Below are 54741 nucleotides of genomic sequence, written 5' to 3' on the forward strand. Positions count from 1 at the left end.
GTGCGCGTCGTGAGCGGCCCCGGCGGCGCGGTCGCGCGCCTCGCCGGCCTGCTCGGCCGCCTGCTGCGCGGCCTCGCCCACCGCGTCCGCGGCGCGGTCCCGCGCCTCGGCGACCCGGTCGCCGGCGTCCGCCACGGTTTCGGCGGCCCGGTCGCGCGTCTCCGCCGCCCGGTCGGACGCGGTGGCAGCGGCGTCCGCCGCCGCGGTGCGGGCGCGGTCGGCGGTCTCCGCAGCGGCCGTGCGGGCGCGGTCCGCGGACTCCGCCACCCGGGCCGCGGCGGCGCGGGAGGCGCGGACCGATGCGGGCTCGAGGGCCTCCTCCAGCGTCTGCTTCGGCTCCTCCGGGTCGAACGGGCCGTGCACGTCGAGCACCTGGACGTCCACCGTCACGGGCCCGGTCTCGTGCAGCTCGCCGAGGATGCGCGTGCGCACCTCGTCGGCGAGCTGCCTCACCGGCACCGGGTACGCGGCGACGATGCCGATGCCGACCACGACCCGGTCGCCCTGCAGGTCCACCCGCACGCCCGGGACCGAGGTGGTCGTCAGGGGACCGACCCGCAGCGCGCCGATCGTGCGCGAGAAGGCGGTGCCGATGGCGTGCACGCCCTCCACCCCGGTCGCCGCGGTCGCGGCCGCGCGCGCGATCGACTCGGCTCGGGCGCGGTCCGCCGAGCGGGGCGACTCGGGCCGCGGGCTCGTCCCGGTGGTGCTGGCGGCGGTCGCGGTGGGGGCGTCGGTCACGGTGGGTCCTCCTCGAAGTCCAAGGGGACGCGCCTGCCGGGCGTCGTCCCTCATGAAGAAGGAGGCGATCCGGACGCCGGTCGTCACGAGCGCCCAGCGGACTCCCAGCGTCAGGACTGCGGCGGGGACGACGGAGGGGCCGCTCACCGAGGACGGTGAGCGGCCCCTCCAGGTGGAACGGGTCCGATCAGGCGGGGGTGAGCGCCGGCGTGGCGGGCACCTGCTTGCGGCTGGACAGCACCTGGTCGATCAGGCCGTACTCCAGGGCGTCCGCGCCGTTCAGGATCTTGTCGCGCTCGATGTCGCGGTTGACCTGCTCGACGGAGCGCTTCGAGTGGTGCGCCAGCGTCTCCTCCAGCCAGGTGCGCATCCGCAGCACCTCGGCGGCCTGGATCTCGATGTCGCTCGCCTGGCCGCCGGACCCGCCCGAAGTGGCGGGCTGGTGGATCAGGATGCGCGCGTTCGGCAGCGCGAGGCGCATGCCGGGCGTGCCCGCAGCGGCGATGACCGCGGCGGCCGAGGCGGCCTGACCCAGCACGACCGTGGAGATCGGCGGCCGGATGTACTGCATCGTGTCGTAGATCGCCGTCATGGCCGTGAACGAGCCGCCGGGCGAGTTGATGTACATGCGGATGACCTGCTCGGGGTCCTGGCTCTCGAGCACGAGCAGCTGGGCCATGATGTCGTCCGCCGAGGCGTCGTCCACCTGCACGCCGAGGAACACGACGCGGTCCTCGAACAGCTTCGCGTACGGGTCCTGGCGCTTGTAGCCGTAGGCCGTGCGCTCCTCGAAGGTCGGGAGGACGTAGCGCGAGCTCGGCGAGGCGGCCGTGCCGCCCGGCTGCGCGGAGTTGATCCAGTTCATGTGTTCTGTCTCCTGGTGGTTCAGAGGTCGGCGGCGCTGACGGACGGCTGGATGTCGGTCCCGCCGCCACCCGTGACGTCCGCGGCCGAGGCCCGGATGTGGTCGACGAAGCCGTACTCGAGGGCCTCGTCCGCGTTGAACCAGCGGTCGCGGTCGCCGTCGGCGTTCACCTGGTCGACCGTGTGGCCGGTGGCGTCCGCGGTGATCTTCGCGAGGCGGTTCTTCATGTCGATGATCAGCTGCGCCTGCGTCTGGATGTCGGACGAGGTGCCGCCGAAGCCGCCGGACGGCTGGTGCAGCAGCACGCGGGCGTTCGGCGTGATGTAGCGCTTGCCCTTCGTGCCCGCGGTGAGCAGGAACTGCCCCATCGAGGCGGCCATGCCGATCCCGACCGTGACGATGTCGTTCGGGACGAACTGCATCGTGTCGTAGATCGCCATGCCGGCGGTGATCGAGCCACCGGGCGAGTTGATGTAGAGGTAGATGTCCTTCTCGCTGTCCTCAGCGGCGAGGAGGAGGAGCTTGGCGGCGATCTCGTTCGCGTTCTCGTCGCGAACCTCGCTGCCGAGCCAGATGATCCGATCGCGCAGCAGGCGATCGAAGACGCTGGGCGTAGGGCTGAAGTCGGCCATTCGCAGCACTTCCATTCATGTCGTTCGAAGCGTGAGCACCACGGTAGTGAGCGCCCTGAAGAGGCGCGGTCCTGTTCGCCGACGGCGTTCCGGCGGCCGCCTGCAGCAGCGTTCACGGCCCGCTGATAGGTCCGTCCAGGACACTGGTCAGCGTCCGTCCGGCTCGCCGACGGAGTCCGACGCCCGCCCGCCTCGCTAGACGGGAGCCCGCCGTGTTCTCGCTGCTCGCGCTGTTCGCGCTCACCGCCCTGGTGCTGCCGGCCCTCACGCGACGGCTCGGGACCAAGGCGTTCCTGGTCGCCGCCGTGCCGCCCGCCGCGGCGTTCGCGGCGACCTTCGCGCGGACGCGGGAGGCGCTCGGTCCGGGCGTCCGGGAGCGGTTCTCCTACCTCCCGCAGCTCGGCGTCGCGCTCGACGTGCGCCTCGACGCGCTGTCGTGGACGCTGGCGCTGGTCGTCACCGGGGTCGGCGCGCTCGTGCTGCTCTACTGCGTCTCGTACTTCCATGACGACGAGCCCGGTCTCGGCCGCTTCGCCGCGGTGCTGACCGCGTTCGCGGGCGCCATGTACGGCCTCGTGATCGCGGACGACGTGTTCCTGCTCTTCACGTTCTGGGAGCTCACGAGCGTCCTCTCGTACCTGCTGATCGGCCACTACGCCGACCGCCGCGCGAGCCGCGGTGCGGCGCTCCAGGCGCTGCTGGTCACGACGCTCGGCGGCCTCGCGATGCTCGTGGGCCTCGTGCTGCTGCAGGACGCCGCGGGCGCGTCGACGCTCTCCGCGCTCGTCGCCTCCCCTCCCCCGCTGACGGACGGCCGGGCCGTCACCGGCATCGCCCTCGTGCTCGCGGGCGCGGTCACGAAGTCCGCGATCTGGCCCTTCCACTTCTGGCTGCCGGGCGCGATGGCGGCGCCGACGCCGGTGTCCGCCTACCTGCACGCCGCTGCGATGGTGAAGGCCGGCGTCTACCTGGTCCTGCGGCTCGCGCCGGCGTTCGCGGCCGCGCCGGGCTGGCGCGAGACGCTCGTCTCCCTCGGCGTGCTGACGATGGTCGTCGGCGGGGTGCGGGCGCTGCGCGAGCACGACCTGAAGCTGGTGCTCGCAGGCGGCACGGTGGCGCAGCTCGGCTTCCTGATGGTCGTGTGCAGCCTCGGCACCGCGGCGAGCCAGACGGCGGGCCTGGCGCTGCTCGTCGCGCACGCGCTGTTCAAGTCCACGCTCTTCCTCGTCACGGGCGTCGTCGACCACGCCGTCGGCACGCGCGACCTGCGCCGCATCTCGGGGCTGGGTAGGCGCCTGCCCGTGCTCGCGGGCGCCGCGGTGGTCGCGGCCGCGTCGATGGCGGGCGTGCCGCCGCTGCTCGGCTTCGTGACCAAGGAGGCGTCGCTCATCGCCCTCGGCGAGGCACCGCAGCCGTGGGGCGCGATCGGGCTGGTCGGCGTCGTGCTGGGCTCGGTCCTCACCGTCGCGTACGCGCTGCGCTTCGTGTGGGGCGCCTTCGCGACGAAGCGCGGCGGCGTGCAGACCGAGGTGAGCCCGGAGCGCCCCGCCTTCCTCGCGCCGCCCGTGCTGCTCGCGCTCGCCTCCCTCGCCCTCGGCCCGCTCGCGTCGCTGGTCGTGGAGCCCGCCGCGGCGGCGGCGGCGCACGGCATGCCCGGGAAGGCGACGCACCTCGTGCTCTGGCACGGTCCGACCCTCGAGCTGCTGCTGTCGGCGGTCACGCTCGCCGGCGGCGTCGCGCTCTTCCTGCTCCGCGAGCGCATCGTGCCGCTGCAGGAGGCGATCCGTCCGCGCTGGACCGCGGAGGACGGCTACCGCCGCACCCTGCGCACGCTCGACCTCGTGGCCACCCGGGCGACGGCGACCATCCAGACCGGATCGCTGCCCTTCTACCTCGCGGTCATCCTCACGGTCTTCGTCGGCGGCACGAGCACCGTGCTGCTCGGCACCGGCGTGCTCGCCGCCCCGCCGCTGTTCGCGACGGCGGCGCAGACCGTGACCGCCGTGCTGATGGCCGTCGCGGCGATCGCGGCGACGATCGCCGGGAAGCGGTTCCAGGCCGTCGTGCTCGTCGGCGTCACGGGCCTCGGGATGGCCGTGCTGTTCGGGCTGCAGGGCGCGCCCGACCTGGCGCTCACGCAGGTGCTCGTCGACCTCGTGACCCTGATCGCGTTCGTGCTCGTGCTGCGCCGCCTGCCCGCGCGGCTCGGGGTGGCGCACGGCAGCTCGCACCCCGTCGTGCGGATCGTGCTGGGCGTCGCCGTCGCGGCGGTGATGGTGATGGTCGTGCTGACGACGCTCGCCGCGCGGACCGCGACGCCGATCTCGGAGGCGTTCGAGCGCCTCGCGGTCGAGATCGGCCACGGCGACAACGTCGTGAACGTGACGCTCGTCGACCTCCGCGGCTGGGACACGTTCGGCGAGATCACGGTGCTCGTCGCGGCGGCGACCGGGGTGGCGAGCCTCGTGTTCGTCGGCGGCCGGTCCGACGTCCTGCCGGCGCTGCGCGGTCATCGGCGACGGGGACGGCCCGGCCGCGAGCACCCGGTCGACCCCGAGGTGGCGAGCGGCACGTGGCTGCTCGCCGGCCGGACGCTGCGGCCCGAGTACCGCTCGATCCTGCTCGAGGTCGCCGTGCGGCTCACCTTCCACGCCACGATCGTCGTGTCCGTCTACCTGCTGTTCGCGGGTCACAACGCCCCGGGCGGCGGCTTCGCGGGCGGCCTCGTCGCGGGCCTCGCGCTCACCGGGCGCTACCTCGCGGCCGGGCGGTACGAGCTGGGCCTCGCCGCGCCGCTCAACGCCGGCGTGCTGCTCGGCCTCGGCCTCGTGCTCGCGGCCGGCACCGCGATCGTGCCGCTGCTGCTCGGCGAGCCCGCGCTCACGTCCCACTACCTGGGCGCCGACCTCGGGTGGTTCGGGAGGATCTCGTTCACCACCTCCTCGATCTTCGACGTCGGCGTGTACCTGATCGTGGTCGGCGTCGTGCTCGACGTGCTGCGGTCCCTCGGCGGCGAGGTCGACCGCGCGTACGAGGAGGACCACCGCGAGGTGCGGCAGGGGGTGCCGTCGTGAGCGTCTCCGTCGCCCTGCTCGGCGCCATGGCCGTGCTCTACGCCTGCGGCGTCTACCTGCTGCTCGAGAAGAGCGTGACGCGCATCATCCTCGGGATCCTGCTGATCGGGAACGCGACGAACCTGCTGCTGCTCGCGCTCGCGGGTCCCCCCGGTGCGCCGCCGATCGCCGGCTCGGGCCCCTCCTCGGACCCGCTGCCGCAGGCGCTGATCCTGACCGCCATCGTCATCACCTTCGCGGTCTCCGCGTTCCTCATGGCGCTCGTGTACCGGTCGTGGCGGATCGCGCAGGAGGACCGCCTCGAGCGGGACGAGGCGGACGTCGCCGTCGGGCAGGGCGACCAGCCCGAGACCGAGGCGGCCGCCGCCGACGAGGAGAGCGAGTTCGACCGCCCGGGAGGCACCGGATGACCGCCCTCGTGCCCCTCGTCGTGATCCTGCCGATCCTCGGCGCCGCCCTCGCGCTGCTCGCCTCCGCGCGCCCGCGCCTGCAGCGGACGATCGCAGCCGTCGCGCTGACCGCCGTGCTCGGGCTCGGCATCGCGCTGACCGCCGCCGTGGCGGACGGCAGCATGCTGGTGATGCCCGTCGGCGGCTGGCCGGTGCCGTTCGGCATCGTGCTCGTGGTCGACCGGCTGTCGGCGCTGCTGCTCACGGTGTCCGCCGCCGTGCTGCTCGCCGTGCTCGTCTTCTCGATCGGGCAGGGCATCGCGGACGGCGACGACCGGGAGGCGCCGGTCTCGATCTTCTACCCGACCTACCTCGTGCTGGCGGCCGGGGTGTTCGATGCGTTCATCGCGGGCGACCTCTTCAACCTCTACGTCGGCTTCGAGATCCTGCTCGTGTCGAGCTACGTGCTCATCACCGTCGGCGGCACCGAGCCGCGCATCCGCGCCGGCACCACCTACATCGTCGTGAGCCTCGTCTCCTCGACCCTGTTCCTCGCGGCGGTCGGCGCGATCTACGCGGCGACCGGCACCGTGAACATGGCTCAGATCGCGCAGCGGGTCGCCGTGCTGCCGGAGGGCGTGCAGGTGCTGCTGCACGTGATGCTGCTCACCGCGTTCGGCATCAAGGCGGCGGTCTTCCCGCTGTCGTTCTGGCTGCCCGACTCGTACCCGACGGCCATCGCGCCGGTCACCGCGGTGTTCGCGGGGCTGCTGACGAAGGTCGGCGTCTACGCGATCCTGCGGACCGAGACGACGCTGTTCCCCGGGCCCGAGCTGAACCCGCTGCTGCTCGTCGTCGCGATGCTGACGATGCTCGTGGGGGTGCTGGGCGCGATCGCCCAGGCGGACATCAAGCGCATGCTGTCGTTCACGCTCGTGAGCCACATCGGCTACCTGATCATGGGCGTCGGCCTCGGCACCGCTGCCGGCACGGCCGCCGCGATCTTCTACACGGTGCACCACATCGTCGTGCAGACGACGCTGTTCCTCACGGCCGGACTGATCGAGCGGCGGGCCGGCACGACCACGATCACCCGCCTCGGCGGGCTGCTCGCCGCCTCCCCCGCGCTCGGCGCGCTCTACCTGCTGCCGGCGCTGAACCTCGGCGGCATCCCGCCGTTCTCCGGCTTCCTCGGCAAGCTCGGGCTGCTGGAGGCGGGCGCCGCGGCGCGGGACCCGCTGACCTACGTCGTCGTCGGCGTCGCGACCCTCACCTCTTTGCTCACGCTCTACCCGCTCGTGCGCGTCTGGAACGTCTCGTTCTGGCGGCCCGCGAAGCAGGTGGCGGAGGGCTCGCGGCTCACCGACGAGCTGCACGAGGACCCCTTCCGGCCGCAGACGACCGGCACCCGCGCGCTGACCCGGCCGATGGTCGCGTCGACCGCCGGGATGGTCGCGCTCGGGCTCGCCATCACGGTGTTCGCCGGGCCGCTCTACGGGTACGCCGAGCAGGCGGGCACGACCCTGCAGGACTGGCCCGTCTACGTGCAGGGGGTGCTGGGCCGATGAGCGCATCGAAGAGGCAGGCCGTGCGGTGGACCGCCGGTCCCCCGCTGGTCGTCGGGCTCGTCGTGCTGTGGCTGCTGCTCTGGCGGTCCGTCTCCCCGCTGACCGTGGTGACCGGCGTCGTCACCGCGCTCGTCGTGGTGCGGGTGTTCGAGCTGCCGCCGGTGCCGCACGTCGGCAGGTTCCGGCCGCTCGCCGCGGTCGCGCTCGTGCTCTGGTTCCTCGGCCAGGTGGTCGTCGCCTCGATCCAGGTCGCAGGGCAGGCGTTCGCCGCGGTCGCGCCCGATCGGCGGCCCCGCCCGGGGGTCGTCGCCGCGCAGCTGCGCACCCGCGACGACCTCGTGCTGACCCTCACCGGCATCGTCACCTCGCTGATCCCCGGCACGGTCATCGTCGAGGTGGACCGGGCCGAGTCGGTGCTCTACCTGCACGTCCTGCGCGGCGGCACGCCCGAACGGCTGGCCGCCGCACGCGCCGCCGTGCTCGACGCCGAGCGGCGCGTCGTGCTGGCCATCGGCTCGCCCGGCGAGCAGGCGGTCGTCCGATGACCCTGCACGGCGTGCTCCTCGCCCTCGTCTTCGCGCTGTTCGCCGCCGGCGGGGCGCTGGCCGTGTTCCGCGCGGTCCGCGGCCCGACGATCCTCGACCGCATGATCGCCTCCGACGTGCTGCTGACCACGACGATGCTCGTGCTCGGCGCCGTCATGGCCGTGGAGGGCCGCGACGACCTGCTGCCCGTGCTGCTCGTGCTCGCGGCGGGCGCGGCGTTCGCGACCGTCGCCGTCGCCCGCTCGGTGTCGAAGCACGACCGGCAGGACCCGGAGGGGGCGGGCCGCGATCCGCTCGCGACGGTCGACGACGCGCAGGACGCCCTGCGGAGCACGCGGGACCAGGTGGACCGGCTGACGCCCGAGGACCTCGACCGGGACGACCTCCGGCCGACGGGACGCGACGCATGACGATCGCCGCGGACCTCCTGCTGCTCGGCGCGGCGCTGCTCACCTTCGCGGCCGGGCTGGGCCTCGTCCGCTTCCGCGACGCGCTCTCCCGCCTCCACGCCGGCACGAAGCCGCAGGTGCTCGGCCTGCTGCTCGTGCTCGCGGCGATCGCGGTCGGCAACGGGCGCTGGGACCTCGTGCCCGCGCTGATCCCGGTGATCGGCCTGCAGCTGGTGACCGTGCCCGTCGCGGCGCACATGGTCGCGCGAGCGGCCTATCGCACGGGCAACTACCGGGACGACCTGCTGACCGCGGACGAGCTCGCGCCGGCCATCGAGGCGGCGGGCGAGCGCGAGTCCTCGGGGATCAGCGACCCCTCCTGACCGCGCCGCGGCACATGTCCGGAGCGGCGATCTCCGCACCCGGGACGGGGACGGAGAAGGGGCCCCGGCCGTGCTCGCGCACGACCGGGGCCCCTTCTCGGACCGGGCGTCAGGCCTCGGGAGCGGGCTCCTCGGCGGCGGCCTTCTTGCGGGTGCGCTTCTTCGGCGCGGCCGGCTCGGCGGCGGGCTCCGCCGCGGCCTCGTCGACGAGCGTCTCCGCCTCCACGACGGTGTCCAGCTCCGCGGACGCGACGGTCTCGACGGACTCGTCGGTCTCCTCGTCGGCGACGTCGGCCGGGTCGTTCGCGACCACGAACTCGCTGATGTCGACCGGGGCGCCGTTCGTGTCGACGACCTCGACCTTGCCGAGGAGGACGCCGATCGCCTTGCTGCGGGCGACCTCGCCGAACATCGACTGCAGCTGGTTGTTCTGCTGCAGGACCTCGATGAACTCCTGCGGCTGCATGCCGTACTGCTGCGCCGACTGGACGACGTACTGCGCGAACTCGTCCTGCGAGACGCCGATGTTCTCCTGCTCGGCGACCTTGTCGAAGAGCAGCTGCGACCGGAACGCCTTCTCGCTGGCCTCCTTGACCTCGGCGCGGTGCACGTCGTCCTCGAGGCGGTTCTCGCTCTCGAGGTGGCGGTGCACCTCGTCCTCGATGAGGGCGGCGGGCACGGGCACGTCGACCTGACCGAGCAGCGCGTCGGCGACCTTGTCGCGGGCCTGCGAGACCTGCTCGAACTTCTTCTGCTGCTCGACCTGGCGCACGACGTCGGCGCGCAGCTCCTCGAGCGTGTCGAACTCGCTCGCCATCTGGGCGAAGTCGTCGTCCAGCTCGGGCAGCTCGCGCTCCTTGACGGCGAGGACGGTGACGGCGATCTGCGCCTCCTCGCCCTCGTGGTCGCCGCCGAGCAGCGTCGACGAGAAGGTCGTCGACTCGCCGGCGGTCAGCGACTCCAGGGCCTCGTCGATGCCCTCGATCAGCTCGCCGGAGCCGATCTCGTAGGAGATCGCGTTGGCGGTGTCGACCTGCTCGTCGCCGATGGTGGCGACGAGGTCGAGCTGCACGAAGTCGCCTGTCTTGGCGGGGCGCTCGACCGTGCTGAGCGTGCCGAAGCGGCCGCGCAGCTCGTCGAGCTGCGTGGCGACGTCGGCGTCGGCGACCTCGATCGGGTCGACGATGACGGTCAGCTGGTCGAGCGGCGGCAGCTCGATCTCGGGCCGCACGTCGACCTCGATGGTCAGCTCGAGGTCGCCCGAGAAGTCCTTCGCGTCCGGCCAGGCGGTGATGTCCGCCTCGGGCCGGCCGAGCGGCTGGATGTCGTTGGCGGCGGCGGCCTCGCGGAAGAAGCCGTCCATGCCCTCGTTGACCGCGTGCTCCAGCACCGCGGTGCGGCCGACGCGCTGGTCGATGATGGGCGGCGGCACCTTGCCCTTGCGGAAGCCGGGGATCTGCACGTCCTCGGCGATGTGGCCGTAGGCGTGGGCGATGCTGGGCTTCAGCTCCTCCGGCGTGACGGAGATGGCGAGCTTGACCCGCGTCGGGCTCAGCTTCTCGACGGTCGTGGTGACCATGGACGTGTTCCTCGATCCTTGTCGTGGTCTCAGGCTGCGTTCGCGTCCGGCCCGCGCACCGCTTCGGTCGGGGCGACAGGATTCGAACCTGCGGCCTCCCGCTCCCAAAGCGGGTGCTCTACCAAGCTGAGCTACGCCCCGCGGAGGCGGACCCCGGAGGGAGCGCCGCGGTGGGACCGGAAACGACCGGCGGGAAGTCTAGCGAGTCCGGCCGGGCGTCGCCCGGACACGGGCGGAGGGGCCGCCCCACCTCGATGGAACGGCCCCTCCGGAGCCCGTGGTCAGTCGGTCGCGAGGTGCGCGGAGAGGAACCAGCGGTCCTTCACGAGCCCGCGCTCGATCTCGGTCGCGACGTCCTGGCTGTTCGGGTCGATCTCCTCGAGGGCCTCGACCGCCTTGCGGACCGTGGCCACGGCCGCGTCCATGTCCGCGACGACCTGCTGCACGGTGGGGCCGTAGTTCTGGAAGCCCTCCTGCTGCGGGGGCAGCGTGCTGTTCGCCGCGATCGTCTGCAGCCGCGCGTCGATCGGCAGGCCGAGGGCGACGGTGCGCTCCGCGGCCAGGTCCGCGTACTCCCGCGCGTGGTCGACGATGTCGTCGAGCAGCTCGTGGACGGCGATGAAGTTCTCGCCGCGGACGTGCCAGTGCGCCTGCTTGCCGGAGATCGCGAGCGCCTGCAGGTCCCACACGATCGGTGCGAGGTAGTGCTGCACGCCGCGGATCTCCTCCGCGGGCGCCTGGGTCTGATCGATGGCCGGCTCGGCCTTGGCCTCGACGTTGGTGGGGGTCTCGACATTCGTCACGTGGGTGTCCTTCCGTTCGACCTGAGAATCCAACCGCTACCGTCTGGACGCCCGATCGACGGGCGCTGTGGACGGGATCAGGCGGTGGGGGCGGCGGAGACGCCGTCGTCGGCCGGCTTCGCGCGCTTGGCGAGCTCGGTGACGGCGTAGGAGCCCGCGATGCCCGCGGCGAGCGCGAAGAGGCCGCCGCGCGCTCCCCACCTCGCCCGCTTGAACAGGGCGTCGACCGAGATCGCGCCGGGGCCCTCGGAGGCGACCGCGGCGGCAGCGGCGGCGAGGACGGCGTTGAACTCCCATCCGCCCTTGCTGTTCCAGACGCCGTTCTGCAGGTGCACCTTGCGCACGGCGGTGGCCATGGTGGCGATGAGCGCGGCGGCCGCGGCCGGGGTGGCGACGCCGAGCGCGAGGGCCGCGCCGCCGAAGGTCTCCGCCGACGCGGCGGCGATCGCGTTCTGGCGCGGCGGGTGGATGTCGAGCGACGCCATCATGCCGGTCGCCCCCTCCAGGCCGGGGCCCTCGAACGCGCCGGTGAGCTTCTGCAGGCCGTGGCCCACGAAGAGTCCGCCGACCGTGAGTCGCAGGAGCAGGGTGCCGAATGCCATGGGAGGTCCTCTCGTCGGTGCCACCGCGGCAGCCGCGGGCGGCGTCGTCCCGACGCTAGGAGCAGGACGATGTGATCCGGCTCCGAGCGGCGGTCAGGAGCCGGTCGCCGGCGTCGGCGGGGCGTCCGCCGCGTTCAGCACGACGGCGCCGGTCACGGCGTCGATGCGCACGTCGTGCCGCACGCCCTTCACGAGCACGTCCCCGCGCCAGACGACCGCCTGCTGGTACTCGTCCAGCTCGATCGCGGTCACGCGTCCTCCCGGTACCGCGGCGAGCATCCGCCTGTGCGCGCCGGCGAGCCCGACGGCGGCGGCGGCCACCTGCGCCCGGTTCCTCGACTCCTCGTTCGGGTCGGTCGGGTCGTCGCTCGGGCCGGCGAGCACCGTGCCGTCGGCGGCGAGGTGCAGCTCCTGCTCCGTGCCGTCCTCGAGCACGACGAGGACGTCCCACTCCGTGCCGTCCGCCTCGTCCTCGACGGACACGACCGTGCCCCGACCGGCCTGGCGCTGGGCGAGGGTCGCGATCGTCGCGACGTCCGGGCCTGAGGTCGGGGTGGGCGTCGGGGTGGACGTCGCCGTCGCCGTCGGGATCGCCGGCAGCGCGATCGGCTGCGTGCACGCCGTCAGCGCCAGCAGGGTGAGCGGCACCGCACCGGCGAGCGTCAGGATGCGGGTGGGTCGTCGCACGGCGGTCTCCTTGATGGGTGCTCCACATCGAACCGGTACTCGCCGAGCGTTGCCTGCACGGATCACGAGCCATCGAGCGGAGGGCGGCCGCCGCTCGGCGCGATCGACCTCGACGGCTCGGCGGCCGCGGCGCACACTGACGGCATGGACATCGAGCAGTGGTGGCCCCTGATCAGCGCCGACACCCGACGGTGGCTGATCGCGCACAACGGCGAGCCCGTGCCGACCGTCGTCGCCGGCGAGATCGCCCGCGCCGGCGGCACGATCAGCGGCGAGGCGTGGTGGATCGACGACGTCGGCACCGACGGCGCGGTGGTCCTGTCCGACGCGGGCGTGGACTGGATCTAGGCGGCCGCGAACGACGGGTGAGGGCGGCTCCCCGCGGCCTCCTGCCCCTGGTTCCACCGTCTTGCCCGGGGCGGGCGGGTCGAACAGGATGCGGAGCGTGACCCGACGGCGGACCGCGCCCCTGCTCCAGCGAGCGACCGCGTGAGGCCCGACATCACGCCGCGGCAGGGCCGGCGCAGCGCGTTGACCGCCTCCGGGTTCACCGCGTACTGGGACGCCGCCTGCTCGAGCCGGGGCCTCACCATGCTCGTCGCCGAGATCGCGATCCCGGAGACGGCGCAGTCCCCGGCCGCGCGGTCGGGCCGCGAGTTCCTGGCCGCGACCGCGCTGACGCCCGCCGAGCTCGACGAGGTGCTCAGCGAGATCGCCCTGCTGTCGATGGACGACGCGGGCGAGCCGAGGTGGCAGGTGCAGCAGCTCGGGCCGCGCACGGCGGCGGCCGTCGCGGGCGGCTCGTGGTCGACGGTGCACGCCGCGAGGTCGTTCTTCCTCGCGAGGGCGGTCCGTTCGTGATCGTTCGCGCCGGATGTCCCTCCCGTTCACCGCGGCCCGGTACACGTTGAGCGTGCTCCACCGACGCCACTCCGACGCGGCGCTGCTCGTGCTCGCCGTCGCCGTGCTCGCGCTCGTCCTCGTCGCGACGATGACCCTGCACCACCTCGTCGTCGGCGACGGGAACGGACCGCGGACCGCCGTGCTCGTCAGCGACGACTCCGCCGGCGCCCCCGTCACCGGTCCTCGTTGATCACCTGAGCGCGGTGCTGCAGCGCCTCCCCGCGTCGATCGCCGGGCGCAGCCGAGGCCGCGGGGAGGCGGTCCGACCCGTGCGCCCGGTACGGTCGCCTCCGTGAACCCCGTGGCGGTCTCCGTGGCCGTCATGATCGCTTCCGCCGTCGTCGCCCTCGCGGGCTTCGTGCTCAGCCTCGTGCGCTCGCGCCGCCGGCGCCCCGCGACCACCGGTCCCGCCATGCCGACGGACTACGGCCTGGTCCTCGCCATGATCGGCCTCGCGGGCGTGATCAGCGCGCTCGGCGTGGTGGTGTTCCTGCTGCTGACGACCTGAGCGCGACGCGTCGTCCCGCCCCTGCGACCATCGCTCGGCAGCGGAAGGAACGCCTGATCAGGAGGCGATGGAGGGGATGACGGGAATCGAACCCGCGTAATCAGTTTGGAAGACTGAGGCTCTACCATTGAGCTACATCCCCGCGACGTCGGCCCGAGCCGACGGCGGGGACCATCGTAGGGCCCTCGGCCCCGCCGCCGAGTCAGGCCGCAGCCGTGTCCGTCCGCTGCGAGGACGCGCAGTCGCTGCGGCGTCGCGCGGTCGGCATGCGCACCGCGCGCCGCCGGGGCTACCGCGTGACGCGGGCGGCGAGGGCGAGGGCCAGGCGGATCTCCTCCGCGCGGGCGAGCAGGCCGGCCACCTCGTCAGTGAGGTCGTCGAGCAGGTCCGCGTCCAGCTCGTGGCCCATGCGCGCCACGGTGCCGGCGATCGCGCGGCTGATCCCGTGCTGCTCGGCGACCAGGGCGTCGCGGCTCGCGTCCCAGGGCGCCTCACCGGGTGCGGGCCACCACGAGTCGAGCGCGGCGGAGGCGGGCTGCATCACGGTCTCGGTCGTGGACTGGAACGTCATGCGGCGATGGTGGCGAGCGCCCGCAGCCACCGCGTGGCGCGACGGTGGCCACGAGGTGAACCCTGCGGAGGCGTGCGGCGCGCCTCCGAAAGGCTCAGGCCTCCTGCCGCCGGTCGGACACGAGGCGCCGGGTGCGGACCAGGCGCAGCGCGGTGACGAGCACCACGCCGCCGACGACGTTGCCGAGCACCGTGTACCAGAACCACGCCAGCCACTGCAGGTAGGTGATGGGCGCCCCGGCCTGGATCGCGCCGAAGATCATGAGCGAGTCGAGCACGGAGTGGAACAGCTGCAGCCCCGCCAGCAGGAACCCGCCCGCCACGGCCGCGACGAGCTTCGCGGGCTCCGAGTCCGTGCCCTGCTGCATCCGCCCCATCAGCGTGATCGTGCTGCCGGCGAGCACCGCGAGCACGATGCTCTGCAGACCGAACGGCGCCTCCGTGAAGTGCGTGCCGGACTCGATGAGCGTGTCCTTCCACTGCGGGAACGCCTGCACGACGAGCCACATGAAGATCCAGCCGCCGACGAGGTTCGCCACCAGGGTGCCGATCCAGAGCTTCACGAGCTGCAGCACCGTGCCGCGCTTCGCCGCGAGCGCGGCGATCGGCATGAGGAAGTTCTCGGTGAACAGCTCGCTGTGCGCCAGGTGCAGGGCGATGAAGCCGATCCCGAACGCGATGCCCGCGAGCAGGTGGTCGTCGGTCTGGTGCAGCACGGCCAGGTAGCCCATGACGCCCAGGCCGACCTCGAGGCCGCCGAACAGCCCGGTCACCAGCACGTTGCTCGTGGCGCGGCCGAGCCGCTCCTCCCCCTCCGACACCACGCTGTCGAAGTGCTCCTCGAGCTCGTCCTCGACCTCGGGGCCGTTCGAGGACGGTCGCTGGTCGCTCACCGGGGGTCCGCACGCATGCCCGGACGGTACGGGTGCCGTCTGGGGAAGCGGCGGGCGGAGGGCCGGCGCGCGGCGGCTAGAGGCGGGTGTGGCGCACGACGCCGCCGATCACCGTGAGCGCCACCGCCTCGGGGTCGAACGCCGCCACCGGTGCGTCGAGCGCGATCAGGTCCGCGGGGTCGCCGACGCGGGGCATCGCCCGACCGCGCGTCGACGCCGCGAGCGCCGCGTCGAGCGGGATGCGCTGCTCCGGGTGCCACGGCCGCTCCCCCGCGCCGGCACGGTCGACCGCCGCGCGGAGCGTGCGCCAGGGGTCGAGCGGCGCCACGGGCGCGTCCGACCCGAACAGGAGCGACCCGCCGGCGTCGAGCAGCGACCGGAGGGGGAAGGCGCGGCCCGTCCGGTCCGGCCAGTGCTCCGCGGCGACCTCGCGGTCGTCGAGCAGGTGCGCCGGCTGCACGCTCGCGGCGACCCCGAGCGCGGCGAAGCGCGGCAGGTCCGCGTCCGCGATCAGCTGCGCGTGCTCGATCCGGCCGCCGAGGCCCGCGGCCTCGAACGCGTCGAGCGCGACCGTCACCGCCGCGTCGCCGATCGCGTGCACGGCCGGCACGAAGCCCGTCGCGCGGGCACGGCCGAGCAGGGCGAGCAGCTCCGCCTCCGGCACGGTGAGCAGCCCGCGGCCGCCGTCCGGGTACGGCTCGGCGCAGTAGGCGGTGCGGGTGTTCAGGGCGCCGTCGATCAAGGTCTTCAGCGGGCCGACCGTCAGCAGCCCGTCCGCGCCGAGGGGTTCGCCGGTCCGCAGGCCGAGCGCCGCCGCGCGCTCCAGGTCGGGCGGGTAGACGCCCGCCTCGATGCGCGGGCCCCGCCAGCCGTCGGCCGTCCGCTCCCGCCAGACGTCGACGTTCCAGGTCATCTCGAGGTCCACGACGCCGACGACGCCGCGCCGGACCGCGGCGTCGAGCAGCGACCGGACCGCGGAGGCGGACCGGCCCTGGGCGTGGAGGTTCACCTCACGGCCGACGGCGAACGCCGGCTCCTCCCGGACCATGCCGTCGGGCCCCGGCTGCACGCCGAACCGCCGCGCGGCGAGGGTGTTCAACCAGGCGGCGTGCACGTCGTGGCTGATGAGCACGAGGGCGCGGTCACCGGCGACCGCGTCGATCGCCGCCTGCGTCGGCGCGTCGGCCCAGAGCCCGTCCTGGAAGCCGATGCCGACGATCGGCACCTCGGCGTCGGGGAACCCGGCGCGCAGCGCCGGCAGCGCGGTCGCCATCCGGGACAGCGCCTCCGCGGCGGTCCGCGTGCCGCCGAGCGGCACCCACTGCGCGGCGAGCGCCGCCTGGGTGACGTGCACGTGCTCGTCCCACAGCCCGCGCAGCACGGCGCGGCCGTCGAGGTCGACGACCTCGGCGCCTCCTGCGGCCAGCTCGGGCGCGATCGCGTCGACGACGCCGTCGACGAGGCGCACGTCGACGGGATCGCCGCCGACCAGGGCGCGGCGCAGCAGCAGCCCGGTCACGAGCGGATCGGTCCTGTCACGAGCGGTCAGCCCGCCGGCCGGTTCTGCCAGCCGGGCGCCCAGTAGAGGGTGCGCCCGCCCATGTCCTCCATCACCACGGTGCCGCTGCCGCGCAGGCTCTTCTGCCCGGTGCGCTTGTAGACGTAGTGGCGCTGGTCGCGGCTGCGGAGGGCGCGGCGGTAGTCCTCCTCCGTCTTCAGGTCGGCGCGGGTCAGCATCTGCCCGGTCTCGACGCCGATCGCGAGCAGGTGCGCCCAGTCCTTCCAGAGCCGGCGCAGCGCCGCCTCCGGGATCGACTTCCCCGGCGCGTGCGGGTTCAGGCGCGCGCGGAACAGCAGCTCCGCCCGGTAGATGTTGCCGATGCCGGCGACGACGGACTGGTCCATCAGCTGCAGCCCGATCGGGGTCGAGGAGCGCATCACCCGCTCGACGAAGCGGTTCTCGGCCTTCCGGCTCGCGTCGTGCATCGGGTCGGGACCGAGCTTCGCGACCAGCTTCTCGACCTGCTGCGGGTCGAAGACCTCGCAGGCGGTCGGCCCGCGCAGATCGGCGACGGCGGTCTCGGTGAGGAGGCGGACGCGGACGGCGCCGACGGGCGGCGGCGGGAACTCGCCCTCCTCCGTGTCGACCTCGCGATCCGACTCCGACATGCGCAGCGTCGTGCGGCGCCCCGGACCGCCGACTCGGAGGTTCCGCTCGCCCTGCGCGTCCTGCGCGGCGGCGAGCTGCTCGGGCGTCGCCTGCGACAGCGCGCCGTCGCGGTAGCCGGTGAGGCCGTCGAGGAACCCCGCGCGACGGACCTCGTCGCCCACCTTCCCGTCCTCGACGGTGAACGTCGGCGCCGCGGTCACCTCCCCCGCGAAGTCCCACGAGCCGTAGAGGCCGAGGTGCACGTGCAGGGTGCGCTCGCCCTCGAACTCCAGCAGCAGGTGCTTGCCGACGGCGGTCGAGGCGACGATCGCGCGACCGTCGATCTCCTTCGCGCCCTCGGCGAACCGGCCCTGCGGGCTCGACGCCTCGACCCGGTGGCCGACGAAGTCGCGCCGGAACTGCAGCGCGATGCGGTGGACGGAGTGGCCCTCGGGCATCTCAGCCCCGGCTGCGGAGCGCGTCGACCCGGTGGCCGGCGATCGCGCCCGTGCGCTCGTACTCGGCGAGCTGGGCGATGCGGCGCGCGTGGCGCTCCTCGCCCGAGAACGGCTCGGCGAGGAACAGGTCGATGAGGTGCGTCGCCTCCTCCAGCGTGTGCTGGCGGGCGCCGATCGCGCAGACGTTCGCGTCGTTGTGCTGGCGGGCGAGCAGCGCGGTCGACTCGTTCCAGATCAGCGCCGCACGGATCCCCGGCACCTCGTTCGCGGCGATCTGCTCGCCGTTGCCCGAGCCGCCGAAGACGACGCCGAGCGCATCCACCCCCGCCGTCTGGTCGTTGATCACGCCGACCGCGGCGTTGATGCAGAACGAGGGGTAGTCGTCGAGCGGCTCGTAGGAGGTGGGGCCGTGATCGACGACCTCGTGCCCCTGCGCCTCCAGATGCCCCTTCAGGTGCTTCGTGAAGTCGAGTCCGGCGTGGTCCGTGCCGAGGTGCACCCGCATGTCCCGAATCCTATGACCGGGCGTGCTGGGTGCACGGATCGGGCGACTCGGAGCGGAGCGCGGAGACCACGGGTAGTTTCGAACCGCACGCTGCGCGGCTCTCGACGGGCCGGTGCGGCGCGACGCGTACCGCGGTCCGTTCAGGACCGCGAAGCGTCCCAGCTGAGCCGCAGCGGCGGCGGCGCAGCCATGAGTACCGAAGGAGAAGCGCATGCCCGGAGAGAATCTGACCAGGGTCGAGGCCGAGGAGCGCGCGGCGCTCGTGCAGCCGTCCGCGTACGAGGTCGAGCTGGACCTCACGCGCGGCGCCGAGGTCTTCGGATCGACGACGACCGTCCGCTTCACCGGCACCCCCGGCGCCTCCACCTTCATCGACGCGATCACGCGGACCGTGCACTCGGTGACGCTGAACGGCACCGCGCTCGACCCGGCCGAGGTGAGCGACGGCGTGCGGATCCAGCTGCCGGACCTGCAGGCGGAGAACGAGCTCGTCGTCGTCGCGGACGGGATCTACACGAACACGGGCGAGGGCCTGCACCGCTTCGTCGACCCGGTCGACGACGAGGTCTACCTGTACACGCAGTTCGAGGTGCCGGACTCCCGCCGCATGTTCGCGGTGTTCGAGCAGCCCGACCTGAAGGCGACGTTCCGCTTCACGGTCACCGCGCCCGCGCGCTGGTCCGTCACCTCCAACCAGGCGACGCCGGAGCCCGTGCCCGCCGGCGACGACGTCGCGACCTGGGCCTTCGAGCCCACGCCGGTCATCTCCTCCTACATCACGGCGCTCATCGCGGGGCCCTACCGGTCGGTCACCGACTCGCTGACGAGCGCCGACGGCCGCACGATCGCGCTCGGCGCCTTCGCCCGCGCCTCGCTGTTCGACCACCTCGACGCGGACTACGTGTTCGAGAAGACGAAGCAGGGCTTCGAGTTCTACGAGCGGATCTTCGGCGTGCCGTACCCGTTCGACAAGTACGACCAGCTGTTCGTGCCCGAGTACAACGCGGGCGCCATGGAGAACGCGGGCGCGGTCACCTTCACGGAGACGTACGTGTTCCGCTCGAAGGTCACGGACGCGACCAAGGAGCGGCGGGTCGTCACGATCCTCCACGAGCTGGCCCACATGTGGTTCGGCGACCTGGTCACCATGAAGTGGTGGAACGACCTCTGGCTGAACGAGTCGTTCGCCGAGTTCATCTCGACCCTCGCCACCGCTGAGGCCACCGAGTGGGTCGAGGCCTGGACGACCTTCAACATCCTCGAGAAGAACTGGGCCTACACGCAGGACCAGCTGCCCTCGACGCACCCGATCGTCGCGGAGATCCGCGACCTCGACGACGTGCTCGTCAACTTCGACGGCATCACCTACGCCAAGGGCGCGTCCGTGCTGAAGCAGCTCGTCGCCTACGTCGGCCGCGAGCCCTTCCTGGCCGGCATCCACGAGTACTTCGTGAAGCACGGCCACGGCAACACCACGCTGAACGACCTGCTCGTCGAGCTGGAGGCGACCAGCGGCCGCGACCTCACCGCGTGGAGCGGCGCCTGGCTCGAGACCGCCGGCGTGAACACGCTGACGCCCGAGATCGAGACCGACGAGGGCGGCTTCATCACCGCCTTCACCGTCGCGCAGACCGCCGCGCCGGACCACCCGACCATCCGCCCGCACCGCCTCGCGATCGGCTTCTACGAGCTGCAGGGCGAGAAGCTGGTCCGCACCGAGCGCTTCGAGCTCGACGTCGACGGCGTCTCCACCGACGTGCCCGAGCTGGTCGGCAAGCGCCGTCCCGCGCTGGTGCTCGTGAACGACGACGACCTCGCCTACGCGAAGATCCGCCTCGACGAGGAGAGCCTCGAGACCGCGATCGACCACCTCGCCGCGATCGAGTCGCCGCTGGCGCGCTCCCTCGTGTGGAGCGCGGTCTGGGACGCGACCCGCGACGCGGAGGCGCGCCCGCGCGACTTCGTGCGCCTCGTGCTGAACAACGTCGGCAGCGAGACCGAGTCGACGACCATCCGCCAGGTGCTGCAGCAGGCGCTGCTCGTCGCCTCGAGCTACGTGGCGCCCGAGGTCCGCGACGAGACGCTGGCCGCGCTCGGCGACGGCCTGCAGCGCCTCGCGTTCGCGGCGGAGGGCGGCTCGGACGCGCAGTTCCAGTTCGTCCGCGCGCTCGCCTCCATCGCCCGCACGCCCGAGCAGCTCGACGCCGTGCGCGCGCTGCTGTCCGGCCGGACGCGCCTCGAGGGCCTCGACGTCGACACCGACCTGCGCTGGGAGCTGCTGATCGCGCTCGTCGCCGGCGGCCAGGCCGACGGCCCCGAGATCACCGCCACCCTCGCCGCGGACGACACGGCCACCGGCCGCGAGTCCGCCGCCCACGCCCGTGCGGCCCTGCCGACGGCCGAGGGCAAGGAGGCGGCCTGGGCGTCGCTCGTCGACTCCGCGGCGCTGCCCAACGCGACGGTGCGGTCGACCACGCTCGGCTTCCGCCGCGCGATCGACCTCGGCCTGCTCGAGCCCTACGTGCAGCGCTACTTCGGCACCGTCGAGCAGCTGTGGGCCGACCGCAGCTACGCGATCGCCGAGACGCTCGCGCGCGGGCTCTACCCGGCGCCGCTCGCCTCCCGCTCGCTGCTCGACGCGTCGCAGCAGTGGCTCGACGCCCACGCGGACGCGCCCGCCGCGCTGCGCCGCGTCGTGATCGAGAACGCCGCCGGCGTGCAGCGCGCACTCGCGGCGCAGGAGCGTGATGCGCGTGAGTGAGCTGCTGTTCCGCGCTCCGACGATCACGAGTCTCTGGGACCAGCTGTTCGCGGTCGACAACGGCGACTGGGGCAGCACCTGGTGGGGCAAGCTCGTCCAGATCCTGATCATCCTGCTGATCGCGATCGTGGTGCGGGCCGTCGCCCACACCGCGATCCGGATCCTCGTGAACCGGGTCGTGACGGGGGCGAAGAAGCGGCAGCGCATCGAGGACACCCAGGCCCTGCTCGCCTCCCCGGTGAGCGCGGCCCGGGTCGTGCAGCGGACCCGCACGCTCGGCACGGTGCTGAACAACGTGGTGTCCGTCGTCGTGGTGCTCATCGCGCTGATCTCGATCGTCACCGTGATCAACGCGCAGATCACGGGCGCGTTCTCCCTGATCACAGCCGCACTCGGCGCCGGTCTCGGCTTCGGTGCGCAGAACCTGGTGAAGGACGTGCTGACCGGGCTGTTCATGGTGGCCGACGACCAGCTCGGCGTCGGCGACATCGTCGACACCGACCTGGCGACGGGCATCGTGGAGGCGGTCGGCATCCGCGTCACGCAGATCCGCGACGTGAACGGCGTGCTCTGGTACGTCCGCAACGGCGAGCTGACCCGGGTCGGCAACCGCTCGCAGGGCTGGTCCCGCGCCATCGTCGACGTGACGATCCCGAACACCGCCGACGTGGAGCAGCTGCAGCACCGCCTCCTCGACGCCGCCAAGACCGCCGTCGGCTCCCCGGAGTGGCACGGCACGGTCACCGAGACGCCCGAGCTGTGGGGCCTCGAGTCCATCACCGGCGACGGCGTCGTGGTCCGGATCGTGGCACGCACGACCGCGAACCAGCGCGACGACGTCGCGTGGGCGATCCGCACGCACCTGCGGGAGGCGCTCGAGGACGCGGGGGTCGAGGAGATCCGGCTGTCCAGCGAGCGGCTCGCCGAGTTCGAGTACGCGGGGGCGCTGCGCGGCGTGCGGCCGCCGCGCACCGGCTCGACCCCGCTCCCCCGGCGCCGCAGCACCCGGGCCCGCACCCTGCCCGCCCCCGAGGCCACCCCCTCCGCGCCCGTGGCGACGCAGCGCCCGCGCACCGCGCACCGCGGCACCTCCGGTGCGTCGGGGGCCACCGGTGCGACCGGGCCGAAGGCGCCGGACGACGGGTCCGATGGCTGAGCAGCCCGGCAGCTTCTATCTGGCTGTGGGCGGCCGGCCCACGTTCGAGCGGCTGGTGCGCCGCTTCTACGCGGGCGTCGCGAACGACCCGCCGCTGCACGCGCTGTACCCGGAGGAGGACCTCGAGCCCGCGATCGAGCGGCTCACCGGCTTCCTCGAGCAGTACTGGGGCGGTCCGACCGCCTACAGCGACCAGCGCGGGCACCCGCGTCTGCGGATGCGGCACATGCCGTTCAAGGTCAACCCCGACCAGCGCGACCGGTGGCTGCGGCACATGCGCGACGCGGTCGACGAGCTCGACCTGCCTCCGCTCTACGAGGCGGAGCTCTGGGGCTACCTCGAGCGGGCCGCCCACGCGATGGTCAACACGTTCGAGGAGTGACCTCGAGAGCACTTCTCCTTCACAAGTCAGTGGAGGAGGGCGACGCGCAGCAGCAGGATGCCGACCGCGAAGGCCCCGACGCACGCGAGCACGACGCCGAGCAGGGCGATCAGGCCGACGAACCGGCCCGCGACGCGCAGGAGGCCGAGCGCTACCAGCGCGCCGAGCAGCGGGGTCAGCGCCGAGCGCTCCCCCGGCTGCGCGCGCACGTCCATCCCGCCACGCTAGCGGGTGCGAAAGCCCAGGTCCCGCCCCTCTTCGGGACGGTCAGGCGCTCTGGAGGGACCACCCGCGGCGCTTGACCAGCACGTGACCGCGTGCGGCCGACAGCCGCGTCCAGGGCCCGGTCTCGAACACCGGGATCTCCTCCTCCGGCTCGCCGAGGAAGCCGAGGCTGTGCGCGGCGAACGCGGCGCCGCCGGGCACGTGCTCGACCTCCGGGATCGGCCGGCCCCAGACCTCCGCGCGCACGCGGCGCACGATCGCCTCGCCGGCATCGGCGGGCAGCAGCTCGGCGACCTCGATGATCCCGGCCTTCGCGGCCGCCTCGAGGATCCCCGCGGTCGCGGTGTCCACCGGCTGCCAGCCCGCCCGCGGCGGCGCGACGCCGGCCCAGGTGACCGTCGCCACCTCGGCGGGGATGCCGATCAGCACCGTGCCGTCCTCCGGGTCCGGGTCCGCGGACTCGAGCCGCGCGACCAGGGAAGCGATCGGCACCACGGCGTCGAGCACCTGGTCGACCCGGATCCGCACGGTGCGCAGCCCGAGCACGGTCGGCGTCTCGTCGAGCAGCCCGCCCGGGTGCAGCACCGCGGTGTACACGGCGAGCACCCCGCCTCCGGCGATCAGCCGCACCGAGGCGCGGTCGATGCGGTCGGCGCGGCTCAGGTACGTGTGCAGATCCGCGAGCGCCGTGGCGTCGGGCAGCGTGAGGAAGCGGTCCATCGGGCTCACTAAACTACCGGCCGGACGCGAGGAGGGGATCCTGGAACCGCTACCCGCGATGCTCGCCGCCTTGAACCTGGTCGACACGGGCGCCCGCACGAACGAGGACATCTTCACCGGCGCGTCCCAGTGGAGCCCGCAGGGCCGCCTGTTCGGCGGCCAGGTGCTCGCCCAGTCGGTGGTCGCTGCGACGCGCACCGTGCAAGTGGAGCGCCCGATCCACTCCATGCACGGCTACTTCCTGCGGCCCGGTGCGCTCGAGGTGCCGATCACCTTCGCGGTCGACCGGATCCACGACGGCCGCTCCTTCTCCACGCGGCGCACGCAGGCGTACCAGCAGGGCCTGCCGATCCTGTCGATGATCGCGTCGTTCCAGACCGTCGACGAGGGCCTCGAGCACCAGAAGGCGATGCCGGAGGGGGTGCCGGACCCGGAGACGCTGGCGGACGAGCGCGAGCTGCTGTCGACCATCGACCACCCGGCGGCGCGGTTCTGGGCGAGCGGCCGGCCGTTCGAGATGCGGCACGTCGAGGGCCCCATCTACCTGCCCACCGGCGGCGAGCGCACGGCGAGCCAGGGCGTCTGGCTGCGCGCCCGCGGCCGGATGCCGGACGACCCCGCGCTGCACCGCGCGGCGCTCGCCTACGCGAGCGACTACACGATCCTCGAGCCGATCCTCCGCCGGCACGGCGTCGCGTGGGCGACGCCCGGACTCAAGGCGGCGAGTCTCGACCACGCCATGTGGTGGCACCGGCCCGCCCGGGTCGACGAGTGGCTGCTGTACGTGCAGGAGTCGCCGACCGCGGGCGGCGGGCGCGGGCTGTCGCACGGCCGGATCTACTCGCGGGACGGCGCGCTCGTCGCCTCCGTGGCCCAGGAGGGCATGACCCGCGTCCCCGGCGCCTCCTAACCCGGGGCTCCAGGAGGCGGCCGTCGCTAGCGGCGGGCGGTGAAGGCGACCGGGTCCCCGAGGTACGGCGACCAGGCGGCGCGCTCGGCCTCGGTGATGCGCCGCGGCTTCTGCGTCGCGGCATCGACGAGCACCAGCGTCGACGCGGCGCGCGTCGTCAGCACCCGGGGCTCGTCGCCCTGCGGGCTGTACACCTCGTAGTTCACGTCGAGGCTCGCACCGCCGAGCCGCGCGATCCACACCTCGCAGTCGAGGGGCGCCCGCCCGTACGGGATCGGCCGCAGGTACTCGACCTCCTGGTGCGCGATGAGGCTCAGCGTCGCAGCGCCCGGCCGGCCGTCGAGGACGGCCGGCCCCTGCTCCTCGCTCGAGTCCGCTGCGGCCCAGAACGCCTGGATCCGCACCTCCTCGAGCAGCCCGAGCATCGCCGCGTTGTTGACGTGCGCGTACGCGTCGATGTCGCTCCAGCGCAGCCGGATCGGGACGCTGATCCTCATCGCGGGCCCGCGCGGGTCAGGCGCGGGTGAGCTTGCGGTACACCCCGCGGCCGACGCCGACGGACTCGGGGCCGAGGCGCTCGGCCTTGTTCTCCTCGTAGGCCTGGAAGTTGCCCTCGAACCAGTACCAGCTGCCCGGCTGCTCCTGCGTGCCCTCGTAGGCGAGGATGTGCGTCGCGATGCGGTCGAGGAACCACCGGTCGTGCGTGATGACCACGGCGCAGCCGGGGAACTCGAGCAGCGCGTTCTCGAGGCTGGACAGGGTCTCGACGTCCAGGTCGTTCGTCGGCTCGTCGAGCAGCAGGAGGTTGCCGCCCTGCTTCAGCGTGAGCGCGAGGTTCAGCCGGTTGCGCTCACCGCCGGACAGCACACCCGCGCGCTTCTGCTGGTCCGGGCCCTTGAACCCGAAGGTGGAGACGTAGGCCCGCGAGGGCACCTCGGTCTTGCCGACCTGGATGTAGTCGAGCCCGTCGGAGACGACCTCGAACAGCGTCTTCTGCGGGTCGATGCCGCCGCGGGTCTGGTCGACGTAGGAGATGTCGACCGTGCTGCCGACCGTCAGGTCGCCGCCGTCGAGCGGCTCGAGGCCGACGATCGACTTGAACAGCGTGGTCTTGCCGACGCCGTTCGGGCCGATGACGCCGACGATGCCGTTGCGGGGCAGCGTGAACGACAGGCCGTCGATCAGCACGCGGCCGTCGAAGCCCTTCTGCAGCTTCTTCGCGTCGATGACCTGCGCGCCGAGGCGCGGGCCGACGGGGATCTGGATCTCCTCGAAGTCGAGCTTCCTCGTGCGCTCGGCCTCCGTGACCATCTCCTCGTAGCGGGCGAGGCGCGCCTTCGACTTCGCCTGGCGGCCCTTCGCGTTGGAGCGGACCCAGTCCAGCTCCTCGGAGAGGCGCTTCGCGAGCTTCGCGTCCTTCTTGCCCTGGACGTTCAGGCGCTCCTGCTTCTTCTCGAGGTAGGTCGAGTAGTTGCCCTCGTACGGGTAGAGGCGACCGCGGTCCACCTCCGCGATCCACTGCGCGACGTGGTCGAGGAAGTACCGGTCGTGGGTGACGGCGAGCACGGCGCCGGGGTACTTCGACAGGTGCTGCTCGAGCCAGAGCACGCTCTCGGCGTCGAGGTGGTTGGTGGGCTCGTCGAGCAGCAGCAGGTCGGGCTGCTGCAGCAGCAGCTTGCAGAGCGCGACGCGGCGCTTCTCGCCGCCGGAGAGGAACTCGACCTTCGCGTCGCCGGGCGGGGTGCGAAGCGCGTCCATCGCCTGCTCGAGCTGGCTGTCGAGGTCCCAGCCGTTCGCGGCGTCGATCTCGTCCTGCAGCTTCGCCATCTCGGTGCCGAGCGCGTCGTAGTCGGCGTCGGGGTCGGCGTACTCCTCGCCGATCGCGTTGAAGCGGGCGATCTTCGCGCGCAGCTCGGCGACGCCGTCCTGCACGTTCTCGAGGACCGTCTTCGACTCGTCGAGCTCCGGCTCCTGCATCAGGATGCCGACGGTGAAGCCGGGCGTGAGCTTCGCCTCGCCGTTCGACGGGGTGTCGAGCCCGGCCATGATCTTGAGGATCGTGGACTTGCCCGCGCCGTTCGGCCCGACGATGCCGATCTTGGCACCGGGGAAGAACGACATCGTCACGTCGTCGAGGATCAGCTTGTCGCCGTGCGCCTTGCGGGCACGGACCATCTGGTAGATGTACTCCGCCATGGGTCGATCCTAACTTTCGTGCGGGTCCGTTCCCACCGCGGAGGATCGCGGCGGGCGGTCAGAAGGGGGTCGCGTCCTCGGCGCCGAGCGGTGCGCCCCAGCCGCCGCCCGCGGGCTCGAGCGCGCGGGCCTCGTCAGCGGCGGGCCGGGACGCGGGCACCTGCTGAGCCGGCGGCTGCGGCGGGGGCGCCTGCTGCGCCGCGGGTTGGCCGTTGCGGGTGAACGCCGTGGTCCCGAAGGCGAGGTCGTGCCCCACCGCGGACGCCTTCACCTCCGCGGTGCGGGAGGTGCCGTGCGCCTCGGTCGTGAACTCCGCGATGCGGAGCACGCCCTGCACCACGGCCCGCTGCCCCTTGTGCAGCGAGGCGTGGACGTTCCGGCCGAGCTGGTTCCAGGCGCTGACGCGGAACCAGCTGGTGGGGCCGTCGACCCAGCCGTCCCCCTCCGGGTTCCGCCGCCGCTCGTTCGTCGCCAGCCGGAACGTGACGACGTCCGCGCCGTTCGGCGTCGTCCGCAGCTCCGGCTCCGTCCCGAGCGTGCCGATCAGGGTCACCATGTTGTCCGCCATGCGCGGCGCCTCCTCATCGCATCCGTGTGGGTGCGCGGTCCCGGCGGCCCGTGCCGTGGACGTGGCCGGGACCGCGCGGAAGCGATCGTGGGGCAGCGCGCACCCGACGGGCGGCCGCATCGCGCCCAGGAGGCGGGATCCGCCCTGGGGAGGAGCGGATCCCCTACTTCAGCAGGCCTCGAGGGTCGTCGCTGTAGCCGGTCGTGGTGCCGCCCTGCGAGTCGTACATCACGCTGTAGCCGTCGGCCGGGTCCCAGCCGTAGACCACGTACTCGGTGGTGCTGCCGGTGCCCCGCGCGTCGGGGATCACGTCGATGCGCACGCGGTCGTACCCGAAGAACCCCTCGCTCTTCAGCACGACGCCCGACTCGTCGATCCCCCGGCTGCCGTCGTGGTCCTCGACCCAGCCGCCCGCGTTGCCCGCCGTGATCGACACGTCGCCGCGGAGGATGCGGTGCCGGTACGCGACCGTGTGGGCGAGCACCCGCTGGTGCGCGTAGGCGGCGCTGAACGCCGTCACCTTCTTCAGGTACGTCGTCATGCTGGAGTCGCGGACGAGGTCCAGCGACACCGTCTTCGTGCGGAGGTAGGCGGTGCGCCAGTATCCGAGCCGCGCGCTGAACACGACCGTGTCCGACCGCTTCCCCGGCTTGATCATCCGCACCGTGTAGGTCGCAGGCACCCGATGCCCGAAGCGGGTCACCGAGGCTGCGCCCGAGACGGGCGCGATGCTGAGCCGGTAGTCGGCGCGGTTGTAGGTCACGTGGTCGCCGCGGGTCAGCGGATCGCGGTCCGCCGCCTCCGCCGGCGCGGCGAGCACCGTGCTCGCCAGCACCGCGGCGGTCGCGACGGTGATCAGGGTCCTGCGCATGACGGCTCCTTCGACATCGGTCCGAACCCGATGGACGGGACCGTAGCGCCGAAGGAGCCGTCGCGACAGGGGACGGGCCCCTACGCCGCCTTCACGTACTGCGCGTAGGAGCGGCGCACCTTGTTGACCTTGGGCAGCGCGACCGCGAGGCAGTAGCCCTGGTTCGGGTTCTTCGCGAAGAAGTCCTGGTGGTAGTCCTCGGCCTCGTACCAGGTGCCGAGCGGCGCGAGCTGCGTCACGATGCGGCCGTCCCAGATGTCACCGGCGCGCTCGATCGCGGTCTCGAACCGCTGCTTCTGCTCGTCGTCCGTGTAGAACATGGCCGAGCGGTACTGGGTGCCGACGTCGTTGCCCTGCCGGTTCAGCTGCCGCGGGTCGTGCAGCGTGAAGAACACGTCGAGGATGACGTCGCGCGGGATGACGTCCGGGTCGAAGGTGACCGCGACCGCCTCCGCGTGGCCGGTCATCCCCGTGCAGACGGCCTCGTAGCTCGGGTTCTTGAACGAGCCGCCGGTGTAGCCGGAGACGACGTCGGAGACGCCCTCCAGCGAGCGGTACACCGCGTCGAGACACCAGAAGCAGCCGCCGGCGAGCACGTAGGTCTCCATGACCATCCCTTCGAAGAAGTGCGTTCCTGACAACCAGCCGGGACCTGGTGGCATTCCACCGCGCCTCCCCTGCCCGTCGTCCCCCTTTGCTACCGTGCGCCGCATGTGGGATGACCTCGTCGCCTGGTTCCAGTCGCCCGGCGGAGCGCGGGTGCTGCAGACCGCGATCATCCCGGCGCTCGCGATACTCGTCGCCGGCGTGCTGGCGGCGCTGATCGCCCGAGCCGCCATGCGCGCCGTGATCCGCCGCTCCGAGCGCGTGGAGGCGACTTCCGCAGTCGCCGCCCTCGTCGCGGCGGCGCGCGCCGCCGCCGACACGGACGCGGACCGCGGTGTCCGCCGCCGTGCCGCACGACTGCGATCCGAGGCCGACGTGCGCACCCGCCTCCTGCCGCTGGCCGGCGCCGAGGTCGCGGCCGACTGGGCGGCGTCCCGCATCGACCAGGTGCAGCGGCACGCGGGGCAGCGGCCGGTCGCCGCTGAGCTCGACGAGCTGCGGGACCGGCTCGTCGACTGGGTCGGCCGCCCCGGCCGGGCGAAGCGCATCTTCGCCGCCCCTGCGCCTGCGCCTGCGCCGCAGTCCGCCCCTGCACCCGCCGCGGAACGACCCGCTGCGCCCTCGTCGCAGGAGGAGCGGAAGACGGAGGCCCCCGAGCCGACGGCCGCACCTGCGGCGGCCGCCCCGCTGCAGGACCGCTTCGCCCGCCCTGCGGTCGCGCCCGATGCGGACCGCGCCCCGCGGGAGCCGGAGGCGGAGCCCGCCGTCCTGACCGCGCCTCCCGTCGCCGGCGACGCTCCCGGCCGGCCCGCACCGGCGGTCGCCGTCGCAGCGGGCGAGGTGCCCGCCTGGCAGCGCACGCGAGCGGGCGAGCGCCTGCAGCAGGAGCACGGGCGGACCCGCGCCCCCGAGGCGTCCGCGGAGGCGGACGACGCACCCGCTGCAGCACCGGTGCCCGACGGCACCGCGCCCGTCCAGGTCGCGCACGCGTACCGTGCCCCGGAGGGGCTGGCCGACTCCGACGAGGCCGCCCGACTCGAGGCCCATCAGCAGGCTCGGCACGCCCGTCCTGAGCGGACGCCCGCTCCGGACTCCGCGCCCGCGGTCCCCGCCGCGGCCTCCCCCGCTGCGCAGGCACCTGCCGTGCAGCCGTCCGCCGCGCAGCCGTCCGCAGCGCAGGCACCAGCCCCCGCCGCGCAGGCGCCCACCGCCTCGCCCGCCCAGGCGCCGGCGCCCGCCAACCCGGTGCCGGCCTGGCTCGACGTGTACGACGACGAGGCGCAGGTGACCCAGAACCTCGACCTGAAGACGCCTCCCCCGGTGTCGGCCGCGTCGGTGCGCGGTCGCGGCACGCCGGGCGAGGACCTGGTCCCCCGCTCCTGACCCGCCGCGGATCTCGGTCCGCCCCGCGCGCGTCCGGGCGCACCGCGCGGCCCGGAGGTGTCGAGACCGGCGCGGAACCCGAGCGCCGTACACTCGTCCACCGGTCGCACCGGCCCCGATAGCTCAATGGATAGAGCAACGGCCTTCTAATCCGTAGGTTGCAGGTTCGAGTCCTGCTCGGGGCGCGAATCACCTGATCGGGCGGCAATCGCAGCGCTGCCGGCGCCCGACCGCCGCTGTGCCGCCGACGTCCGGACGGGTCAGTTCAGCGCCGGTGTGTCCGTCGGGATCACGCCGCCGCTGTAGAGGTCGCCCGCGAGATCGCGCAGGGCGCGAAGCGCGACCCGCTGGGTGAGCGGACCGTACGAGATCCGAGCGACGCCCAGCGCCTCGTACTCCGCGGCCGGCAGCGCGCCGGGGAGCCCGATCACGGACAGGTTCCCCCGCCCGAGGCCGGCGACGAGCTGCTCGACGGCACCGCGTTCGACGGCTCCCGGTACGAAGACCAGTGCCGCACCCTCGCTGAGGAACGCCTTTCCGCGCTCGATGGCGTCGGCGATGCTCTCCTGGGCGGGCCGACCGCCGCCGCGCACGATCGCATCGGTCCGGGCGTTCAGCTGGAAGGCCACGCCCTCACGCTCCGCCGCCTGCACGATCGCGCGCACCCGGGCCACCGATTCCGCGACCGGCCGGAGGCGGTCCTCCACGTTCGCACCGACGATGCCGAGCCCGATCGCCCGTCGGACCGTCTCGGCCGGATCGTCGTAGCCGTCGTCGAGGTCCGCGGTGACCGGCAGGTCGACGGCGTCAACCACTGCCTTGGCACCGGCGAGCGCGACGTCCAGCGGCATCCCGCCGTCGGGGTAGCCGTGGCTCGCCGCGATCGAGTGGCCGGCGGTGGCGATCGCCGACGTGCCCTCGACGGCCGCGACGGTCTTGGCGCTGATCGCGTCCCACACGTTGACGACCTGCAGGATCTCGGGCGCCTGATGCAGGGCGCGGAGCGCGAGGGCGCGGTCGGCGGTGGACGAAGAAGGCGAGCTCATGACGCCATCGTGACATCGCAGGTCGGGGTCCGGCTCGGAGCGATCGATCCGCCTCGGCGCTCGGACGGCGGTTGTGCCGCGTCGAGGTGCGCGACAGGCTGCCGGTCGTGTCCTTCTTCTCCTCCGTCGATCCGCAGCCGCCGGAACCGGACGAGGAGCGGGAGACGTACCGCCGACCGCCGGCCGTCCACGGCCCCTGGCCCGACGAGGTCGGCCGGCCGGTCGCCGCGTCCTTCGTGCTCGCCCGGTCCGGGACGGCCGCGGTCGCCGTGCAGGCGATCCGCGCCTACAGCACGGGCTGCCTCTTCGAGATCGCCTGGGTGGTCCGCCGCACGGACGAGTTCGCCGCCCGCTGGCGGCGGCTGCACGAGATCGCCTTCCGCCACGTCCCTGCGGGCAGCGCCGACGGCGACGCGCTCCTGCTCGGCGTGGCCCTCAGCGACGGCACCACCGCCCGCACCAACGACCGCTTCGACCGGCGCGACCCGGGCTCGGGACCGCGGCTCGTCAACCCGGGCGGCAGCGGCACCAGCGGCGGCACGGAGCGGATCCACGGGACCGCCGAGCACTGGCTGCTGCCGCTCCCGCCTGCACCGACCATGGAGCTGGTCTGCTCCTGGCCGGTCTTCGGGATCGAGGAGTCGAGGCGGACGATCGACACGACCGCGCTGCGCGAGGCGGCGTCGCACGCGCAGTGGATGTGGCCGGAGGACGCGGATCTGCCCGGTCCGGAGGACGAGTAGGTCGTCGGAGATCAGTGCCCGAGGCCGTTGACGGCGTACGAGGCGATCGACGTGGCCACCCAGAGCCACAGCGGTGACAGCGATCCGCGCACGCGCCGGTGCACCACGACCGCTCGCCCGATGACGTACACCGGGTCGAAGAGCTCCCACGCCGGATGCAGCGGCTGGATGATCCCGCGCTCCCGCAGGATGCGGCGGTCCGCGACGGCCAGCAGCACGGACACCACCAGGAGCACGAGCGACACGGTGACCGAGAAGCCCGAGGGGCCGGGCGCCGTCGAGGTCACGTCGCGGGGCACGGCACCGAAGGGCGACGGGATCGCATCGAGCAGTGCGCTCACGAGCGGCAGGCAGGCGATCGCCCACATCGGCCCGGTGTTCGTGTCGACGCCCTGCAGCTCGGGCTGCTGCGGCCGGCGCCGGACGGCCGCCGCAGCGTCGGAGTCGGTCACGATCCTGGGACTCCTCGCATCGGTGCACGGCTCGCGGGCCGCGGTCGCCGCACGCTACTGCGAAGTGGGAGCGGTCGGGGCAGCGCGCTCCGTGTCCGTGTGCCGAGGACCGCCGCGCGATCAGTCCCGGTCCGACGCCTCCCGTCCGCCGGCCTCGTTGCGCAGCCGCCCCTGCCTCGCGGTCGGCGCCTCGCCGAGCAGGTTCGCGGAGCCGCGCAGGACGAGTCGTGTGGCGGCCTCGGACGCGGGTCCCGGGCGCCGCAGCCCGAGCATCCCGCGAGCCCAGTCCGGCAGCGTCGCGACGGAGCCCGCGACGATCGCGGGGTACGCCGGCCGGATGAGCGCCGGCAGCGGCGGACGTCGGATGACCTCGAGCGCCTCCCGCACCCGGTCGTCGACGCGGAGCACGCCCGACGCCCGGAACGCGTCGATCCGCCGCTCCAGCTGGCGCACGTCGCGGGGCGGGTCGTCCACGCCCATCAGCTCGCCGGCGACGGCCCACTGCGCGACGTAGGCGTCGGGGCCGCCCGGGATCGGCGTCCGCCCGTACCGCTGGTAGGCGCGGAGGAACGAGTCCATGAACGCGATGTGCACCCACGACGCCAGATCGGCGTCGTCCGCGGCGTAGGCGACCCGGGCCCCGTCGGCGCCCTCGTAGGAGCCGCGGACCCGCTCGTGCAGGTGCTGCACCATCCGGGACGCCGCTCGGGCCTGCTCGGTCGTGCCGTAGGTGACGGTCGTGATCCAGCGGATCGTGCCCTGCAGCCGGCCGATCGGATCCTCGCGGTAGCGGGAGAACTCGTGCACCCCGGCCATCGGCCCCGGATGCAGCGCCTGCATCAGCAGCGCTCTCGGCCCCGCGACGAGCGTCGTCGCGTCGCGATGCACCTCCCACGCCGCGCTGCCGACGGGGAAGAAGCCGGGGCCGCTGCCCTCGCCGAGCCGCCGCACCCACGCCGGCTCGCCCGACGGGTCACCGGAGAGCACCTCGAAGAGACGGGAGCGGAACGGACGCGCTGCGGTCACATCACGATCGTCGCGCACGCGTCGTGCCGGGCGGGGCCGCACCGGTCGCCGGTCAGCCGACGGGGTCGCGGCGCCGCCGGGCGTCAGAGCACGGTCGTCGTCGTGCGCTCCAGGCTCGCGATGACGTCGACCGCGTGCTGGACCCCGCGCTCCGTGCGCATCGCCGCTGCGACCTCCTCGGCCCGAGCCGTGCGCGCCAGCGCGTCGGTGATCGCCGGCACCAGGGTGCCGACGCGCAGCCGGCGCGGCGGCAGCGGTGCGGCCGCGATCCCGAGCCGACCGAGGCGGGCGGCCCAGAACGGCTGGTCCGCGGTGAACGGCACGACGACGGAGGGCACGCCGGCGCGCGCGACCGCGTGCGTCGTGCCCGCCCCGCCGTGGTGCAGCACGACGGCCGCACCCGCGAGCAGCGGGCCGAGCGGGGCCGAGCGCAGCGCGAGCACGTCCGGGCCCCGCAGCCCCTCCGGCAGCACCATGCCTCCCCACCCCGTCAGCAGCACCGCCCGCAGCTCGTGCGCCCGCGCCGCTGCGACGACCGCCTCCGCCCGAGCCGCGGCGTCGCCGGCGACCATCGACCCGAACGTCGCGACGAGGTGGGGACCGCGCCGGAGGAACGCGGTCACCTCGGGCGCGAGGGCCTCGCTCGCCGCGTCGTCGAACCAGGCGCCCGTGAGGTGCACCCGCTCCGGCCAGTCCGCGGGGCGCGGCAGCAGCTGCGGGCTCACCGCCATCAGGACGGCGCGCGACGAGGAGCGCGCAGCGGGCGCGATCCCACCCGGCAGCAGCGCCGCGGCCGGTGCCGCCTCGGGCTGCAGCAGGTGCGCGGCGGCCCTCGGCACGGCGTACGTCCACCGGTTCGCGCGTCCCAGGTCCCGGGTCGCGGTCGGCCCGCCGGCCGCCGGGAACGCGGCGGTGGGCGTGGCGACCGGCGTCAGCTCGACGAGCACGCGCGGGACGCCCAGGCCGTCCGCCGCCATCGGCGCGCTCAGGACGAGCGGGTGGTGCACCACCACGTCCGGTGCGTACCCGACCGTCTCGCGCACGCTCGCGGCGAAGAGGCGGCGGAGGGCGGGACGCACCTCGCGCAGGGCGCGCGCCAGCGCCCACGGCGGCGCCGACGGCTCCGGCACGAGCCCCTGGAAGCGCAGGTCGAGACCCACGGCGTCGATCCCCGTCAGATCGACGCCGGAGTCGTCGGGCACCCCGAGGCGGACCTCGTGACCGGCGGCGACGGCACGGCGCGCCAAGGCGGCGAACGGCTCGACGTCGCCCCTGGTCCCGGCCGTCAGCAGCATCATCCGCACCCCCGCAGTCTGTGGCCCGACCTCGAAGGACCGCCTGGGACCCTCGACCGGCTCGTCCACCGGGATCGCAGGCCGCAGGCTGAGAATGACCGGACCGGGCGACACCGGCGAACCCCCGAAGGAGCACGGCCATGACCGACCACGGGACCGTGCTCGGGGCGATCGCATCGCCCGTGCCCCACGCGTCGTGCCGATCGCGGTGACGACCTCGACGGCGTCGATCGCGCCGTTGACGCGGCTCGTGCGGCTGGTCCACATCTCCCGGCCGGTGCTCTGGATCAACACGATCGGCACCGGTCTGGTCGGCATCTGGCTGACCGGCCGGCTCTTCGACCTGCAGGCGCTGCCGGTGATCCTCTGGCTGACGCTGCCCTTCAACCTCCTGATCTACGGCGTGAACGACATCTACGACCAGGAGACCGACGCGCTGAACCCGCGCAAGGGCTCCATCGAGGGCGCGCGCATCGAACCGCGGGAGGTGCGGACGATCGCCTGGGCGGTGGCGGCCACCAACCTGCCGTTCCTCGTCTACTTCCTCACCGCGCTGCCGCCCGCCGCGGTCGCCGCGATGCTGCTCTACGCGGGCGTGTTCGTCTTCTACTCGGCGCCGCCGCTGCGCTTCAAGACCCGGCCGTTCCTCGACTCGTTGAGCAACGCCGCCTACGCGCTCCCCCTCCTGTTCGTGCCGCTCGCGCTGGGCGCGGCGCCGCTGTGGCCCGCGCTGGCGGGGCTGCTCGCGTGGAGCGTCGCCAAGCACGCGTTCGACGCGGTGCAGGACGTGGAGGAGGACCGCGAGGCGGGCATCGAGACGACGGCAGTGCGCCTCGGGCCGCGCGGCACCGCGCTGTGGAGCGGCGCGTGGTGGCTCGTGTCGACGGTGCTCTTCGCGATCGTCAGCCTGCCCGTGGCGGTCGTGAACCTGGTGATCGCGGGGGTGCTCGTCGGGCGGCTGCTGCGCCGGCCGACGCCCGCGACCGGGCACCGGCTCTATCCCCTGTCGGTCGCCTTCCCCTACATCGCGGGCTCCGTCGCCGGTGCGCCGCTGACCTTCGGGATCGTCATGGGGCTGTACCCGTGAGGGGCGTCGCGTCGGTCGCCGGAGGTCGCCGGTGAGCCGCGTCGTCGTCGTCGGCGGCGGGCTCGGCGGGCTCGCGGCGTCCGCGCTGCTCGCGCAGGCCGGGCACCGCGTCGTCCTGCTCGAGTCCGCGGCGGTGCTGGGCGGCAAGAGCCGGCGGCTGCAGCTCGACGGGGAGCGGATCGACAGCGGACCGTCGCTCGTCACCTTCCCCGCGGTGTGGGACGAGCTGCTGCGCCGGCTGGACGCCGGGGGGCGCCCGATCGCCGACGCCGGCGCGCTCGACCTGATCCGGCTGCCCGAGGTCAGCCGCTACTACTACGAGGGCGAGCAGGTCTCCCTCCCCGTGCCCGAGGACCACCCCTGGTACCCGGCCTGGCGCCGCTTCAGCGACGAGCACGCACCGCTCGCGGACGACGTGACCGCGCTGCTGCTCGCCGACCCGCTGTCCCGCTCGGCGCTGCCGGCCGTCCGCCGCCTGCTCCGCACCTACGGCAGCCGCCTGACGACCCGCGCCTACCTCGACTCGCTGGACTGGCTGCCCGACGGCCTGCGCGAGATCCTCGCGATCCACACGCTGAACGCGGGGGTGGCCCCCGAGCGCACGCCGGCGCTGTACGCGAGCATGCCGGCGATCATGGCGGCGACCGGCGCCTGGGTCCCCCGCGGCGGCGTGTACGAGATCGTGCTCGCGCTGCAGCGGCTCGCGGAGGCGGCGGGCGTCGAGGTGCGCACCGGCGAGGAGGTCACGGGCGTCGAGCGCGGCCGCGTCCGGACCACGACCGGCGAGCACACCGCCGACCTGGTCGTCAGCGCGCTCGACGCCGACCGCCTGGACGGCCTGCTCGGCCGCGCCGCGCCGCGCAGGCCGCGCACCCTCTCGTGCTCCGCGATCGCGATCCACGGCGTGCTGCACCGGGACCTGCCCGCCGAGGTCGCGTCGCACAGCGTCGTGCTGCCGCGCCGGCCCGCGGCGCTGCACCGCAGCCTCGCGGCGGGCGACGAGCCGGCGGACACCATGGCGTTCGTCACGACGTACCGCGCGGGCGAGGTCTACCCGAACGGCCGGAGCACGCTCGCCGTGCTGCTGACCGGGCCCGCGAACGACGAGGCGTACACGCTCGAGCACCCGTTCGTGCGCCGCGAGGTCGAGCGCATCTCGAGCGCGCTGGGTCTCGCGGCGCCGCTGACCGACGGCCTCGCCGAGTCGGTCGTGCTCGACCCGCAGTACTACGGCGCGTTCGGCGAACCGCACGGCGCCCTGTACGGCGCGGCGCGGCCGCCGTGGATGAGCGGCCCCTTCCACCGGCCGGCCTACTCGGACCGACGACGCCCGTGGCTCTGGCGGGTCGGTGCGTCCGTGCACCCCGGCGGCATCCCCGCCGTGCTCGGCGGCGCGATGATCGCCACGACCCGGCTGCTCGCGAAGCACCCGGGCTGACCCGCGACCGCAGGGGGCCCCGCATCGCTGCGGTGGGCGATGCTGAACCCGTGGAGCTGGTGGTCGGTGCCCGAGGTCGGTCGTTCTGCCTGTCCGAGCTGTGCGGACTGTCGGAGGACTTCGCCAGGACGCTGCAGACGATGGAGCACGAGGTCGAGCAGCAGTGCGCCACCGACTCCCCGGAGGTCGGGTCGCTGGACCCGGGCGCTCCCGTCGTGCAGGCGCTCGTGGAGGCGATCGCCGCCGTCGACGTGGCACCGCTGAGCGCGATCGCGGATCCCCTGATGCTGCTGGTCGGCCTGGGGGCGGCCGTCGACTCGGCGATGCCCTGGCAACCGCCGCGCATCCGCGACGCCCTCGCGTCGCTGCCCGCGGTCACCGACGCGCTGCGACCTGCCGGCGCAGCGCTGCACGCCTCGCCGGCCGCAGCGTGGTGGTCGTCCCCGATCGCCCTCGAGCAGCAGTGGGAGGTCGCCGGGAAGCCGTACGGGCACCTCGCACCGCTGCGTCCGGCTCGCTCGACTCTCCGTCGGATCCGGCACGACCTGCTCGGGTACGAGGCCCGCTTCCCGAGGCGCTGCGCCGACCCCGACGACGAGCCCGGCGGCGAGTGGTGGTCGACGCCGGTCGTGTGGTTCGGTTCCGACGACACCGTCATGCCCTCCTCGTCCCGTCGGCTCGACGCCATCGGAGCGATCGAGCTCGCGGCGCAGGAGGACTCCTACGGTCCCGAGCGTGCTGCCGTCCGACAGCTGCTCCCCTCCGAGGCCGGCACCCGCGTGTACGAGGTGCATCGTCCGAGCGACTGGCAGCAGCTCGTCGCCGCCCACCCGTTCGACGTCAGCCGCTCGCGTCGAGGCGTCTGGTGGCGGAGCACCGGCTTCGACGGCGTCTGGTTCATCCCGGACTGGGAGGCGGTCGCCGAGCACTTCGACGCCGTCCACGTCTCGGTGCACGGCTACCTCACCACGGCGGGCGAGGCACTCCCCGTTCCCGGCGGACGGACGGTCCTCGCGGGTTGGAACCCGGACGTCACCTTCTGGTTGGCCGACGTCACTGCAGGCCGCGCCGAGCACTGGCGCCGCACCTCGGAGCACTCGATGGAGGCGTGGACGCGCGAGCCGCTGTCCTGACGAGCGTCACCCCCGTCGTCCGTCACGGCGGCCCCGGCTCCGGATCCTCCCGCTCGGCGCCGGCAGCCGCCCTACCGGATGAGCGGGACGGCGGTGCCGTTCATCCTCCCGTCGGAACCGGTTCCCTCCCCCGAGCGATCCGCTGAGGACGCGCACCGGCTGAGATCGGAACGTGAACATCACCGCACACCGCCTCCTCGTCCTCCCCGCCGCCGTCGCCCTGGCGCTGTCGATGACCGGCTGCAGCGCCGTCGCGAACATCGCGCACAAGACCCACGACGAGTCCTTCGCCGACCGGGCCGCGGCGACCACCGGCTGGACCGGGGTGCCCGCGCCGAGCTGGCTGCCGTCCGACGCGACCGACATCCACAACCTCGCCACGAACGACGAGACGAACGCGGTCATCGCCCTGAAGAGCACCAGCCGCGAGCCCTCCGGCTGCGTGGAGGCGGACCGCGAGGCGATCCCCTTCGACCAGCCGAGCTGGGCGCCGAAGCTCGACCGGTTCCCGGACCGCGTGCAGCGGTGCGGCGACTACGAGGTGATGCGGATCGACGGCGGGCTGCTCGGCTGGTTCTCCGCGACCGAGCCCGGCCAGAAGCCGACCGCCTCCGCGAGCTGATCTCCGGCGTCGCTCCGGCGCGGAGCGCGGTCGGGGTCCATGCTGTTCGCGTGCAGCACCGTCGGCTCCCGGGTCGCGCCTCCCGCGCCCGCGCGGCGAGCCTGGTCGCGTGCGCGGCGCTCCTGCTGGCCGGCTGCACCGCCGCGCCGCCGACGGACGACCGATCGAGCACCTGGCTGGACCGGATGCAGACCGTGTTCCACGACGAGGGCGGAGTCGGAGGAGGAGGCGGCGGCGGACCGGGCTCCGTCCAGCTGACCGGCGTGCGCCCCGGCGACTGGGTCGCCTACGCGGTCTGCGACGACGCCGACCAGGTCCACGTCCGCATTAGCAGCGACGGCCGGACGCTCGCCGAGACCGACGTGCCCTGCGGCGCGACGATGCGCCTGCCGATCAGGATCGACCGGGCCGGGTCGCGCACGCTGGAGATCCGGGCGACGAAGCCGAAGACGACCGCCGGCGCCGGATGGTGGTCCGTGCAGGTCGACAGCACGTCCTGGCGGCAGAGCGGATCGTTCTCCCTGGGCTGACGACGAGCAGCGGGCTAGCGTCGGACCGTGAAGCGGTGGCCTCTGATCGTCCTGCTCGCGGCCGGGATCGTGTGCGCCGGGATCGGCGTGCAGCTGACCGGGAACCCGTTCCAGCCGGCGAAGCACGGCTGGACGGCCTACGCCCCGCTGTCGGGCGCGACCTATCGTCCGGTCGACGTCACGTGGCTGGTCTGGGCGCCGCGGATCGGCGTCGTGCTGCTGGCGCTCGGCGCGGGCTGCGCTGGGGCCGCGCTCGCCGCGCTCGTCCTCCTGCAGCGCGGCCGGATCCGGGCCCGGCCCGCGGACTGACCCCGGCAGCCACGCGCGGCGAGGTGCCGACCGCGGTCTAGCGTCGACGAATGGTGGTCCGCCGCATCCTCGCCGCATCGACCGGCTTCGCTCTGGACCGACGCCACGGCTGGACGGTCGGCCCCCTCGTGCAGGCCGCGATCGACCTCAGCGCGCACCCTCGGGCGCCCCGCGTCGCCTACCTCGGCACCGCGATGGGCGACCGGCTCGAGGACGTCGCCATGGTGCACGGCGCCTTCGCCGGCACCGGTGCCACGGTGAGCCCGATCCGGCTGATGCCGCAGCCGAACGTGCCCGACCTCCGCGAGACGCTGCTGAGCCAGGACGTCGTCTACGTCGGCGGCGGCTCCGTGGCCGGCCTGCTCGCGCTCTGGCGGCTCCACGGTCTCGACCGGATCCTGCGCGAGGCGTGGGACCTCGGCATCGTGCTGACCGGCGCCTCCGCCGGGTCGATCTGCTGGCACCGGGGCGGCCCCACCGACTCGTTCGGGCCGGACCTGCGAGTGATCACGGACGGGCTCGGCCTGCTCCCCTACGGCAACGGCGTGCACTACGACGCGGAGGCGTCGCGGCGGCCCGTGCTGCACGCGGCGGTCGCGGACGGGACCCTGCCGACCTCCTTCGCGACGGAGGACGGGGTCGGGCTGCTCTACGAGGACACCGAGCTGGTCGACGTGCTGAGCGACCGCGAGGGCGCGGTCGCCTACCGGGTCGAGCGACGCGGAGACGGGGTGGAGGAGAGCCGGATGACGGCGCGACTCCTCTCCTGATCCGCTGCACGCCCGCGAAACGCGCCGCGACGACCGCGTCGACCCTGCCGATGCGAGGCCCCGTCGGTGCGAGGCCCTGCCGGGCCGGGTCAGTCGCCGAGGACCGGCGGGCGGCGCGCCGCGCGGGCGGCAGGGCGTCTCGAGCGCTTGGGCGTGAGCGCGATCTCCTCGTGCAACGGGCTGCGGGCGGTCACGGTGGGCCGCTCCTCCGGGGCGGACGCGGGCGGCCAGACGGCGACGGCGGCCTTCACCGGCGGCACCGCGACGACGGTCGGCGTCAGGCGCCCCTGCGGGCAGATCGGCTCGATCGCCTGCTGGATCCTCCGGCGGGAGGCGACGAGGGAGCTGCGGACCACCGTCTCGGACACGCCCGTCTGGGCCGCGATCTCGCGGTACGAGAAGCCGCCGAGCTCGCGGAGGAGCCAGCACTGCGCCTGCTGGGCGGGCATGGCGTCGAGGACCACGGCGAGCGCGTCCTGCAGGTCGAACCGCTCGACCTGCCGATCGGGCCCCGCGACGAGCGCGACGTCGTCGGTCAGCTCGCTGTCCTGCCGGCGCGAGGCGAGCAGCCGCAGCGCCTCGCGCGCCGCGATCCGCAGGATCCAGGCGCGCACGCGCGTGCGGTCGTCGAGCGTGTGCAGGTGCTGCCACACCTTGAGCGCCGTCTCCTGGCGCACGTCGTCCGCATCGGCCGCGTTGCGGGTGATGCGGAGAGCCGCCCGGCGCAGCACCGCGTCGTGGCGGCGCATCAGCGCGTCGAAGGCCCGGCCGTCCCCCGACGCGATGCGGTCGACGAGCGTCGCGTCGTCGGCGTCCTCGCCGTCGCGGTCGATCGGGTGAAGGTGGGACACGGACCGCGAGCATGGTGACTTCGGCGATTCCGTGCAACCCCCAGTGCACGCGATGCGTGCGATCACGAGGTTCGGTTCAGGTGCGCAGCGCGTGCGGGCCTCGGGAACGCGCATCGCGGCCCGATCGTCGCGGCCAGCGAGCGCGCCCAGCACCCCGGATGCCGCGGAACCCCCTGGTCGCAGGACGGTTCGCGGGCGGGAGGCGCCGGCGACGCGCGTGAACGACGGCTCCGCGCTGGTCCTCGTCAGTCCGCGGTCGCGACGAGCGCTTCGCCCTGCGGCGCCGGGTCCCCTGCCAGCACCCGCGCCAGTGCGTGCAGGTCCCGCTCGCCCTGGTCCCAGGTCAGCACGGCGGTGACGAGCGCGGGCGACCACCGACCCCGGACCCGGGTGCGCCCCTCGCCGAGCGCGTCGAGGCGCAGGTGGATCCGGCCGCCCCAGGCGGCCCAGCTCGGCCGCGCGGACACCTCGGCCTCGGCACCTGCAGCGGTCTCGTCCAGCCGAACGAGGGTGAACCGGCGTCGACTCGTGAGTGCCCCGCGGAGGCGGGCGACGACCACCGACGTCGGCACCGCCGTCTCCCACTCCGCGTCCGTCCGCCCGAGTCGCGAGCGGACCAGCGGGTCCGCCTCCGACCGCGGGTGCTGATCGGCGTCGCGGACCCAGGCGACGCCGACGAGGATCAGCACCACCGGCAGGACGACGCCGACCAGCGCAGTCGACACCACGGGATCGACCGGCGGCGGCAGGAGCCGCGCGACGGTCGCAGCGGCCTGCACGGCCGCGGGCAGGGCGAGCGCCCAGCGCGCGACGCCCCGCAGCGCACCGCTGCGGGCGACGGCCGCTGCCGCGAGGACGGCGAGCACCGTCAGGCACACGTTCCACATCGCTTCGAGTGGAACGTCACCGGGGCTCTCGCTCGACGCGGCGTCGACGGCCGCGAGCGCCCCCGAGACGATCGGCCCGAGGCCGAGCACGACGCAGGCGAGGCGGCCCCACGACGCGGTCCCCGCGAGGCCCGGCGAGCCCTGCGTTCCGGACGCGACCAGGAGGCCGAGCGGGACCCAGCCGACCACGGCGGCGAGGAGCGCGATCGCGCCGGCCAGCAGCAGGACCAGGACGACGAGCGGCGGCAGGACCGCGCCGGCGGCCGGCACGGCCGCGAGCAGCGCGGTCGCGACCAGCCCGAGGGCACCGACGCCCGCGAGACGACGACCTGCCAGGCGAGCCGTCAGCATCAGCGGTGCCGCACCTTCCTCGTCAGCGGGACTCGAACAGTAGGGACCCGGCCTCGGGCGCCGCAAGCCGGCGGCGCGAGACCGTCTCCGTTCGGCGTCACGCGTGGAGGAACAGCAGCAGCGCCTGCAGCATCGAGAGGAGGAGGGCGGCGACCGGCAGGACGACGTGGGCGGCGACGGACGCCGCGAGCTGCAGCGGCGCCGGCGCGGCCAGCAGCACCGGCGGCAGGGCCCACACGAGCGCCACCAGGAGCAGCGCGGTCTGCACGACGGTCCAGCCGCGCCCGAGCGGCCGCCCGGCCCGCTGCACCCACGTCGCGGCCATCGTGAGCGACGTCGACCAGACCGACCAGATCAGCAGCAGCACCCAGTTGCCGAGGGCGACGTCGGTCACTGCCCGGGCCGCCGCGCCACCGCTCGCGAACGGCACGGACCAGAGCAGCGCGACGCCGAGCACGCCGACGGGCACCGACCACGGCAGCGCGGACGCCCTCCTCGCGGACGTCCTCCGAACCTCGGCCGGACCCGGCGGAGCGATCGCCTGCCCTCGACCCGTGCGCCCGTCCACGCCTCCATCGTCGCGCGGCTCCGGCACGAGCCGCGACCGGCCGGCGTCAGGCGCAGCGGATCGTGCGGACGGCCTTCGGCCACGCGTCGGCGTCCTGCCGCTGCCCGACGTAGGCGTAGCCGCTGTCCTTCGAGAGCCACAGGTGCTCGCCCTCGCGCTCGTACCCGGAGTCGATGGCGTCCGCCGGCACGGCCACGTGCTCCAGGAAGTCGCGCTCGAAGTACTCGTCCTGCAGCTCCGGATCAGGACGCCGCACGTACTCCGTCGGCGAGGGGCCCTTGTCCCAGCCGCCCTCGACGGGTCCGTGCAGGTCGAGGGCGGTCATGCCGGCGAAGCAGTCCCCGGTGAAGGAGAACGACACGATCGCGGACGTCGGCTGCCGCCGGCCGGTCGCGTCCGTCCAGATCTCGAGACCCTGCTCTCGGGCGACCGAGTCGGGCAGCTCCGCGTAGTCGCACCGCGCCCGCGACTCGAGCCACCAGCGGGTCACCGTGTCGCGGCTGCCGTCGCCCTTCAGCGCCGGCCCGTGCCGGAGGATCAGCGCCTGCTTGGCGACGCCCGCCACCTCGAGCACGTACAGCCGCCGGTCGGTCTCGGTGCGCGCGAGGGCGAACCCGGTCTGCGCGCCGTCCCACGAGTACCAGCGCCGCGCCGCGTCGAGCGCCGCATCGGGCGTGGCACCGGTGTCCTCACCGGCGTACGGCGCGGTGCTCGTCGAGCCGATCACGGGACCTGTGCACCGCACCACCTCCCCCGCAGCGCCCGGCCAGCCGATGCGGTCCACGCCCCTCGTCGGCCCCGGACTGCTCACGAGCGGCAGGTCGTAGGAGCCGGAGGGGGTGGACGACCCGACCACCGCCGCGGACGCGCCGCAGCCCGTGAGCGCGAGCAGGGGCAGCAGCGCGAACAGGCCGCGCAGCACCGACGAGGTCCGCATGCCCGGCAGTGTCCGCCGCCGGGCCGGACCGCTCAAGCGCTCCGCGTCCCGATCGCGCATCGATCTGCAGGGCGACGGGTCCCGGCCACCACCAGCGGGTCGCTCGTAGCATCGGGCGGTGCGCCACGAGCTGATGGAGACCACCCGGCGGAGCCTCGACCGGATCGCCGTCGACGCGCAGCGGGCCAGCCGCACACCGGCGCTCGCCGCCGGGGTGGCGCACCGCGGCGATCTCCTGTGGTCGGCCGGCGTGGGTACCGCAGACCTCGCCGACCCGTCGGTGCCGCTCGGGGTGGACACGCGGTTCCAGATCGCCTCGAACACGAAGACCTTCACCGCGACGATGGTCATGCAGCTGCGCGACGAGGGCCGGCTCGGCCTCGACGACCTCGTCGACGACCACCTGCCCGGCAGCGACCATCCCGGGGTCACGGTGCGGCAGCTGCTCTCCCACGCGAGCGGCATGCAGCGCGAGCCGGTGGACGCGGAGTTCTGGGACACGCTCGAGGTGCCGCCCGCGGAGCGGTTCGTCAGCGACTGGAACGCGACCGAGCGCGTGCTGCAGCCGCACACCGCCTGGCACTACAGCAACCTCGGCTACATCGCGCTCGGCGAGCTCGTCGCGCACGCCGACGGCAGGTCCTTCGCGGAGAGCCTGCAGTCCCGCCTCCTCGATCCCGTGGGGCTGCGCGACACCACCCTGCAGCAGCGCGCGCCGCAGGCGGGCCGCTACTACGTGCCGCCGTTCTCCGACGCGCCGGTCGACGAGCCGGTCCTGTTCACCGGGATCCTGGCTGCGGCCGGCGGGCTGGCGAGCACCGTCGCCGACCTCGTGCGCTGGCACGCCTTCCTGCTCGACCCCGACGAGGCCGTGCTGCGCCGGGACACGGTGAGCGAGATGCTCGAACCGCACGCGATCCGCGACGACCGCTTCAGCGGCGCCCAGGGGCTCGGCTTCGCGGTCGTGCGCAAGGACGGCCGCACCTGGTTCGGGCACACCGGCGGCGCGCCCGGCGGCATCACCGGCGCGTACTCCGATCGCGAGTCCGGGCTGACGGCCGTGGTGCTGATGAACAACAGCGTCGCCAAGGACCCGGAGGGCACCGCGATCCGCCTGGGCGAGGAGGTCGCCGCCCACGACGCACCGCTCCCCGCACGGTGGACGCCGGGCCCCGCGCCGTCGGCGGCGGTGCAGGAGCTGCTGGGCGTCTGGTTCTCGGAGGGCTCGGCCTTCGTGCTCCGCGCCCGCGAGGGCCGGCTCGAGGCCGTCGTCGGCGGCGCCGATCCCGCAGTGGCGCCGTCCGTCTTCGAGCAGGACGGCCCCGACTCGTACCGCACGGTGTCCGGACGCGAGCGGGGCGAGCGCCTCGTCGTGCGCCGCCGGGACGACGGCTCCATCCGGCTGCTCAGCTGGGCGACCTACCGCTTCACGCGGCAGCCGCTGGGATTCGGCGAGCGCGCGGTCTGAGCGGCCGGCTCAGACCGCGGGCGGCTCGGGCGCGAGCGCGTCCAGCAGCTGCGGTCCCCAGGCGAGGCCGAGCTCGGCCTGCAGCACCCGGGTGAGCAGCCGCATGCGGTCGAAGTCCGACCGGTAGCCGATCAGCTGGTAGGCGTTGATGCCGTCGATCAGGGAGATCACCTGCGCCGCCACCTCGTCGGCGTCGGCCTGGAGGAACTCCCCGGTGCGGGCGCCGCGCCGGATCACCGACGCCACGAGCGAGTGCCAGGCCTCCTCGTTCTCCCGCACGGCCGTCCGCAGCGCCGGGTTGCGCCGGGACAGCGCCCACGCCTCGAGGCGCACCGCGTCGCTGTCCTGCGGCGGGGTCGCGAGCCAGACGAGCAGGGAGCGCAGCTGCTCGGCCGGCGACGGGTTCGCGAGCACGGTCCTGCGCACGTCCGCGAGCTCGGCGACGCTGAGTCGCTGGAACGCCTCCGCGGCGAGCGCGTCGAGATCGACCTGCACGCGCCGCTGCGGGAGGCCGACCGCCGCGGCGAACCGTTCGGGCGTGACCGCGAGCAGGCCGCCGTCGCCGAGGATGTCGACGACCGCGCGCACCGCGTCGTCGTGGTCGATGCCCTCGGCGCGCTTCGAACCCAGCATGGACCCCTCCTCGACCGCATGCGACGGCGCCGCCGACGACGTCGTCCACCTGGCGGTGCGACCCACGGCCGCACCCGGCATCGATCAACCCACGACCGCGGTCCTCGCGCAAGCGACGCACCGAGGCGCGACCACGGGGATCCGTGCACCCCGGCGCGCGCAGCACCGCGCACCTCGACGCGACCGGCACGATCCGATCCCGTGTCGTCCGTCCTGCTCGCCGCGCTCGGCGGTCTCGGTGCCGCTGAGCACGCCCTCACGGTGGCGGAGGCGCTGCGCGACCGGGGCCACCGCGTGTCCGTCGTCTCGTCGGAGGCCGCGGTGCAGTCGTACCGGCGACTCGGCTTCGAGGTGCACGTCGCACCGGAGCCGCCGACGCCGGCCCGCCAGCGGGCGCTGCCGCCCGTCGCCCAGCGCGCCCATCAGCTGCTCGCCCGGGTGCAGCGCAACGTCATCGATCCCGTGCCCGGGCAGTGGGCCGTCGTCGAGCGCGTGATCCGCGACGCGGCGGTCGACGCCCTCGTCACCGACGGCCTGTTCGTCGGCGCGGCGATGCTCGCGGCGAGGCCCGCGACCGAGCGGCCGCCCGTGATCATGGTCGGCTTCTCCGCGCCGTGGATCCCGGACCCGCTCGTGCCGCCGTACGGCATGGGCTTCGCGCCCTCGCTCGACGCGGGCGACCGGGTCCGGGCCGCGGCGTTCGAGCTGATGGCGGCCCGCGTGATGGCGCGGCTGTCGCGGTCGTTCAACGAGCAGATCCATCGGACCTTCGGCGTCCGCGTCCATGGCGACCTGCGCGCCACCCCCGCGCTCGGCGACGCGTGGGCGCAGCTGACGACCGACCGCTTCGAGTACCCGCGAGCGGCGGCGCCCTCGAACTTCCGCTTCGTCGGGCCGCTGCACCCGCCGTCGGGAGAGTCGATCCCCGAGTGGTGGGACCCGCTCGAGGAGCCCCCGGTGATCGGGGTGCGGGCGACCTCCCCCTCCACCGTCCGGGACCTCGTCGTCCCGATGATCCGCGCGTACGGGGGCACGGGCAACACCGTCATCGTCGCGGGCGCGGACCGCAGGTCGACGGCGATCGCCCTCGCCGGGGCGATCCCCGCGAACGTGCACTTCGAGGCCGGGCTGCCGTGGTCGCGGATGCTGCCGCAGCGCAGCGTCGTCGTCTCCGACGGCGACTACCTGCACACCCAGCACGCGCTGCGGCGCGGCATCCCGCTCGTCGTCGCGGGCACGCTCGAGACCGACGTGGAGACGGCGGCCCGCGTGGCCTGGTCGGGCGCCGGCATCGACCTGCGCACCAGCCGGCCCTCGACCGGCGAGATGCGAGCGGCGATCGAGCGCGTCCGCAGCGACGAGGCCTACCGGACCGCGGCCGCGCGCATCGCCGTGCAGATCGCGGCGACCGACGCGGAGCGGACGATCTGCGAGCTCGTCGAGGACGCGATCGCCCGGCGTCGACCGGAGCACGCCGTTCCCTCCGACTGACGTCCTGACGCGGGCGCGCATCCCGACTCGGCCGCGCGTCCGGGGCTCAGGCCGGACGCCGTCGAGCCCGCGCGGCGGCGGGCCGCCGGGGCGCGAGCGCCCAGCGGGTGACGCTCCACAGCGCCTCGAGCACGATCCCGCCCGACATCTTGCTCACGCCGTGCTCCCGCTCGACGAAGGTGATCGGCACCTCCACGACGCGCAGGCCGGCGGCGTGCGCGCGCCGCACGAGGTCGATCTGGAAGCAGTACCCCTCGCTCCGCACGCTCGACAGGTCGAGGCGCTGCAGCCGGCCGGCGCGGAACGCGCGGAAGCCGCCGGTGACGTCGCGGTACGGCAGGCCGAGCATCAGGCGGGCGTACCGGTTGCCCGCGCGGGAGAGCAGGAGGCGGTGCAGGGCCCAGCCGTCCACGGCGCCGCCGCGCATCCACCGGGACCCGAGGACGAGGTCCGCACCCTCCTCCAGCGCGTCGAGCAGCCGCGGGAGGTCGGCCGCGCGGTGCGAGCCGTCCGCGTCCATCTCGACGATGCACTCGTAGCCGTGGTCGAGCCCCCACCCGAAACCGGCGAGGTAGGCGCGGCCGAGGCCGTCCTTCTCCGTGCGGTGCAGCACGGCGACGCGGGCGTCGCGCGACGCCAGGGCGTCCGCGAGCTCGCCGGTGCCGTCCGGGCTGCTGTCGTCGATCACGAGCACGTGCGCGCCGGGCTCGGCGAGGTGGATGCGGGCGACGGCGTTCGCGAGGTTCTCGACCTCGTCGTAGGTGGGCAGGCAGACGAGGGTGCGCATGGCGGGGCTCCTGTCGGTCATCGGCGGTCGGTGGGCCGCAGCACGAAGCGGCCGACGTGCACGAGCGGGGATCCGGCGTCGAGCACGGCACGGCTCCGCGCGCTGAGGCCGGTGCTCGGGCGGATCGGGATGGTGGCGTCGCCGGACCGGAGGTGGTGGAGGACGAGGCGCTGCCAGATCGCGTTCCGCGGACGCGGCACGGGCCGGCCGTCCGGCAGCCGCACGTCGGCGCGGTCGTACGTCCAGCCGGTCACGTCGGGCCACACCGGGCAGCGCGCGTCGGCGAGGTCGCGGCTGAGCAGGCCGGTCGACTCCAGCACGGTCGGGTCGTCGGAGGTGATGCAGCCGGGGGTCCGGTCGACGGCGGCGGAGAAGGCGGCCGGCACGGCGAAGCCGGAGCGGATGCGGTCGTCGAGGTGCAACCCGGCGAGCAGCAGCGCCGCCGCGACGCCGGCGGCCAGGACCGGCAGCACGACGCGGCGCGCGGGCAGCAGCTGCGCGACGCGCTGCACGCCGATGCCCGCGCAGAGCGCGAGCGGCGGCGCGGTCAGCCCGCCGTAGTGGCGGAACCAGGACGGGCTCAGCAGCAGCACCGCCGCGTCCGCGAGCAGCAGCACGGCGAAGACCCGGGCGCCCCGGGTGAGCAGGGTCAGCACGACGGCGAGCGCGACGGCGGCGGTGAGCGCGAGCGTCACGGTCCGCAGGTGCAGGCCGGCGGCGGCGTGCGCGCCGAGGATGCCGGCCAGCCGGTGGACGAGGCCGGGCTGCCGGGGCCGGCCGATCTGATCGAGCACCACCTCTCGCACCATCGCCTGCGGCGCGGCCAGCAGCGACGGGCCCCACACGATCGCGACGGCCAGCGCCGCGCCGAGCGCGAAGCGGAGGCGGTCGCGCATGCCGGGCGTGCAGAGCGCCAGCACCGCGATCGGCACGACGTACCAGATCTTCACGTCGGCGGACCAGCCCGCCGCGAGGCCCGCCAGCAGGACGCCGCGGCCCGTGCGGGCGCGCTGCAGCAGGAGCACCGCCAGCAGCACGCCGAGGGTGCCGAGCGGCTCGAGCAGGACCGACCGCTCGGCCCACACCGCCGGCGGCAGCACCGCGTAGAGCACGCCGCCGGTCAGCGCCGCGGCCCAGCCCCACCGCCGCAGGATCACGACGATCAGGGCGGTGTTCAGCCCGCCGATCAGCTCGAACGCGAGCCGTGCGGCGGTCAGCCCCGCCGGATCGGCGGTCAGCGAACCGAACGCCGCGAACGGCGCCACGGCGAGCGCGACGCCCGGCGGGTGCAGGAGGAGGAAGTCCGCGTACGGGATGCGCCCGTGGACCAGGGCGTCGCCCGCCGCGTAGTAGACGCCGTCGTCGTAGCCGCCCATGCCGGTGAGGCCGCCGCCGCGCAGCATGACGGCGAGGCGGATCGCGAACGCGAGCGCGCCGATCGCGACGGCGACCGGTCCGACGGGCAGCAGCCGACCGGGCGCGCGCAGCGGCGCGACGGGCGCCCGCTCGGGTCGCTGCAGCGTCGGCGTGCGGATCATGCCCGGCAGCGTCCGCGCCCGCCGTCAAGAAACCTCCGAGGAAGAGCCCCTCCGCCTTCACATGACATGAACGCGCTGCGCCCGCCTCCGGAACCGGGGATGCGGCCGGCGCCGCGCTGCTGCACGATGTGGCGGTGGACGTGCTCGGCGGTGCTCGGTCCCGGGCGCGCCGGGGGACGACGTGACGGCGGAGCGACGGCCTCCGCTGCTCCTCGTCGAGGACGACGTGCGCATCGGGCCGCTCACGGTCGAGATGCTCTCCCCCGCCTACGACGTGCGTCTCGCGCTGGACGCGGCGACCGGCTTCCGGCTGGCGATGGAGGGCGACTTCGCCGCGCTGGTGCTCGACCGCCGGCTGCCGGACGGCGACGGGCTCGACCTCGTGCGGCAGCTGCGCGCCCGCGGCAGCGCGGTGCCGATCATCCTGCTCACGGCCCTGGGCTCTCTCGAGGACCGCGTGGGCGGCCTCGACGCGGGCGCGGACGACTACCTGACGAAGCCGTTCGCCTCCACCGAGCTGCTCGCCCGCCTCCGCGCGATCACGCGGGTGCACGCGACGGGCGAGCCCGTGGTGATGGTCGGCGACTGGGAGTTCCGGCCCGCCGCGCGGATCATCAACTCCCCCTACAGCGGTCGGATCGTGCTGAGCCGCACGGAGGCGCAGCTGCTGCACCTGCTCGCGCAGCACCCCGACGAGACGCTGTCGCGCGAGCGGATCCTGCGCGAGGTGTTCCCGCCGGGCGACGTCCCGGGCACGGTCGACACCTACGTGCACTACCTGCGGCGCAAGACGGAGCGGGACATCGTCACGACCGTCCGCGGGCAGGGCTACCGGGTGGGCCGGCCCTGACCTCGACGGCGCCGGCTCGGTCTTCGAGGTTTCTGGCAGCGGGACCCGAACCATGGCGATCGGAGGTCCCGATGCCCAACTGGTTGTCGTCGCTGCCGATCGAGACGGTGCGCACGCTCGCCGCCGTCTACGCGGTCGTGAGCGTGCTCGTGATCGTGCTGCTGCTGCCCTTCGGCGTGCGCGCCCGCAGCCGCGGGCGCTGGTACGCGGTGCTCGGCGCCGCCGCGGTGCTCGGCGCGGGCATCGGCTGGGCGCTCGTCTGGTGGCTGGGCGACGTGCAGGACGTCTTCGGCGTGCAGCTCTCGACCGTCGTCCACGTCGCCGGCGCCGCGCTGTTCGCCGGCGTCGCCGTGGCGCTCGTCGGCCTGTTCCGCACGAGCTGGTGGAGGAAGGCGGTCGCGGTCGTGGCCGTGCCCGCGGTGCTCGCCGCCGGCGGCCTGATGATCAACGAGGACTTCGCCTACTACCCGACCCTCGGCGACGTCGTCGGCGACACCGGCGTGGGCGCGCTCGTCGCCGGCGGCCTGCACGCGAGCAGCCGGCCGCTCGCCGACTGGCGCGCGCCCGCGGACATGCCGACCACCGGCGAGCTCGGCACGGTCACGATCCCCGGCACGCTCTCCCACTTCCACGCCCGCAAGGCCTGGGTGTGGCTGCCGCCCGCCGCGCTCGTGAAGCACCCGCCGCGGCTGCCCGTCGTCATCGGCCTGTCCGGCCAGCCGGGGCAGCCCTCCGACCTGTTCCTCGCCGGACACCTCGACGAGACGATGGACGCCATCGCGAAGGCGCACCACGGCGTCGCGCCCGTGCTCGTCGTGCCCGACCAGCTCGGGTCCGCCACCCGCAACCCGATGTGCGTGAACTCGAGGCTCGGTCGCGTCGCCACCTACATCACGGTGGACGTGCGGCACTGGATCCTGTCCCACGAGTCCGTCTCGTCCGACCGGCGCGCGTGGACGATCGCAGGCTTCTCGGAGGGCGGCACCTGCTCGATCCAGTTCGGCTCCGGCTACCCGGCGGAGTTCGGCAGCATCGTCGACGTCTCCGGCGAGCTCGCGCCGCGCAACGGCACCGTGACCCAGACGATCGACCGCGGGTTCGGCCGGTCCGCCCGCGCCTACCTCGACGCCTCGCCGCTGCACGTGCTGGCGCACCACCGCTACCCGTCGACGCACGCGATGTTCGCGGTCGGCGGCGACGACGACCGCTACCGGCCGATCACGCTGCGCATGGCGAAGGCGGCGGCGCGCGCGGGCATGACCGTGCGGACCTACGTCGTGCCCGGCACGGCGCACGACTGGCACACCGCCTCCCAGGGCCTCGCGTGGGGCATCGAGGGCCTGGTACCGCGCTGGGGCCTGCCCTCGTGACCGCCGTGCTGCGCCGGCAGACCGTCTCGGTCGCGTTCGCCGCGCTCGTGCTGCTGGTCGCGCTGGCGACCGGCTCGCTGCTCGGGCCGCGGCCCGGGCTGCGCCAGGTGGTCGGCACGGGTCTCGACGCGGTCGTGCAGCACCACGACCTGCTGTCCGTGCTGACCGCGGCGGTGTTCGCGCCGGGCCTCGGGGCCCTGCTGCTCGACGTCGTGGCGATCGTGGCCGTGATGGGCGGCGCGGAGCGCCTGCTCGGGCACGGCCGCACCCTGCTCGTCGCCGCGGGCACGACCGTGCTCGGGATCGCCGCCGGCATCGTGCTGCAGGCCGCCGGCATTCTCGTGCGCGGCGTCTGGTCGCAGGCTCCGCTCGACACCCTCGTCGTCGATCCGCTGATCCCCGTCGCGGGCACGGCGATGGCCGCGAGCGCGTTCGCCGGCCCGCTGTGGCGGCGGAGGATCCGCGTGCTCGGCTTCACCGCGCTCGTCGTCGTCCTGCTCTACTCCGGCGAGCCCGGCGACGCCTACCGGCTGGCCGCGGGCGCGGTCGGCCTCGTGCTCGGCCTCGTGCTCACCCGGCACGCGCCGCGCCTCCGGTGGCGCCGCAGCAGCCACCACGAGACCCGCAGCCTGCTCGCGGCGGTGGTCGGCGTGACCGCGTTCGGCCCGATCGTGGCGGTCGTGTCGCCGCACGGCTACGGGCCGCTGCGGCCGCTCGGCCTGCTGTTCCGCGACTCGCTGCCGGGCGCCGGGTTCTTGCGCGACCCCTGCGACGGGTTCCGCAGCTCGGCCGAGTGCGCGCGCCAGGTCGCGCTCGCGCACGTCAACGGCCCGGGCGCCGCCCTGATGCCGCTGCTCGTGCTGGCGGCGTCGCTCGCCGCCGCGTGGGGCATGTGGCACGGCCGCCGGGCGAGCGCGATCGTCGCCGTCGCCCTCAACGCGCTCATCGCCCTGCTGACCGCGGTCTTCTTCGGCGTGCTGCCCGCGCTGCGGCACCCGCGCACGCTGCTCGGCCCGGCGCTGGACGGCGGCCCGACGCTGCAGACGACCCTCGCCGCGCTCGTGCCGGCGGCCGTCGCCGCACTGGTGCTGCTGAGCATCCGGCACTTCGACGTGCGCCCTCGGCGGACCGTGGCGCTGGCCTCCGCGGGCGCGGTCGTGGCGGCCCTCCTGGTCGGCGCGGTGCCGTACGTGCTCGCGGGAGCCCTCCTCCCCCGCCAGTTCGCGCCGCGGTCGGACGTGCTGTCGACCCTCGCCGACGTGCCGCAGCGGTACGTGCCGATCGGCTTCCAGCGGCTGCAGCACCTCGGGCTCGTTCCCATCGGCCAGCCCGCTCACCTGATCCACGACTGGATGGGGCCGCTGCTCTGGGCGGTCGTGCTCGCGGTCACCCTGGTGCTGCGCTTCGACCTGGCGGTCGCGCCGGGCGCCGACGACCAGCGCCTGCGCCGGCTGCTGCGCGCCGGCGGCAGCGGCTCGATCTCCTACATGGCGACCTGGCCGGGCAACGTCGTGCGGTTCTCCGCCTCGGGCGACCACGCCGTCGCGTACCGCGAGATCGGGGGCGTCGCCCTCGCGCTCGGCGAGCCCGTCGGCGCCGCGGCGGGCCGGCTCGCCGCGGCGCGGGAGTTCGCCGTCGACTGCGACGACCGGGGCCTGACCCCCGTGTTCTACGCGGTCTCCCCCGAGTTCGCGCGGGCCCTGTCGGACGAGCGGCGCTGGTCGACGGCCACCATCGGCGAGGACACCCTGATCCGTCCGCGCGCGTTCGCGATGACCGGCAAGCGCTGGCAGGACGTGCGCACCTCCATCAACCGCGCGCAGCGGCTGGGCGTCTCCACCTGGTGGACGACCTGGAGCGACTGCACCCCCGCGCAACGCGCGCAGATCACCGCGATCTCGGAGGAGTGGGTCGCGGACCGCGGGCTGCCCGAGCTCGGCTTCACCCTGGGCGGCGTCGACGAGCTGCACGACCCCGCGGTGCGGCTGATGCTCGCGCTCGACGCGGAGGGCCGCGTGATCGCGACGACCAGCTGGCTGCCGACCTGGCGCGACGACGTGCAGATCGGCTGGACGCTCGACGTGATGCGGCGGTCGGCGGACTCGATGAACGGGCTGATGGAGTTCGTCATCGCGCAGGTGCTGCTCCTCGCGCAGGAGCAGGACCTGGAGTTCGTGAGCCTGTCCGCCTCACCCCTCGCGCTCTCCGACGTGGAGGACGACGGAGCGCTCGACCGGCTGCTGCGGGTGCTGTCCCGGGTGCTCGAGCCGGCGTACGGGTTCGCGTCGCTCGCGTCGTTCAAGGCGAAGTTCCAGCCCGAGCTGCAGCCGCTGGTCCTCGCCTACCCCGACGCCCTCGCGCTGCCGGCGACCGGCATCGCGCTGACGCGCGCCTACCTGCCGCACCTCACGGCGCGCGCCGCAGTGCGCCTGGTGTCCGCCTTCCGCTGACGCGGGCGCAGGTGCAACGGGCCTGGACGCCCGGCGGGACACGCCGAGGACGGGCACCGTGTCCCTGGAACCCCGGGCGCCGCCGTCC

At 74.2% G+C, this 54741-nt stretch carries 58 protein-coding genes and 3 tRNA genes; 29 read left to right on the plus strand and 32 right to left on the minus strand.

Translation table 11 applies throughout. From position 1 onward, the window contains the following. From ABEA53_RS08150 to ABEA53_RS08160, 3 genes are all read right to left on the minus strand, one after another. Positions 1-741, minus strand: a 741-nt coding sequence (locus tag ABEA53_RS08150; RefSeq protein WP_345480598.1) for an Asp23/Gls24 family envelope stress response protein, incomplete at its 3' end; no start/stop codon positions are given. A gap of 187 nt (positions 742-928) precedes the next feature. Further along, positions 929-1606 carry an ATP-dependent Clp protease proteolytic subunit gene (locus ABEA53_RS08155; protein WP_345480599.1) on the minus strand — a complete coding sequence of 226 codons (678 nt, stop codon included), beginning with the start codon at positions 1604-1606 and terminating at the stop codon, positions 929-931. Positions 1607-1626: 20 nt separating this feature from the next. Continuing rightward, positions 1627-2238 (minus strand): ATP-dependent Clp protease proteolytic subunit, encoded by a 612-nt coding sequence (locus tag ABEA53_RS08160; protein WP_345480864.1) that lies wholly within the window; start codon positions 2236-2238, stop codon positions 1627-1629. Positions 2239-2450: 212 nt separating this feature from the next. Between ABEA53_RS08160 and ABEA53_RS08165 the strand changes: the two genes are divergently transcribed. Genes ABEA53_RS08165 through mnhG form a run of 6 tightly spaced genes read left to right on the plus strand, consistent with a single transcriptional unit; the run spans position 2451 to position 8586 of the window. Next, positions 2451-5312: a Na+/H+ antiporter subunit A gene (locus ABEA53_RS08165; RefSeq protein ID WP_345480600.1), complete on the plus strand. Its 2862-nt coding sequence runs from the start codon at positions 2451-2453 to the stop codon at positions 5310-5312. After that, on the plus strand, positions 5309-5722 hold the full coding sequence (locus ABEA53_RS08170) for a Na(+)/H(+) antiporter subunit C (RefSeq protein WP_345480601.1): 414 nt from the start codon (positions 5309-5311) through the stop codon (positions 5720-5722). Before ABEA53_RS08165 ends, ABEA53_RS08170 begins: the two co-directional genes overlap by 4 nt. Next, on the plus strand, positions 5719-7269 hold the full coding sequence (locus ABEA53_RS08175; protein WP_345480602.1) for a Na+/H+ antiporter subunit D: 1551 nt from the start codon (positions 5719-5721) through the stop codon (positions 7267-7269). Before ABEA53_RS08170 ends, ABEA53_RS08175 begins: the two co-directional genes overlap by 4 nt. Continuing rightward, on the plus strand, positions 7266-7814 hold the full coding sequence (locus ABEA53_RS08180; protein ID WP_345480603.1) for a Na+/H+ antiporter subunit E: 549 nt from the start codon (positions 7266-7268) through the stop codon (positions 7812-7814). Before ABEA53_RS08175 ends, ABEA53_RS08180 begins: the two co-directional genes overlap by 4 nt. Continuing rightward, the gene (locus ABEA53_RS08185; protein ID WP_345480604.1) at positions 7811-8224 is read left to right on the plus strand and encodes an MrpF/PhaF family protein; all 414 of its coding nucleotides are present in this window, start codon (positions 7811-7813) and stop codon (positions 8222-8224) included. The genes ABEA53_RS08180 and ABEA53_RS08185 overlap by 4 nt, the downstream gene beginning before the upstream one ends. Continuing rightward, complete coding sequence (gene mnhG / locus ABEA53_RS08190) at positions 8221-8586, plus strand: monovalent cation/H(+) antiporter subunit G (RefSeq protein ID WP_345480605.1); 366 nt, start codon at positions 8221-8223, stop codon at positions 8584-8586. Before ABEA53_RS08185 ends, mnhG begins: the two co-directional genes overlap by 4 nt. A gap of 109 nt (positions 8587-8695) precedes the next feature. Here mnhG and tig read toward each other — a convergent pair whose 3' ends face one another. The 5 genes from tig to ABEA53_RS08215 all read right to left on the minus strand — a co-directional run bounded on the left by tig (position 8696) and on the right by ABEA53_RS08215 (position 12257). Continuing rightward, positions 8696-10165, minus strand: a complete 1470-nt coding sequence (gene tig, locus ABEA53_RS08195) for a trigger factor (RefSeq protein WP_345480606.1) — start codon at positions 10163-10165, stop codon at positions 8696-8698. A 67-nt stretch (positions 10166-10232) separates the two neighbouring features. After that, positions 10233-10306 (minus strand) — tRNA-Pro (locus ABEA53_RS08200). A 140-nt stretch (positions 10307-10446) separates the two neighbouring features. Next, positions 10447-10968 (minus strand): Dps family protein, encoded by a 522-nt coding sequence (locus tag ABEA53_RS08205; RefSeq protein ID WP_425550610.1) that lies wholly within the window; start codon positions 10966-10968, stop codon positions 10447-10449. A gap of 77 nt (positions 10969-11045) precedes the next feature. Then, the gene (locus ABEA53_RS08210) at positions 11046-11570 is read right to left on the minus strand and encodes a DoxX family protein (RefSeq protein WP_345480607.1); all 525 of its coding nucleotides are present in this window, start codon (positions 11568-11570) and stop codon (positions 11046-11048) included. A gap of 93 nt (positions 11571-11663) precedes the next feature. Next, positions 11664-12257, minus strand: a complete 594-nt coding sequence (locus tag ABEA53_RS08215; RefSeq protein ID WP_345480608.1) for a PepSY domain-containing protein — start codon at positions 12255-12257, stop codon at positions 11664-11666. Between the two features lie 144 nt (positions 12258-12401). Here ABEA53_RS08215 and ABEA53_RS08220 point away from each other — a divergent pair, with 144 nt between their 5' ends. The 4 genes from ABEA53_RS08220 to ABEA53_RS08235 all read left to right on the plus strand — a co-directional run bounded on the left by ABEA53_RS08220 (position 12402) and on the right by ABEA53_RS08235 (position 13668). Continuing rightward, on the plus strand, positions 12402-12605 hold the full coding sequence (locus tag ABEA53_RS08220) for a hypothetical protein (RefSeq protein WP_345480609.1): 204 nt from the start codon (positions 12402-12404) through the stop codon (positions 12603-12605). A gap of 141 nt (positions 12606-12746) precedes the next feature. Then, a complete protein-coding gene (locus ABEA53_RS08225; protein ID WP_345480610.1) occupies positions 12747-13118 on the plus strand; it encodes a hypothetical protein in 372 nt (123 codons plus the stop codon). A gap of 13 nt (positions 13119-13131) precedes the next feature. Next, positions 13132-13350, plus strand: coding sequence for a hypothetical protein (locus ABEA53_RS08230; protein WP_345480611.1), 219 nt, complete (start codon positions 13132-13134; stop codon positions 13348-13350). A 102-nt stretch (positions 13351-13452) separates the two neighbouring features. Next, positions 13453-13668, plus strand: coding sequence for a hypothetical protein (locus tag ABEA53_RS08235; protein ID WP_345480613.1), 216 nt, complete (start codon positions 13453-13455; stop codon positions 13666-13668). 68 nt (positions 13669-13736) lie between these two features. Here ABEA53_RS08235 and ABEA53_RS08240 read toward each other — a convergent pair. The 6 genes from ABEA53_RS08240 to ABEA53_RS08265 form a co-directional block, all read right to left on the minus strand. After that, positions 13737-13810: transfer RNA gene (locus ABEA53_RS08240), tRNA-Gly, on the minus strand. Between the two features lie 147 nt (positions 13811-13957). Then, positions 13958-14239, minus strand: coding sequence for a hypothetical protein (locus tag ABEA53_RS08245; RefSeq protein WP_345480614.1), 282 nt, complete (start codon positions 14237-14239; stop codon positions 13958-13960). A gap of 94 nt (positions 14240-14333) precedes the next feature. After that, positions 14334-15131: a formate/nitrite transporter family protein gene (locus ABEA53_RS08250; RefSeq protein ID WP_345480615.1), complete on the minus strand. Its 798-nt coding sequence runs from the start codon at positions 15129-15131 to the stop codon at positions 14334-14336. A gap of 76 nt (positions 15132-15207) precedes the next feature. Then, positions 15208-16650 carry an amidohydrolase gene (locus ABEA53_RS08255; protein ID WP_345480616.1) on the minus strand — a complete coding sequence of 481 codons (1443 nt, stop codon included), beginning with the start codon at positions 16648-16650 and terminating at the stop codon, positions 15208-15210. A 26-nt stretch (positions 16651-16676) separates the two neighbouring features. Continuing rightward, positions 16677-17738, minus strand: coding sequence for an Fpg/Nei family DNA glycosylase (locus ABEA53_RS08260; protein WP_345480617.1), 1062 nt, complete (start codon positions 17736-17738; stop codon positions 16677-16679). Between the two features lies 1 nt (position 17739). Then, positions 17740-18243 (minus strand): ribose-5-phosphate isomerase, encoded by a 504-nt coding sequence (locus ABEA53_RS08265; RefSeq protein WP_345480618.1) that lies wholly within the window; start codon positions 18241-18243, stop codon positions 17740-17742. A 211-nt stretch (positions 18244-18454) separates the two neighbouring features. Between ABEA53_RS08265 and pepN the strand changes: the two genes are divergently transcribed. The 3 genes from pepN to ABEA53_RS08280 are packed head-to-tail and all read left to right on the plus strand — an operon-like array spanning position 18455 to position 22542. Beyond that, a complete protein-coding gene (gene pepN, locus ABEA53_RS08270; protein ID WP_345480619.1) occupies positions 18455-21004 on the plus strand; it encodes an aminopeptidase N in 2550 nt (849 codons plus the stop codon). Beyond that, positions 20997-22160 carry a mechanosensitive ion channel family protein gene (locus tag ABEA53_RS08275; protein WP_345480620.1) on the plus strand — a complete coding sequence of 388 codons (1164 nt, stop codon included), beginning with the start codon at positions 20997-20999 and terminating at the stop codon, positions 22158-22160. The genes pepN and ABEA53_RS08275 overlap by 8 nt, the downstream gene beginning before the upstream one ends. Beyond that, complete coding sequence (locus ABEA53_RS08280) at positions 22153-22542, plus strand: globin (RefSeq protein WP_345480621.1); 390 nt, start codon at positions 22153-22155, stop codon at positions 22540-22542. The genes ABEA53_RS08275 and ABEA53_RS08280 overlap by 8 nt, the downstream gene beginning before the upstream one ends. 26 nt (positions 22543-22568) lie before the next feature. On the opposite strand, the gene ABEA53_RS08285 is transcribed toward ABEA53_RS08280, so the two are convergent. Continuing rightward, positions 22569-22757, minus strand: a complete 189-nt coding sequence (locus ABEA53_RS08285) for a hypothetical protein (protein ID WP_345480622.1) — start codon at positions 22755-22757, stop codon at positions 22569-22571. Positions 22758-22809: 52 nt separating this feature from the next. Continuing rightward, a complete protein-coding gene (locus ABEA53_RS08290; protein ID WP_345480623.1) occupies positions 22810-23487 on the minus strand; it encodes a DUF8185 domain-containing protein in 678 nt (225 codons plus the stop codon). 58 nt (positions 23488-23545) lie between these two features. Between ABEA53_RS08290 and ABEA53_RS08295 the strand changes: the two genes are divergently transcribed. Next, complete coding sequence (locus tag ABEA53_RS08295; protein WP_345480624.1) at positions 23546-24397, plus strand: acyl-CoA thioesterase; 852 nt, start codon at positions 23546-23548, stop codon at positions 24395-24397. A gap of 26 nt (positions 24398-24423) precedes the next feature. Here ABEA53_RS08295 and ABEA53_RS08300 read toward each other — a convergent pair whose 3' ends face one another. From ABEA53_RS08300 to msrA, 5 genes are all read right to left on the minus strand, one after another. Next, the gene (locus ABEA53_RS08300) at positions 24424-24894 is read right to left on the minus strand and encodes an acyl-CoA thioesterase (protein WP_345480625.1); all 471 of its coding nucleotides are present in this window, start codon (positions 24892-24894) and stop codon (positions 24424-24426) included. 16 nt (positions 24895-24910) lie between these two features. Continuing rightward, entirely contained in the window at positions 24911-26593 is a 1683-nt protein-coding gene (gene ettA / locus ABEA53_RS08305) for an energy-dependent translational throttle protein EttA (protein ID WP_345480627.1), read from the minus strand. Between the two features lie 58 nt (positions 26594-26651). Then, the gene (locus tag ABEA53_RS08310; protein ID WP_345480628.1) at positions 26652-27161 is read right to left on the minus strand and encodes a single-stranded DNA-binding protein; all 510 of its coding nucleotides are present in this window, start codon (positions 27159-27161) and stop codon (positions 26652-26654) included. A gap of 163 nt (positions 27162-27324) precedes the next feature. Continuing rightward, on the minus strand, positions 27325-28032 hold the full coding sequence (locus ABEA53_RS08315; protein ID WP_345480629.1) for a hypothetical protein: 708 nt from the start codon (positions 28030-28032) through the stop codon (positions 27325-27327). 80 nt (positions 28033-28112) lie between these two features. Further along, positions 28113-28640 carry a peptide-methionine (S)-S-oxide reductase MsrA gene (gene msrA / locus ABEA53_RS08320; RefSeq protein ID WP_345480630.1) on the minus strand — a complete coding sequence of 176 codons (528 nt, stop codon included), beginning with the start codon at positions 28638-28640 and terminating at the stop codon, positions 28113-28115. 103 nt (positions 28641-28743) lie between these two features. Between msrA and ABEA53_RS08325 the strand changes: the two genes are divergently transcribed. Both ABEA53_RS08325 and ABEA53_RS08330 read left to right on the plus strand, forming a co-directional pair. Beyond that, positions 28744-30021 (plus strand): hypothetical protein, encoded by a 1278-nt coding sequence (locus ABEA53_RS08325; protein WP_345480631.1) that lies wholly within the window; start codon positions 28744-28746, stop codon positions 30019-30021. Between the two features lie 112 nt (positions 30022-30133). Beyond that, positions 30134-30206: transfer RNA gene (locus tag ABEA53_RS08330), tRNA-Arg, on the plus strand. A 75-nt stretch (positions 30207-30281) separates the two neighbouring features. Here ABEA53_RS08330 and ABEA53_RS08335 read toward each other — a convergent pair. Next, complete coding sequence (locus ABEA53_RS08335) at positions 30282-31067, minus strand: isocitrate lyase/PEP mutase family protein (RefSeq protein WP_345480632.1); 786 nt, start codon at positions 31065-31067, stop codon at positions 30282-30284. Between the two features lie 107 nt (positions 31068-31174). Here ABEA53_RS08335 and ABEA53_RS08340 point away from each other — a divergent pair, with 107 nt between their 5' ends. After that, complete coding sequence (locus tag ABEA53_RS08340; protein ID WP_345480633.1) at positions 31175-31810, plus strand: hypothetical protein; 636 nt, start codon at positions 31175-31177, stop codon at positions 31808-31810. A gap of 11 nt (positions 31811-31821) precedes the next feature. Here ABEA53_RS08340 and ABEA53_RS08345 read toward each other — a convergent pair whose 3' ends face one another. The 3 genes from ABEA53_RS08345 to ABEA53_RS08355 all read right to left on the minus strand — a co-directional run bounded on the left by ABEA53_RS08345 (position 31822) and on the right by ABEA53_RS08355 (position 34586). After that, complete coding sequence (locus ABEA53_RS08345) at positions 31822-32262, minus strand: hypothetical protein (protein WP_345480634.1); 441 nt, start codon at positions 32260-32262, stop codon at positions 31822-31824. A 120-nt stretch (positions 32263-32382) separates the two neighbouring features. After that, complete coding sequence (locus ABEA53_RS08350) at positions 32383-33288, minus strand: oxygenase MpaB family protein (RefSeq protein ID WP_345480635.1); 906 nt, start codon at positions 33286-33288, stop codon at positions 32383-32385. An 83-nt stretch (positions 33289-33371) separates the two neighbouring features. Beyond that, complete coding sequence (locus tag ABEA53_RS08355) at positions 33372-34586, minus strand: glycosyltransferase (protein WP_345480866.1); 1215 nt, start codon at positions 34584-34586, stop codon at positions 33372-33374. A 205-nt stretch (positions 34587-34791) separates the two neighbouring features. Here ABEA53_RS08355 and ABEA53_RS08360 point away from each other — a divergent pair, with 205 nt between their 5' ends. The 7 genes from ABEA53_RS08360 (at position 34792) to ABEA53_RS08390 (ending at position 40472) form a co-directional block, all read left to right on the plus strand. Further along, a complete protein-coding gene (locus tag ABEA53_RS08360) occupies positions 34792-35670 on the plus strand; it encodes a UbiA family prenyltransferase (protein WP_345480637.1) in 879 nt (292 codons plus the stop codon). A gap of 31 nt (positions 35671-35701) precedes the next feature. Then, on the plus strand, positions 35702-37108 hold the full coding sequence (locus tag ABEA53_RS08365; protein ID WP_345480638.1) for a phytoene desaturase family protein: 1407 nt from the start codon (positions 35702-35704) through the stop codon (positions 37106-37108). A gap of 50 nt (positions 37109-37158) precedes the next feature. Further along, the gene (locus tag ABEA53_RS08370; RefSeq protein ID WP_345480640.1) at positions 37159-38241 is read left to right on the plus strand and encodes a hypothetical protein; all 1083 of its coding nucleotides are present in this window, start codon (positions 37159-37161) and stop codon (positions 38239-38241) included. Between the two features lie 172 nt (positions 38242-38413). After that, the gene (locus ABEA53_RS08375; protein WP_345480641.1) at positions 38414-38863 is read left to right on the plus strand and encodes a hypothetical protein; all 450 of its coding nucleotides are present in this window, start codon (positions 38414-38416) and stop codon (positions 38861-38863) included. 50 nt (positions 38864-38913) lie between these two features. Further along, positions 38914-39393, plus strand: a complete 480-nt coding sequence (locus ABEA53_RS08380) for a hypothetical protein (RefSeq protein ID WP_345480642.1) — start codon at positions 38914-38916, stop codon at positions 39391-39393. Positions 39394-39420: 27 nt separating this feature from the next. Continuing rightward, positions 39421-39702 carry a hypothetical protein gene (locus ABEA53_RS08385; RefSeq protein ID WP_345480644.1) on the plus strand — a complete coding sequence of 94 codons (282 nt, stop codon included), beginning with the start codon at positions 39421-39423 and terminating at the stop codon, positions 39700-39702. 50 nt (positions 39703-39752) lie between these two features. Continuing rightward, entirely contained in the window at positions 39753-40472 is a 720-nt protein-coding gene (locus ABEA53_RS08390; protein ID WP_345480645.1) for a Type 1 glutamine amidotransferase-like domain-containing protein, read from the plus strand. Between the two features lie 89 nt (positions 40473-40561). Here the strand turns inward: ABEA53_RS08390 and ABEA53_RS08395 are convergent, their stop codons facing one another. The 4 genes from ABEA53_RS08395 to ABEA53_RS08410 all read right to left on the minus strand — a co-directional run bounded on the left by ABEA53_RS08395 (position 40562) and on the right by ABEA53_RS08410 (position 44066). Further along, complete coding sequence (locus tag ABEA53_RS08395) at positions 40562-41323, minus strand: RNA polymerase sigma factor (protein ID WP_345480646.1); 762 nt, start codon at positions 41321-41323, stop codon at positions 40562-40564. A 245-nt stretch (positions 41324-41568) separates the two neighbouring features. Further along, entirely contained in the window at positions 41569-42561 is a 993-nt protein-coding gene (locus ABEA53_RS08400; protein ID WP_345480647.1) for a hypothetical protein, read from the minus strand. Between the two features lie 97 nt (positions 42562-42658). Then, positions 42659-43129 carry a hypothetical protein gene (locus ABEA53_RS08405; protein ID WP_345480648.1) on the minus strand — a complete coding sequence of 157 codons (471 nt, stop codon included), beginning with the start codon at positions 43127-43129 and terminating at the stop codon, positions 42659-42661. Positions 43130-43175: 46 nt separating this feature from the next. After that, the gene (locus ABEA53_RS08410; protein WP_345480649.1) at positions 43176-44066 is read right to left on the minus strand and encodes a hypothetical protein; all 891 of its coding nucleotides are present in this window, start codon (positions 44064-44066) and stop codon (positions 43176-43178) included. A gap of 118 nt (positions 44067-44184) precedes the next feature. Here ABEA53_RS08410 and ABEA53_RS08415 point away from each other — a divergent pair, with 118 nt between their 5' ends. Further along, entirely contained in the window at positions 44185-45534 is a 1350-nt protein-coding gene (locus ABEA53_RS08415) for a serine hydrolase domain-containing protein (RefSeq protein ID WP_345480650.1), read from the plus strand. A 9-nt stretch (positions 45535-45543) separates the two neighbouring features. Here the strand turns inward: ABEA53_RS08415 and ABEA53_RS08420 are convergent, their stop codons facing one another. Continuing rightward, the gene (locus tag ABEA53_RS08420) at positions 45544-46167 is read right to left on the minus strand and encodes a TetR family transcriptional regulator C-terminal domain-containing protein (protein ID WP_345480651.1); all 624 of its coding nucleotides are present in this window, start codon (positions 46165-46167) and stop codon (positions 45544-45546) included. 201 nt (positions 46168-46368) lie between these two features. On the opposite strand from ABEA53_RS08420, the gene ABEA53_RS08425 reads away from it, so the two are divergent. Further along, entirely contained in the window at positions 46369-47658 is a 1290-nt protein-coding gene (locus ABEA53_RS08425; RefSeq protein WP_345480653.1) for a glycosyltransferase, read from the plus strand. 46 nt (positions 47659-47704) lie between these two features. Here ABEA53_RS08425 and ABEA53_RS08430 read toward each other — a convergent pair whose 3' ends face one another. After that, complete coding sequence (locus ABEA53_RS08430; protein ID WP_345480654.1) at positions 47705-48466, minus strand: polyprenol monophosphomannose synthase; 762 nt, start codon at positions 48464-48466, stop codon at positions 47705-47707. Continuing rightward, entirely contained in the window at positions 48463-49983 is a 1521-nt protein-coding gene (locus ABEA53_RS08435; RefSeq protein WP_345480655.1) for a hypothetical protein, read from the minus strand. Before ABEA53_RS08435 ends, ABEA53_RS08430 begins: the two co-directional genes overlap by 4 nt. Before the next feature lie 181 nt (positions 49984-50164). On the opposite strand from ABEA53_RS08435, the gene ABEA53_RS08440 reads away from it, so the two are divergent. From ABEA53_RS08440 to ABEA53_RS08450, 3 genes are all read left to right on the plus strand, one after another. Next, positions 50165-50833, plus strand: a complete 669-nt coding sequence (locus ABEA53_RS08440) for a response regulator transcription factor (protein ID WP_345480656.1) — start codon at positions 50165-50167, stop codon at positions 50831-50833. Between the two features lie 71 nt (positions 50834-50904). Beyond that, positions 50905-52203 carry an alpha/beta hydrolase gene (locus tag ABEA53_RS08445; protein WP_345480657.1) on the plus strand — a complete coding sequence of 433 codons (1299 nt, stop codon included), beginning with the start codon at positions 50905-50907 and terminating at the stop codon, positions 52201-52203. Beyond that, the gene (locus ABEA53_RS08450) at positions 52200-54653 is read left to right on the plus strand and encodes a bifunctional lysylphosphatidylglycerol flippase/synthetase MprF (protein WP_345480658.1); all 2454 of its coding nucleotides are present in this window, start codon (positions 52200-52202) and stop codon (positions 54651-54653) included. The genes ABEA53_RS08445 and ABEA53_RS08450 overlap by 4 nt, the downstream gene beginning before the upstream one ends. The last annotated feature ends 88 nt before the right edge of the window (positions 54654-54741 follow it).

This window comes from Amnibacterium soli (assembly GCF_039544415.1).
Classification (GTDB): domain Bacteria; phylum Actinomycetota; class Actinomycetes; order Actinomycetales; family Microbacteriaceae; genus Amnibacterium; species Amnibacterium soli.

Excerpts from the sequence above, each read along its gene's own strand:
- ABEA53_RS08160 (WP_345480864.1), bottom strand. The coding sequence starts at position 2,238 with ATGGCCGACTTCAGCCCTACGCCCAGCGTCTTCGATCGCCTGCTGCGC.
- ABEA53_RS08175 (WP_345480602.1), top strand. The coding sequence starts at position 5,719 with ATGACCGCCCTCGTGCCCCTCGTCGTGATCCTGCCGATCCTCGGCGCC.
- ABEA53_RS08290 (WP_345480623.1), bottom strand. The coding sequence starts at position 23,487 with ATGGACCGCTTCCTCACGCTGCCCGACGCCACGGCGCTCGCGGATCTG.
- ABEA53_RS08410 (WP_345480649.1), bottom strand. The coding sequence starts at position 44,066 with ATGCGGACCTCGTCGGTGCTGCGCGGCCTGTTCGCGCTGCTGCCCCTG.
- msrA (WP_345480630.1), bottom strand. The coding sequence starts at position 28,640 with ATGGAGACCTACGTGCTCGCCGGCGGCTGCTTCTGGTGTCTCGACGCG.
- ABEA53_RS08435 (WP_345480655.1), bottom strand. The coding sequence starts at position 49,983 with ATGATCCGCACGCCGACGCTGCAGCGACCCGAGCGGGCGCCCGTCGCG.
- ABEA53_RS08315 (WP_345480629.1), bottom strand. The coding sequence starts at position 28,032 with ATGCGCAGGACCCTGATCACCGTCGCGACCGCCGCGGTGCTGGCGAGC.
- ABEA53_RS08245 (WP_345480614.1), bottom strand. The coding sequence starts at position 14,239 with ATGACGTTCCAGTCCACGACCGAGACCGTGATGCAGCCCGCCTCCGCC.
- ABEA53_RS08230 (WP_345480611.1), top strand. The coding sequence starts at position 13,132 with ATGTCCCTCCCGTTCACCGCGGCCCGGTACACGTTGAGCGTGCTCCAC.
- ABEA53_RS08155 (WP_345480599.1), bottom strand. The coding sequence starts at position 1,606 with ATGAACTGGATCAACTCCGCGCAGCCGGGCGGCACGGCCGCCTCGCCG.
- ABEA53_RS08400 (WP_345480647.1), bottom strand. The coding sequence starts at position 42,561 with ATGCTGACGGCTCGCCTGGCAGGTCGTCGTCTCGCGGGCGTCGGTGCC.
- ABEA53_RS08185 (WP_345480604.1), top strand. The coding sequence starts at position 7,811 with ATGACCCTGCACGGCGTGCTCCTCGCCCTCGTCTTCGCGCTGTTCGCC.
- ABEA53_RS08180 (WP_345480603.1), top strand. The coding sequence starts at position 7,266 with ATGAGCGCATCGAAGAGGCAGGCCGTGCGGTGGACCGCCGGTCCCCCG.
- ettA (WP_345480627.1), bottom strand. The coding sequence starts at position 26,593 with ATGGCGGAGTACATCTACCAGATGGTCCGTGCCCGCAAGGCGCACGGC.
- ABEA53_RS08300 (WP_345480625.1), bottom strand. The coding sequence starts at position 24,894 with ATGAGGATCAGCGTCCCGATCCGGCTGCGCTGGAGCGACATCGACGCG.
- pepN (WP_345480619.1), top strand. The coding sequence starts at position 18,455 with ATGCCCGGAGAGAATCTGACCAGGGTCGAGGCCGAGGAGCGCGCGGCG.
- ABEA53_RS08335 (WP_345480632.1), bottom strand. The coding sequence starts at position 31,067 with ATGAGCTCGCCTTCTTCGTCCACCGCCGACCGCGCCCTCGCGCTCCGC.
- ABEA53_RS08220 (WP_345480609.1), top strand. The coding sequence starts at position 12,402 with ATGGACATCGAGCAGTGGTGGCCCCTGATCAGCGCCGACACCCGACGG.
- ABEA53_RS08310 (WP_345480628.1), bottom strand. The coding sequence starts at position 27,161 with ATGGCGGACAACATGGTGACCCTGATCGGCACGCTCGGGACGGAGCCG.
- ABEA53_RS08265 (WP_345480618.1), bottom strand. The coding sequence starts at position 18,243 with ATGCGGGTGCACCTCGGCACGGACCACGCCGGACTCGACTTCACGAAG.
- ABEA53_RS08260 (WP_345480617.1), bottom strand. The coding sequence starts at position 17,738 with ATGCCCGAGGGCCACTCCGTCCACCGCATCGCGCTGCAGTTCCGGCGC.
- ABEA53_RS08430 (WP_345480654.1), bottom strand. The coding sequence starts at position 48,466 with ATGACCGACAGGAGCCCCGCCATGCGCACCCTCGTCTGCCTGCCCACC.
- ABEA53_RS08355 (WP_345480866.1), bottom strand. The coding sequence starts at position 34,586 with ATGATGCTGCTGACGGCCGGGACCAGGGGCGACGTCGAGCCGTTCGCC.
- ABEA53_RS08285 (WP_345480622.1), bottom strand. The coding sequence starts at position 22,757 with ATGGACGTGCGCGCGCAGCCGGGGGAGCGCTCGGCGCTGACCCCGCTG.
- ABEA53_RS08325 (WP_345480631.1), top strand. The coding sequence starts at position 28,744 with ATGTGGGATGACCTCGTCGCCTGGTTCCAGTCGCCCGGCGGAGCGCGG.
- ABEA53_RS08390 (WP_345480645.1), top strand. The coding sequence starts at position 39,753 with ATGGTGGTCCGCCGCATCCTCGCCGCATCGACCGGCTTCGCTCTGGAC.
- mnhG (WP_345480605.1), top strand. The coding sequence starts at position 8,221 with ATGACGATCGCCGCGGACCTCCTGCTGCTCGGCGCGGCGCTGCTCACC.
- ABEA53_RS08295 (WP_345480624.1), top strand. The coding sequence starts at position 23,546 with ATGCTCGCCGCCTTGAACCTGGTCGACACGGGCGCCCGCACGAACGAG.
- ABEA53_RS08280 (WP_345480621.1), top strand. The coding sequence starts at position 22,153 with ATGGCTGAGCAGCCCGGCAGCTTCTATCTGGCTGTGGGCGGCCGGCCC.
- tig (WP_345480606.1), bottom strand. The coding sequence starts at position 10,165 with ATGGTCACCACGACCGTCGAGAAGCTGAGCCCGACGCGGGTCAAGCTC.
- ABEA53_RS08445 (WP_345480657.1), top strand. The coding sequence starts at position 50,905 with ATGCCCAACTGGTTGTCGTCGCTGCCGATCGAGACGGTGCGCACGCTC.
- ABEA53_RS08420 (WP_345480651.1), bottom strand. The coding sequence starts at position 46,167 with ATGCTGGGTTCGAAGCGCGCCGAGGGCATCGACCACGACGACGCGGTG.
- ABEA53_RS08210 (WP_345480607.1), bottom strand. The coding sequence starts at position 11,570 with ATGGCATTCGGCACCCTGCTCCTGCGACTCACGGTCGGCGGACTCTTC.